Source organism: Janthinobacterium sp. KBS0711 (assembly GCF_000988085.1).
GTDB lineage: Bacteria > Pseudomonadota > Gammaproteobacteria > Burkholderiales > Burkholderiaceae_D > Janthinobacterium > Janthinobacterium lividum_E.
Genome location: NZ_LBCO01000033.1, coordinates 506,624 through 563,649 on the forward strand (window position 1 = coordinate 506,624; position 57,026 = coordinate 563,649).

At 65.7% G+C, this 57,026-nt stretch carries 50 protein-coding genes; 28 read left to right on the forward strand and 22 right to left on the reverse strand.

Features of this window, described 5'->3' with window-relative positions; genetic code table 11:
* Positions 1 to 125 precede the first annotated feature (125 nt).
* Positions 126 to 1,268: a serine hydrolase domain-containing protein gene (locus VM94_RS20865; protein ID WP_200899245.1), complete on the reverse strand. Its 1,143-nt coding sequence runs from the start codon at positions 1,266 to 1,268 to the stop codon at positions 126 to 128.
* A 318-nt stretch (positions 1,269 to 1,586) separates the two neighbouring features.
* Here VM94_RS20865 and VM94_RS27415 point away from each other — a divergent pair, with 318 nt between their 5' ends.
* The 9 genes from VM94_RS27415 (at position 1,587) to VM94_RS20910 (ending at position 13,450) form a co-directional block, all read left to right on the forward strand.
* The gene (locus VM94_RS27415) at positions 1,587 to 4,604 is read left to right on the forward strand and encodes a beta strand repeat-containing protein (protein ID WP_052755856.1); all 3,018 of its coding nucleotides are present in this window, start codon (positions 1,587 to 1,589) and stop codon (positions 4,602 to 4,604) included.
* Positions 4,605 to 4,695: 91 nt separating this feature from the next.
* Positions 4,696 to 6,882 carry a type I secretion system permease/ATPase gene (locus tag VM94_RS20875; RefSeq protein WP_046685165.1) on the forward strand — a complete coding sequence of 729 codons (2,187 nt, stop codon included), beginning with the start codon at positions 4,696 to 4,698 and terminating at the stop codon, positions 6,880 to 6,882.
* A complete protein-coding gene (locus VM94_RS20880; protein ID WP_046685166.1) occupies positions 6,879 to 8,222 on the forward strand; it encodes an HlyD family type I secretion periplasmic adaptor subunit in 1,344 nt (447 codons plus the stop codon). Before VM94_RS20875 ends, VM94_RS20880 begins: the two co-directional genes overlap by 4 nt.
* Complete coding sequence (locus tag VM94_RS20885; protein WP_138829195.1) at positions 8,212 to 9,588, forward strand: TolC family protein; 1,377 nt, start codon at positions 8,212 to 8,214, stop codon at positions 9,586 to 9,588. The genes VM94_RS20880 and VM94_RS20885 overlap by 11 nt, the downstream gene beginning before the upstream one ends.
* 92 nt (positions 9,589 to 9,680) lie before the next feature.
* The gene (locus tag VM94_RS20890) at positions 9,681 to 10,178 is read left to right on the forward strand and encodes a VOC family protein (RefSeq protein WP_046685168.1); all 498 of its coding nucleotides are present in this window, start codon (positions 9,681 to 9,683) and stop codon (positions 10,176 to 10,178) included.
* 90 nt (positions 10,179 to 10,268) lie between these two features.
* A complete protein-coding gene (purT, locus tag VM94_RS20895; protein WP_082127825.1) occupies positions 10,269 to 11,498 on the forward strand; it encodes a formate-dependent phosphoribosylglycinamide formyltransferase in 1,230 nt (409 codons plus the stop codon).
* A 42-nt stretch (positions 11,499 to 11,540) separates the two neighbouring features.
* Positions 11,541 to 12,254, forward strand: a complete 714-nt coding sequence (locus tag VM94_RS20900; protein WP_046685169.1) for a DUF6058 family natural product biosynthesis protein — start codon at positions 11,541 to 11,543, stop codon at positions 12,252 to 12,254.
* Complete coding sequence (locus VM94_RS20905; protein WP_052755857.1) at positions 12,251 to 12,697, forward strand: DUF6678 family protein; 447 nt, start codon at positions 12,251 to 12,253, stop codon at positions 12,695 to 12,697. The genes VM94_RS20900 and VM94_RS20905 overlap by 4 nt, the downstream gene beginning before the upstream one ends.
* Positions 12,698 to 12,712: 15 nt before the next feature.
* A complete protein-coding gene (locus VM94_RS20910) occupies positions 12,713 to 13,450 on the forward strand; it encodes a hypothetical protein (protein ID WP_052755858.1) in 738 nt (245 codons plus the stop codon).
* Here the strand turns inward: VM94_RS20910 and VM94_RS20915 are convergent.
* Genes VM94_RS20915 through VM94_RS20940 form a run of 6 tightly spaced genes read right to left on the reverse strand, consistent with a single transcriptional unit; the run spans position 13,437 to position 18,093 of the window.
* The gene (locus tag VM94_RS20915; protein ID WP_046685170.1) at positions 13,437 to 14,138 is read right to left on the reverse strand and encodes an ABC transporter permease; all 702 of its coding nucleotides are present in this window, start codon (positions 14,136 to 14,138) and stop codon (positions 13,437 to 13,439) included. The two genes, VM94_RS20910 and VM94_RS20915, sit on opposite strands and share 14 nt — an antisense overlap.
* Positions 14,135 to 15,433 carry a glycosyltransferase gene (locus VM94_RS20920; RefSeq protein WP_235432970.1) on the reverse strand — a complete coding sequence of 433 codons (1,299 nt, stop codon included), beginning with the start codon at positions 15,431 to 15,433 and terminating at the stop codon, positions 14,135 to 14,137. The genes VM94_RS20915 and VM94_RS20920 overlap by 4 nt, the downstream gene beginning before the upstream one ends.
* Positions 15,433 to 16,320, reverse strand: coding sequence for a hydrolase 1, exosortase A system-associated (locus VM94_RS20925; RefSeq protein ID WP_082127827.1), 888 nt, complete (start codon positions 16,318 to 16,320; stop codon positions 15,433 to 15,435). The genes VM94_RS20920 and VM94_RS20925 overlap by 1 nt, the downstream gene beginning before the upstream one ends.
* A complete protein-coding gene (locus VM94_RS20930; RefSeq protein WP_046685172.1) occupies positions 16,317 to 17,174 on the reverse strand; it encodes a hydrolase 2, exosortase A system-associated in 858 nt (285 codons plus the stop codon). The genes VM94_RS20925 and VM94_RS20930 overlap by 4 nt, the downstream gene beginning before the upstream one ends.
* Positions 17,171 to 17,416, reverse strand: coding sequence for an acyl carrier protein (locus VM94_RS20935; protein WP_046685173.1), 246 nt, complete (start codon positions 17,414 to 17,416; stop codon positions 17,171 to 17,173). Before VM94_RS20935 ends, VM94_RS20930 begins: the two co-directional genes overlap by 4 nt.
* Positions 17,395 to 18,093 (reverse strand): hypothetical protein, encoded by a 699-nt coding sequence (locus tag VM94_RS20940; RefSeq protein WP_235432971.1) that lies wholly within the window; start codon positions 18,091 to 18,093, stop codon positions 17,395 to 17,397. The genes VM94_RS20935 and VM94_RS20940 overlap by 22 nt, the downstream gene beginning before the upstream one ends.
* A gap of 265 nt (positions 18,094 to 18,358) precedes the next feature.
* On the opposite strand from VM94_RS20940, the gene VM94_RS20945 reads away from it, so the two are divergent.
* From VM94_RS20945 to VM94_RS20955, 3 genes are read left to right on the forward strand one after another with little or no spacing between them, the layout of a single operon-like run.
* A complete protein-coding gene (locus VM94_RS20945; protein ID WP_046685175.1) occupies positions 18,359 to 19,957 on the forward strand; it encodes an acyl-CoA ligase (AMP-forming), exosortase A system-associated in 1,599 nt (532 codons plus the stop codon).
* Positions 19,954 to 21,213, forward strand: coding sequence for a pyridoxal-dependent decarboxylase, exosortase A system-associated (locus VM94_RS20950; protein WP_046685176.1), 1,260 nt, complete (start codon positions 19,954 to 19,956; stop codon positions 21,211 to 21,213). The genes VM94_RS20945 and VM94_RS20950 overlap by 4 nt, the downstream gene beginning before the upstream one ends.
* Entirely contained in the window at positions 21,210 to 23,153 is a 1,944-nt protein-coding gene (locus tag VM94_RS20955) for an asparagine synthetase B family protein (RefSeq protein WP_046685177.1), read from the forward strand. The genes VM94_RS20950 and VM94_RS20955 overlap by 4 nt, the downstream gene beginning before the upstream one ends.
* Here VM94_RS20955 and VM94_RS20960 read toward each other — a convergent pair.
* Both VM94_RS20960 and VM94_RS20965 read right to left on the reverse strand, forming a co-directional pair.
* Entirely contained in the window at positions 23,062 to 23,997 is a 936-nt protein-coding gene (locus tag VM94_RS20960) for a polysaccharide deacetylase family protein (RefSeq protein WP_046685178.1), read from the reverse strand. The genes VM94_RS20955 and VM94_RS20960 overlap by 92 nt on opposite strands.
* Positions 23,994 to 25,280 (reverse strand): putative O-glycosylation ligase, exosortase A system-associated, encoded by a 1,287-nt coding sequence (locus VM94_RS20965; protein WP_046685179.1) that lies wholly within the window; start codon positions 25,278 to 25,280, stop codon positions 23,994 to 23,996. Before VM94_RS20965 ends, VM94_RS20960 begins: the two co-directional genes overlap by 4 nt.
* Before the next feature lie 152 nt (positions 25,281 to 25,432).
* Between VM94_RS20965 and VM94_RS20970 the strand changes: the two genes are divergently transcribed.
* The 7 genes from VM94_RS20970 to VM94_RS21000 all read left to right on the forward strand — a co-directional run bounded on the left by VM94_RS20970 (position 25,433) and on the right by VM94_RS21000 (position 35,170).
* Positions 25,433 to 27,517, forward strand: coding sequence for a glycosyltransferase (locus VM94_RS20970; RefSeq protein ID WP_235432972.1), 2,085 nt, complete (start codon positions 25,433 to 25,435; stop codon positions 27,515 to 27,517).
* Between the two features lie 15 nt (positions 27,518 to 27,532).
* Positions 27,533 to 29,014, forward strand: coding sequence for a lipopolysaccharide biosynthesis protein (locus VM94_RS20975; RefSeq protein WP_046685181.1), 1,482 nt, complete (start codon positions 27,533 to 27,535; stop codon positions 29,012 to 29,014).
* A gap of 2 nt (positions 29,015 to 29,016) precedes the next feature.
* Positions 29,017 to 30,090 (forward strand): glycosyltransferase family 4 protein, encoded by a 1,074-nt coding sequence (locus tag VM94_RS20980; protein ID WP_046685581.1) that lies wholly within the window; start codon positions 29,017 to 29,019, stop codon positions 30,088 to 30,090.
* The gene (locus VM94_RS20985; RefSeq protein ID WP_046685182.1) at positions 30,080 to 31,645 is read left to right on the forward strand and encodes an MBOAT family O-acyltransferase; all 1,566 of its coding nucleotides are present in this window, start codon (positions 30,080 to 30,082) and stop codon (positions 31,643 to 31,645) included. The genes VM94_RS20980 and VM94_RS20985 overlap by 11 nt, the downstream gene beginning before the upstream one ends.
* Positions 31,646 to 31,647: 2 nt before the next feature.
* Entirely contained in the window at positions 31,648 to 32,838 is a 1,191-nt protein-coding gene (locus VM94_RS20990; RefSeq protein WP_046685183.1) for a hypothetical protein, read from the forward strand.
* 46 nt (positions 32,839 to 32,884) lie between these two features.
* Positions 32,885 to 34,078, forward strand: coding sequence for a hypothetical protein (locus VM94_RS20995; RefSeq protein ID WP_046685582.1), 1,194 nt, complete (start codon positions 32,885 to 32,887; stop codon positions 34,076 to 34,078).
* Positions 34,079 to 34,165: 87 nt separating this feature from the next.
* Positions 34,166 to 35,170: a 2-hydroxyacid dehydrogenase gene (locus tag VM94_RS21000; RefSeq protein ID WP_046685184.1), complete on the forward strand. Its 1,005-nt coding sequence runs from the start codon at positions 34,166 to 34,168 to the stop codon at positions 35,168 to 35,170.
* Here VM94_RS21000 and VM94_RS21005 read toward each other — a convergent pair.
* Positions 35,159 to 35,521, reverse strand: coding sequence for a TfoX/Sxy family protein (locus VM94_RS21005; RefSeq protein WP_046685185.1), 363 nt, complete (start codon positions 35,519 to 35,521; stop codon positions 35,159 to 35,161). The two genes, VM94_RS21000 and VM94_RS21005, sit on opposite strands and share 12 nt — an antisense overlap.
* 96 nt (positions 35,522 to 35,617) lie before the next feature.
* Between VM94_RS21005 and VM94_RS21010 the strand changes: the two genes are divergently transcribed.
* From VM94_RS21010 to VM94_RS21040, 8 genes are all read left to right on the forward strand, one after another.
* On the forward strand, positions 35,618 to 35,851 hold the full coding sequence (locus VM94_RS21010; RefSeq protein ID WP_046685186.1) for a hypothetical protein: 234 nt from the start codon (positions 35,618 to 35,620) through the stop codon (positions 35,849 to 35,851).
* Positions 35,848 to 36,315 (forward strand): MepB family protein, encoded by a 468-nt coding sequence (locus VM94_RS21015; protein ID WP_046685187.1) that lies wholly within the window; start codon positions 35,848 to 35,850, stop codon positions 36,313 to 36,315. The genes VM94_RS21010 and VM94_RS21015 overlap by 4 nt, the downstream gene beginning before the upstream one ends.
* A 387-nt stretch (positions 36,316 to 36,702) precedes the next feature.
* Positions 36,703 to 37,089, forward strand: coding sequence for a hypothetical protein (locus VM94_RS21020; RefSeq protein WP_235432973.1), 387 nt, complete (start codon positions 36,703 to 36,705; stop codon positions 37,087 to 37,089).
* A gap of 164 nt (positions 37,090 to 37,253) precedes the next feature.
* Positions 37,254 to 37,856 carry a hypothetical protein gene (locus tag VM94_RS21025; protein ID WP_138829197.1) on the forward strand — a complete coding sequence of 201 codons (603 nt, stop codon included), beginning with the start codon at positions 37,254 to 37,256 and terminating at the stop codon, positions 37,854 to 37,856.
* 62 nt (positions 37,857 to 37,918) lie between these two features.
* Positions 37,919 to 38,254 carry a hypothetical protein gene (locus VM94_RS21030; RefSeq protein WP_138829198.1) on the forward strand — a complete coding sequence of 112 codons (336 nt, stop codon included), beginning with the start codon at positions 37,919 to 37,921 and terminating at the stop codon, positions 38,252 to 38,254.
* Positions 38,255 to 38,389: 135 nt separating this feature from the next.
* The gene (locus VM94_RS28595; RefSeq protein ID WP_157808731.1) at positions 38,390 to 38,551 is read left to right on the forward strand and encodes a hypothetical protein; all 162 of its coding nucleotides are present in this window, start codon (positions 38,390 to 38,392) and stop codon (positions 38,549 to 38,551) included.
* Positions 38,552 to 38,604: 53 nt separating this feature from the next.
* Complete coding sequence (locus VM94_RS21035) at positions 38,605 to 39,114, forward strand: hypothetical protein (RefSeq protein ID WP_138829199.1); 510 nt, start codon at positions 38,605 to 38,607, stop codon at positions 39,112 to 39,114.
* Between the two features lie 170 nt (positions 39,115 to 39,284).
* A complete protein-coding gene (locus VM94_RS21040) occupies positions 39,285 to 39,629 on the forward strand; it encodes a hypothetical protein (protein WP_052755859.1) in 345 nt (114 codons plus the stop codon).
* A 9-nt stretch (positions 39,630 to 39,638) separates the two neighbouring features.
* On the opposite strand, the gene VM94_RS27885 is transcribed toward VM94_RS21040, so the two are convergent.
* The 12 genes from VM94_RS27885 to VM94_RS21100 are packed head-to-tail and all read right to left on the reverse strand — an operon-like array spanning position 39,639 to position 56,325.
* Positions 39,639 to 42,077 carry a glycosyltransferase gene (locus VM94_RS27885; RefSeq protein WP_082127829.1) on the reverse strand — a complete coding sequence of 813 codons (2,439 nt, stop codon included), beginning with the start codon at positions 42,075 to 42,077 and terminating at the stop codon, positions 39,639 to 39,641.
* The gene (locus VM94_RS21050) at positions 42,074 to 43,282 is read right to left on the reverse strand and encodes a TIGR04063 family PEP-CTERM/XrtA system glycosyltransferase (protein ID WP_046685191.1); all 1,209 of its coding nucleotides are present in this window, start codon (positions 43,280 to 43,282) and stop codon (positions 42,074 to 42,076) included. Before VM94_RS21050 ends, VM94_RS27885 begins: the two co-directional genes overlap by 4 nt.
* A 4-nt stretch (positions 43,283 to 43,286) precedes the next feature.
* Entirely contained in the window at positions 43,287 to 45,239 is a 1,953-nt protein-coding gene (locus tag VM94_RS21055; RefSeq protein WP_046685192.1) for an XrtA/PEP-CTERM system amidotransferase, read from the reverse strand.
* A 10-nt stretch (positions 45,240 to 45,249) separates the two neighbouring features.
* Positions 45,250 to 46,452: a TIGR03088 family PEP-CTERM/XrtA system glycosyltransferase gene (locus VM94_RS21060; protein ID WP_082127830.1), complete on the reverse strand. Its 1,203-nt coding sequence runs from the start codon at positions 46,450 to 46,452 to the stop codon at positions 45,250 to 45,252.
* Positions 46,442 to 48,022 (reverse strand): exosortase A, encoded by a 1,581-nt coding sequence (xrtA, locus tag VM94_RS21065; RefSeq protein WP_046685193.1) that lies wholly within the window; start codon positions 48,020 to 48,022, stop codon positions 46,442 to 46,444. The genes VM94_RS21060 and xrtA overlap by 11 nt, the downstream gene beginning before the upstream one ends.
* A complete protein-coding gene (locus VM94_RS21070; protein WP_046685194.1) occupies positions 48,019 to 49,308 on the reverse strand; it encodes a TIGR03087 family PEP-CTERM/XrtA system glycosyltransferase in 1,290 nt (429 codons plus the stop codon). The genes xrtA and VM94_RS21070 overlap by 4 nt, the downstream gene beginning before the upstream one ends.
* A gap of 15 nt (positions 49,309 to 49,323) precedes the next feature.
* The gene (locus tag VM94_RS21075) at positions 49,324 to 50,415 is read right to left on the reverse strand and encodes a FemAB family XrtA/PEP-CTERM system-associated protein (RefSeq protein ID WP_046685586.1); all 1,092 of its coding nucleotides are present in this window, start codon (positions 50,413 to 50,415) and stop codon (positions 49,324 to 49,326) included.
* On the reverse strand, positions 50,415 to 51,266 hold the full coding sequence (locus tag VM94_RS21080; RefSeq protein WP_046685195.1) for an XrtA system polysaccharide deacetylase: 852 nt from the start codon (positions 51,264 to 51,266) through the stop codon (positions 50,415 to 50,417). The genes VM94_RS21075 and VM94_RS21080 overlap by 1 nt, the downstream gene beginning before the upstream one ends.
* Positions 51,263 to 52,423: a non-hydrolyzing UDP-N-acetylglucosamine 2-epimerase gene (gene wecB, locus VM94_RS21085; protein WP_046685196.1), complete on the reverse strand. Its 1,161-nt coding sequence runs from the start codon at positions 52,421 to 52,423 to the stop codon at positions 51,263 to 51,265. The genes VM94_RS21080 and wecB overlap by 4 nt, the downstream gene beginning before the upstream one ends.
* 9 nt (positions 52,424 to 52,432) lie before the next feature.
* A complete protein-coding gene (locus tag VM94_RS21090) occupies positions 52,433 to 53,962 on the reverse strand; it encodes a TIGR03016 family PEP-CTERM system-associated outer membrane protein (protein ID WP_046685197.1) in 1,530 nt (509 codons plus the stop codon).
* The gene (locus VM94_RS21095) at positions 53,946 to 54,779 is read right to left on the reverse strand and encodes an XrtA-associated tyrosine autokinase (protein WP_046685198.1); all 834 of its coding nucleotides are present in this window, start codon (positions 54,777 to 54,779) and stop codon (positions 53,946 to 53,948) included. Before VM94_RS21095 ends, VM94_RS21090 begins: the two co-directional genes overlap by 17 nt.
* Before the next feature lie 16 nt (positions 54,780 to 54,795).
* On the reverse strand, positions 54,796 to 56,325 hold the full coding sequence (locus VM94_RS21100) for an XrtA system polysaccharide chain length determinant (protein ID WP_046685199.1): 1,530 nt from the start codon (positions 56,323 to 56,325) through the stop codon (positions 54,796 to 54,798).
* A gap of 254 nt (positions 56,326 to 56,579) precedes the next feature.
* Here VM94_RS21100 and VM94_RS21105 point away from each other — a divergent pair.
* A partial coding sequence (locus VM94_RS21105) for a polysaccharide biosynthesis/export family protein (RefSeq protein ID WP_046685666.1) occupies positions 56,580 to 57,026 on the forward strand: 447 nt, incomplete at its 3' end.

Consider the following 57,026-nt stretch of genomic DNA (forward strand, 5'->3'; position numbering starts at 1 on the left):
GGCGCTGGACGACGCGCTCGCGCAATTTTCTTCCCGCATGGCCGCCTTGCGCGCCTTGCAGGGCGCGGCGCCCGGAAAATAAGCGCCATCTCCCAAACGCTGGCGCCATTTGTATTGTTGACGGCCTATTTCGCGCTTTCCATCGATTCCACTGTATCGAAAATATGCGCCAGCGCGCTTTCCATGGCGCCGGCGGTCGCGTCGCCGCTCTGGTTGGTGATGATGAAGACCCCCAGCTGATATTTGGGAACGATCCAGGCGTAGCTTTGCGCACGCGGCACGCCGCCATGGTGTACATAATGTGTGCCCAACTGGCGATTGCTGCCGATGTTCCAGAAGTAGGCAATGCTGAAGTCGTCCTGAAAGCGCACCAGCGGCTTGTGCGATTCGACAACCGCGGGATGGGCGCTCAATTGCAGGCGCAGGTACTTCGCCATATCCGGCATGGTCGACTTCAGGTTGCCGGCTGCCCCCCAGGGCAGTTGCGGCATCGGTGTTGTCACGACGGGATTGTCGCTGTGGTAGCCGGGCGCCAGCCGGCTGGCATCCCCGGCTGCGAGTCTCAGCCGGGTATCGTGCATGCCGGCTTCGCGCGCGAGGAATTGCGTGAGCAGGACTTCATACGGCATGGCGTAGATTGTTTCTAGCGTGTGCGCAATGAGTTCGGTACCGGCGCTGGAATAGGCGTAGTCCTTGCCTAGCGGCCCCTTGATGCTGACTGTGTGCAAGTCCTGCCAGAATTGCTGTTGTCCGTAGTTGGCGTAGGCCGCATTGAGCTTTGCCGGCGTGGCGTGTGCCGCGAAATCCTGCAATATGGTGTTCACCTGCAATGGCAGCATGCCCGGCATGGTGCTGGTGTGCGTGATCAAATGGCGCAAGCGCACTGGCTGCCCCTGCGACTGCAGGTTCGGGTAGGCGTCCGCCAGATAGGTTTGTATGGGATCGTCGAGCGCCGCCTTTCCATCAAGCACAGCGTTCGCCAGTAGCAGGCCAGCAAAAGTTTTGCTGACTGAGCCGATTTCATACAGCGTTGTATCGTTCGGCGGATTGGCTTTGCCGGTCTCCAGCTCTCCCTGATGCAGGATGAATTCCTTGCCGCGATAAACGACGGCAATCGAGGTCGCGTGCAGCAATGGTGACTGCAGCAGCGTGGCCGCGGTCTGGCGCATTGCCGCAGGAATGTCATGCGCAGGTGCCGTGGCTGCGGGCTTGCAAGCTGCCAGCAGCAGTGTCATGACAGTGATGCTTGCGGCGAGTTTGGTCATCATGCGCACCATCCAAGGGGGGAGGGGCATTCTCGCACAATGGTTCAACGGTGACAGAAAAAACTTGGCAAAGCTCCTCTTCTTTCTTCCATGCAGTGTGACATTTGCATGACAAATAACAGTGCCTGTCCTGATTGCGCGTCATTAAGGCGTGCATGCGAGGCGACGCTCAAGCGCGCGCCGTCCATGCGCCAAAAGTGCCGGACCGTTGAAGATGCACCTTGGACTGCAGGCGGAGGCGGCCGGGACTTTTGCCTTGCATGCCGGCTTGCGCCGGCATATTCGATCTTGGTTTTAAGTTTAAGGACAGGAAACTGCAACATGACTGAAAACAATGCATCTGGCTCCAGCGTCTCCGTCATCGACGCTTACCTGAACAGTTCCGCCGCCGCCCAGCGCTTCACGGGCACGCCGAACGCCGATGTGCTCACCGGCACCACGGGCGCCGACGTGCTCGAAGGCCTGGCCGGCGACGACACGTATTACGTCAACCACAGCGGCGACGTGATCGTCGAGCTGGCCAACGGCGGCACCGATACCGTCTACACCAGCGTCAATTACACGGTGGCCGACAACGTCGAGAACGTGCGCCTGACCGCAGGCGGCCTGACGGTAACGGGCAGCGCCAATACCAATAACGTCTTTTTCGTTGATGCGGCCGGTGGCAACAGGATCGATGGCGGCGGCACGGGCAACACGGTCAACTATATTGCGTCCAGCACGGGAGTGACGGCGACCTTGTCCGGCGCGAATGGCCCGGCGACGGCGCCGCCCGGCAGCGACGTGCTGCTCAATATCGCCAACATCGCCGGCAGCAAGTTCGATGATGTCCTGACCGGTAACGAGTTCAAAAACGCGCTCGTGGGCGGTTTTGGCAACGATATCCTGCGCGGCGGCAAGGGCGACGATACCCTGGCCGGCATGCAGGGCGACGACACCTATATTTTTGCCCGTGGCGACGGCGCCGACATCATCGTTGACGGGGAAGAGGCGGCCAGCCATAACGTCGTCTCCTTCCTGGCCGGCGTCAGCGCCGACCAGCTGTGGTTCCGCCAGGTGGGCACGGCGCTGGAAGTGAGCACCATCGGCACCGGCGACAAGATCACCATCAACGTCTGGTATTCCGGCACGGCGCCGCGCATCCAGGAGTTCCGCACGGCCGATGGCCGCGTGTTGCTGGGCAGCGACGTGCAAAACCTCGTGCAGGCAATGGCAGGCCTGGCGCTGCCGCCAGCCGGCCAGCTGACCTTGCCAGCGGCAACGGCCGCCGCCCTGGCGCCGGCGCTGGCGCAGAACTGGCGCACGGAAGGGCCGTCCCTGCCCGGCAACGGCGTCTACACCGGCACGGCGAATCCGGACATCATCCAGGGCACGGCGGGCGCCGACGTGATGGCGGGCCTGGCTGGCGACGACACTTATTACGTCAACCACGGCGGCGACGTGGTGGTGGAACAGGCAGGCGGCGGACGCGATACCGTCTATGCCACGGTCGATTACACCTTGGCCGCCAACGTCGAAGAGATGCATGTGAGCGCTGCCGGCCTGACGGTGACAGGCAACGGCAATGACAACGTGTTCCACGTCGATGTCGCCGGCGGCAACGTGCTGCGCGGCAGCGGCACGAACAGCACGGCCACCTATGCGGGTTCCAAGGCAGGCGCGACGGCCAGCATCGTCTCCATCAACGAATCCCATGCGGCCCGCCCGGGCAGCGACGTGCTGGAGAATATTTCCAGCGTCACGGGCAGCGGCTACGACGACGTGTTGTCCGGCAACGAACTGGCCAATACCCTGGCTGGTGGCCTCGGCAACGACACCTTGCAAGGCGGCAAGGGCGACGATGTGCTGACGGGCGGCCTGGGCGACGATACTTATGTCTTTGCGCGCGGCGACGGCGCCGACGTCATCGCCGAATCGTCTGCCGATGCCAATTACGACACCATCGCCTTCCTGGCCGGCGTCAACATCGACCAGCTGTGGTTCCGCAAGGTGGGTGCCGACCTGGAGGTGAGCACCATCGGCACGACGGACAAGATCACCATCCGCGCCTGGAACTCGGCCGTGCCGAACATCGAGGAATTCCGCACGGCCGCCGGCCACGTCATGCGCGGCGCCGACGTGCAGCTGCTGGTGCAGGCGATGGCGAACCTGGCGCCGCCGCCGCTGGGCCAGCTGACCCTGCCTGCCGGCACGGCCGCCGCCCTGGCGCCCGCGCTGGCCCAGGCCTGGCACTTCAACGGCCCCACGCAACCGACAGGTCTAACCTTTGTCGGCACGGCGGGCGCCGATGTCATCAAGGGCACGGCCGGCGCCGACCTGCTGCAAGGCCTCGGTGGCGACGACACGTATTACGTCAACCACAGCGGCGACTTCATCGACGAGCGGGGCAATGGCGGCAACGACACCGTGTTTACCACGGTCAACTACACGGTGGCCGACAATGTCGAGAATGTGCGCCTCGGCGGCCCTGGCTTGACGGTGACGGGCAGCGCCTTCACCAACAACATCTTTTTCGTCAATACGCCCGGGGGCAACGTGCTCGACGGTGGCGGTGCTGGCAACACCCTTAACTACGTCAATGCAAGCGCTGGCGCGACAGTTGCCTTCGCGCCAGCCGGCACGGCCCTGGCGGCGCGTCCTGGCGTGGATGTGGTGGCCAATTTCAACGCGGTTGTCGGCAGCAAATTCGATGACGTGCTGATCGGCAATGAACTGAAGAACACCCTGCTGGGCGTCCTGGGCAACGATATCTTGCAAGGCGGCAAGGGCGACGACATCCTGGCCGGTGTGCTGGGCAACGACACCTATATCTTCGCCCGCGGCGACGGTGCCGACTTGATCAACGAGGCGAACGAGGCGGGCAGCCGCGACGTGGTGTCCTTCCTGGCCGGCGTCAGCGCCGAGCAGCTGTGGTTCCGCCAGGTGGGAACCAACCTCGAAGTGAGCACCATCGGCACCACCGACAAGATCACCGTCAATGGCTGGTATGCGGCAGCGGGGGCGAGCATCGAGGAATTCCGCATGGCCGATGGCCGGGTCTTGCTGGGCAGTCAGGTGCAAAACCTCGTGCAGGCCATGGCGGGCCTGACGCCGCCTGCGGCTGGCCAGCTGACCTTGCCTGCAGGCACGGCCGCCATCCTGGCGCCGGTGCTGGCGCAGAACTGGCGTGCCGCGCAGCAATTCAGTGCCGTCAGCCAGGACGGACTCGGCGGCTGGCAGGCGGATTCCGCGCAGCTGGTGCAAGCGATGGCCGGCTTTGCCGTGCCGGCGGCCGCATCGGCGCCATGGTCAGGCCAAGGCAATCCGTCGACGCAACTCCAGCTGGCGGCAGTCCATTAATCAGTTGACGTAGCCAGATCCACCCTCACGCAGCCGGGCCGGGGCGACCAGCGCCGGCCTGGCTGCGCCATTGAATCTCTGATATTGCCCGATGACAGTCCTCTCCCACCGCAACGATACGCCGTCCATGGAAAAAACTGTGCCCGACACGGGCTTGCTGTCGCTGTTGCTGATGGCCAGCCTGCACGGCATCGCCGCCGACGGTGCCCAGCTCAAGCACGCTTTCGGCCAGGCCGTGTTCACGCGGCAAACCGTGCTGCTGGCCGCCCGGCAACTTGGCTTGACGGCCAAGCTGGTGCGCCAGGCGCCCGAACGGCTGGCGCAAGCACCGCTGCCCGCCATCGCCATCGATACGGATGGCCGATTTTTTATCCTCGGCAAGGTCGAGACGGACGCTGACGGCGTGAGCAAGGTGCTGGTCCAGCATCCGGGCCAGCCGCCGCAAATCCTCGGCCGGGCAGCCTTCCTTGCCGCCTGGACGGGCGAGCTGATTTTTTTCACGAGCAAGGCCAGCTATGCGGGCGAGACGGCCCGTTTCGACTTCAGCTGGTTCATCCCCGCCATAGTCAAATACCGCAGGCTGCTGGGCGAAGTGCTGCTGATTTCCTTCGTGCTGCAACTGATCGGCCTGGCCACGCCCCTGTTTTTCCAGGTGGTGATGGACAAGGTGCTGGTCAACCACGCCATGAAAACCCTGCACGTGGTGGCCGTCGGCCTGGTGTGCGCCATCGTCTTCGAGGCCGTGCTGGGCCTCATCCGCACCTATGTTTTCGCGCGCACCAGCAGCAAGATCGATGTGGAACTGGGCGCGCGCCTGTTCCGCCACTTGCTGGCCTTGCCGATCGCGTATTTCCAGGCGCGCCGCGTGGGCGATTCCGTGGCGCGCATCCATGAACTGGAAAACATCCGGTCTTTTCTTACCGGCAACGCCATGACCCTGGTGCTGGATTTGCTGTTTTCCTTCATCTTTATTGCCGCCATGCTGTGGTACAGCGCCGCGCTCAGCGTCGTCGTGCTGGCCTCGATTCCCGTCTACGCGGCCCTGTCGATGCTGCTCACGCCCGTGCTGCGGGGCCGCTTGAACGACAAATTCAACCGCAGCGCGGAAAACCAGTCCTTCCTGGTGGAAACCATCAGCGGCGTCGATACGCTCAAGGCCATGGCCGTCGAGCCGCGCTGGCAGCAGCAGTGGGAAAAGCAGCTGGCCGCCTATGTGTCGGCGGGCTTGTCGGCAAATAACATCGGCATGCTGGCCAGCGGCGGCGTGACCCTGGTCAGCAAGCTGGTGACGGCGGCCATCATGTGGTGGGGCGCCACCCTCGTCATCGACGGCAAGATGACGGTGGGCGAACTGGTCGCCTTCAATATGCTGGCCGGGCAGGTGGCGTCGCCCATCCTGCGCCTGGCGCAGCTGTGGAACGATTTCCAGCAGGTGGGCATCTCGATGAGCCGGCTCGGCGACATCCTCAACGCGCGCGTGGAAGCGGGCAGCCAGAAGGCGCGCCTGCCGCGCATCGCCGGCGCCATCGAGTTCCAGCAAGTGGGTTTCCGCTACCGGCCCGATGCGGCCGAAGTGCTGCGCAATGTGTCGATTGCCATCGCGCCTGGCGAAGTGATCGGCATCGTCGGGCGTTCAGGTTCCGGCAAGAGCACCCTGACGCGGCTGGCGCAGCGCCTGTATATCCCCGAGCGGGGCAAGGTGCTGATCGACGGGCAGGATATTGCCGTCATCGACACGGCCTCGCTGCGGCGCCAGATCGGCGTGGTGCTGCAGGAAAATATCCTGTTCAACCGCTCCGTGCGCGACAACATCGCCCTGAGCGATCCGGCGTTGCCATTTGAGACCGTCATCGCCGTGGCGAAACTGGCGGGCGCCCACGATTTCATTTGCGAACTGCCCGAAGGCTACGACACCATGGTGGGCGAGCACGGCACGGGCTTGTCCGGCGGCCAGCGCCAGCGCATCGCCATCGCCCGCGCCCTGATCGGCAATCCGCGCATCCTGATTTTCGACGAGGCCACGAGCGCGCTCGACTACGAGTCGGAAAAAATCATCCAGGATAATATGCGCGGCATTTGCGCGGGGCGCACCGTGCTGATCATCGCCCACCGCCTGTCGGCCGTGCGTGAAGCGCACCGTATCGTTGTCATGGAACGGGGGCAGGTGGCCGAACTGGGCACGCACGACGCGCTGCTGGCGCAGCCGGGCGGCATCTACGCCCACCTGTACAGCTTGCAGCAAGGCACGCACGGGAGCGCAACAGGGGACGCAACATGAGCGCCGGCCACCGCCTGGCCGCGTACGGCGAGCTGTTGCAACGCTACGGCCAGGTGCTGCGGCACAGCTGGCGCCAGCGTTCCGCCTTTAGCGGCCCCGTGCTCAGCGAAGACGAGGCGGCTTTTTTGCCGGCCGCGCTGGCGCTGCAGGAGCGGCCCGTGTCGCCCTCGTTGCGCCTGACGGCCAGGGTGCTGATGCTGCTGGTCGGCTGTGTCGTGCTGTGGGCGGTCTTCGGCCAGGTCGACATCATCGTCAATGCGGCTGGCAAGATCATTCCGTCCGGCAACACCAAGACCATCGCCTCCGTCGACGTGGCGGCCGTCAGCGCCCTGCATGTAAAGGAAGGGCAAGCCGTCAAGGCGGGCCAGCTGCTCGTGGAACTCGACAGCCGCGGCCCGGACGCCGAGCGCGACAAGGCGGCCGGCGACGCCGTGGCGGCCGCGCTGCAAATGGCCCGCTCGCGCGCGCTGATCGCCGCCATCGACAGCTTGACGCTGCCCAGGCTGGTTGCGCCCGATGGCGCCTCCGCCGCCCAGCGCGAGGAAGCGCAGGGCCACCTCGATGGCCAGTACGCGAATTTCCGCGCCAGGCTCGCGCATCTCGATGGAGAAATCGCCCGCTACGCCCAGGCGCTGCCGCTGGCCACGCGGCGCGCCGGCGATTACCGGGTACTGCTGGCCACGCGCGACGTGGCCGAACATGCGTGGCTGGAAAAGGAACAGGCGCGCATCGACCTGGCCGGCCAGCTGGCGTCGGCCCGCAGCGAGCGCGCTGCCCTGGTGGCGCAGACGCGCAAGGACGCCTACGACGCGCTGACGGAAGGGGCCAGAGTAGCGGCGGCCAGCGGCCAGGATGCGCGCCGCGCGGGCGCCCGTGGCAGCCTTCTGCGCTTGACGGCGCCCGTCGACGGCACGGTGCAGCAACTCAAGCTGCACACGGTGGGCGGCGTCGTGCCGGCCGCGCAGGCGCTGATGCAGATTGTGCCGCGCCAGGGCAGGCTGGAAATCGACGCCGTGCTGGAAAACCGCGACGTCGGCTTCGTGCAGGTCGGGCAGGCGGTGGCCATCAAGGTTGATGCCTTCGATTACACCAAGTATGGCACCGTGCCTGCCGTCGTCAGCAGCGTCTCGCGCGACGCCATCGAGGATGAAAAGAAGGGCCTTGTGTATGCCGTGAAAATCACGCTGCAGCAGCCGTCCATCGTCATCGATGGCAAGACGGTGCCCTTGACGGCCGGCTTGGCCGTGCGCGCGGAAATCCGCACGGGGACGAGGCGGGTGATCGAATACGTGCTCTCGCCGCTGGTGCAGCACCAGAAGGAGGCGCTGCATGAACGCTAGACGCCGCGCCATGGCCACCATCGCCATCGCCGCCAGCTTGCTGCTGGCCCGTGTTGCGGCGCAGGCGGGCGAGCTCGAGGCCGCGCCATGCCCGTCCGCGTACGAGGCGGGCGTGCCCTTGACCCTGCCGGCGGCCGTCGACCTGGCCCTGTGCCACAACGCGCAGGTGCACGGCGCCTGGGCCGGCATCCGGCTGCAGGCGGCCGGCGTGGGCGAAGCCAGGGCCGCCTTTCTGCCGACCCTGAATGCGGGCCTGAGCCGCGTGCACGACCGCACGGCCTATCCCGGCGCCAGCACGCCTTCCGGCAGCTTGAACAGCAATACGGGTTCGCTCAATCTGTCCTGGCGTTTGTTCGACTTCGGCGGGCGCGCGGCGGGCCAGCGTTCGGCGCAAGCCATGCTGGACGCGGCCCTGGCCAACCGCGACGCCGTGCTGCAAAAGACGCTGGCGGCCACCGTCAGCGCGTATTTCGAGGCGCAGACGGCGCGGGCCAACGTGCGGATGCGCGAGGAATACCGGGCGCTGGCCAATGAAACGGTATTGGCCACGCAGCGCCGCGCGCAGCGGGGTCTCGGCTCGCACAGCGACACCCTGCAGGCGACGAGCGCGCTGGCCAAGGCGGCCCTGGGCGCCAGTCGCGCCGAGGGCGAGTATCAGAAGGCGCGCGCCGTGCTCGTCTATACGCTGGGTTTGCCGGCCGAGGCGGGCGTGCTGCTGGACGACGATGCGGCCGAATCGGCGGCGGGCCTGCGTGATGGTTTGCAAGATGAGTTGCACACCTGGCTGGCGCTGGCCCAGGCGCGGCACCCGGCCATCGTGGCCGCGCAGGCGCAGCTGGCGGCCGCACGCGAACGGGTGGCCGTGAGCGAGTCGGAAGGCCGCCCCAGCATCGACCTGACGGCTAATATCTACCAGAACGGCCGTCCCAACCAGGGCTTGTCCGCCGCGTCCACGCGCGAAACCCTGGTGGGCATCGCATTGAACATTCCCCTGTTCGACGGTTTTGCGCGCCACTACAAGGTGCGCGGCGCGCTGGCGCAAGCCGGGCAAAGGGAAGCCGAGGCCGAAGAAGTGCGGCAGCAGACCCTGATGGAACTGGTGAAAACGCATGCGGAAGCGAGCACGGCGCTGGCCAACCTGGCCGCGTCGCAAGCATGGCTGGACGCGGCGCGCGATGCTCAGGTCAGCGTGCAACGCAAGTTCGGCCTGGGCGCGGTCGACATCCTGGAAATGTTGAACACGCAGTCGGCGCTGCTCGAGGCGCAGCAGGAGCGCATCCGTTGCCAGGCGGAATGGCGCTCGGCCCGGCTGCGGCTGCTGGCCAGCGCCGGCGTGCTGGGATGGGAGGCGATTGCGGGACGCTAGTAGGCTTAAAACAGGCGCAATCCGCGCGCCATGCCGGCGCGATTATGACTATATTAGCGTAGCTAATCCACACACCGGCCTAGGGAGACATCATGCACAGCATACAAAAGATTACCCCGTGTTTATGGTTCAACGGCCACGCCGAGGCGGCGGCCCTGTTTTATACGGGAATCTTCCCCAATTCGAAGATCGGCCAGATCCTGCGCTATGGCGAGGAGGGCAAGGAAATCCACGGCCAGGAGCCGGGCAGCGTGCTGACTGTCGCGTTTGAACTCGATGGCCAGACGTTCACGGGCTTGAATGGCGGACCCTTGTTCCAGTTTTCCGAGGCGATCTCGTTCCAGGTCAATTGCGAAACCCAGGACGAAGTCGACCACTACTGGAACCAGCTGTCCGAAGGCGGCCCCCTGGAAGCGCAGCAGTGCGGCTGGCTCAAGGACCAGTTCGGCGTGTCCTGGCAAATCGTGCCCACCATCATGGTCAAGCTGCTGGGCGACCCCGACCCCGTCAAGGCCCAGCGCGTGATGAAAGCCATGATGGGCATGAAAAAGATCGATATTGACGAGATCAAGCGGGCGTACGCGGGCTAGCCTGGCCCGTCAGGCAGCGGTGCGCCCTGTCCAAGATGGCCGGCATTTGTTATAGTCCCAGCCATCTTTCCATTGCCTACAGACCCTGCCATGACCACTAGCACCAGCAGCACCATCGCGCCCCGCACCTTCGGCACGCCCCTGTCCTCCACCGCCATCAAGGTCATGCTGCTGGGTTCCGGTGAACTGGGCAAGGAAGTTATCATGTCGCTGCAGCGCCTGGGCGTGGAAGTGATTGCCGTCGACCGCTATCCGAACGCGCCGGGCCACCCGGTGGCGCATCGCTCGCACGTGATCGACATGAGTGACGGCGTGGCCCTGGCCGCCCTGATCGACCTGGAAAAGCCCGATTTGATCGTGCCCGAAATCGAAGCCATCGCCACCGACACCCTGGCGGCGCTGGAAGCGGCCGGGCAAATCACGTGCATCCCGAACGCGCGCGCGGCCGTGCTGACGATGAATCGCGAAGGCATCCGCACCCTGGCGGCGGAAACCCTGGGCGTGGCCACGTCGCCGTACCGCTTCGCCAGCAGCCTGCAGGAGTTGCAGCTTGCCTGCCAGGAGATCGGTTTTCCGTGCGTGGTGAAACCCGTGATGTCGTCGTCGGGCAAGGGCCAGTCCAAGCTCGATGGCGCGCAAGACGTGGACGCGGCGTGGGCGTATGCGGCCAGCGGCAGCCGGGTCGATACGGGCCGGGTCATCGTCGAGGGTTTCATCGACTTCGATTACGAAATTACCTTGCTGACCGTGCGCGCCGTCGGCGCCTCGGGGCAGATCGAAACGCAGTTCTGCGAGCCGATCGGCCACTTGCAGGTGCATGGCGACTACGTGGAATCGTGGCAGCCGGCCCGCATGGCGCCGCTGGCGCTCGAGCGCTCGCGCGACATCGCGCGCAAGGTGACGGACAACCTGGGCGGCCTGGGCCTGTTCGGCGTGGAGCTGTTCGTCAAGGGCGACATGGTGTGGTTCTCGGAAGTGAGCCCCCGTCCGCACGACACGGGCATGGTCACCATGGCCAGCCAGGTGCAGAGCGAATTCGAGCTGCACGCGAAAGCCATCCTCGGCTTGCCCGTCAACGTGGCGCTGCGTTCGCCCGGCGCTTCGGCCGTCATCTACGGCCAGCTGGAAGCGAAAGGCATCGCCTTCGAAGGCGTGGCCGACGCCTTGAGCGTGCCGGGCGCCGACTTGCGTCTGTTCGGCAAACCCGAATCGTTCGCCCGTCGCCGCATGGGCGTGGCGCTGGCCACGGCCGACGATATCGACACGGCCCGTGCGCGCGCCGTGCTGGCTGCGTCCAAGGTCAAGCCGGTGGCGAAATAAGCCTGTCTGCGTAGATAACATCATCAACATGGAAGCCCGCGCATGACGGAACTCGATACTTATCTCGCGCAGCACTATCTGGACGAGACGCAGCTGGCGGCAGCCGCCGCCATGACCATGGCGGACATCGACGCCTTGATCCAGGCCCGCCTCGTTCCCGCGCCTGCGTACGTGGTAGATAACAGCGGCAATCTGTGCTCGTTCGTCTTTGGCGCCATGGCCGCGCCCGGGGCCCGTGCCGGCCGCTATTTTCCGCCGTCGCAGCTGGCCTGGATCGCCGTTGCGCGGCACGCTCTCGCCGAAGGGGCGCAAACGGCGCCAGCGCGCCTGCAGGCGCAATTTGCATCCCGTTACGCTGCCGCGCTGGCGGCCTTGAACCTGACGACCTGGCGCCTGCGCGACTGCTTCGACGACAGCGGTGCGCCGATCGCGGATGGCTTGCGCGCCCGCGCCGACAGCGCCTGGACGTATTTTTTGAATGGCACGTTTTCCCTGTGCGTGGCCAATCCCATGTCAGAGGCGCACATCGCCTGGAAAGAGGTGCTGCAGGAAAAGCTCGCGCAGCAAAGCGGGAATGGCAGCAAGACGCTGTTGTCGCAGGCGCAGGCGCAGCAGATGCATGCGCTGATCGATGCCTATGCGGCGGCCGCCATGCCTTTTTCGCCCATCGAATACGCCTTGAGCAGCCGCAAGCGGCTGGTCGAGGATCTGCGGGCGAATATCCGCGTGAGCGACGAAGAGGGGACGCCAGCATGACGGCATCAGTGACGTACAGCCTGCCGCAGGCCGACGCCGGCGGCGACGACATCAAGCGCAAGCTGCGTGGCCATATCGCGCGGCGCAACCTGGCCGGCGCCGCCAACGATTGCAAGTGGAACGAGCTGCTGGCCTTCATGCGCGGGCGCACCGACTGGGCGCCGTCGTACCGTTACGGCTCCGTCACCGGCTATGTCTCGCGCTGGGATACGGAATGGGATTACCATCCGCCGTTCCCGTTCATGGGCGTGGAATGGTTCGATATCAGCCTGTACTCGGAAGAACACGTGGCCATGCTGCTGCCAAAGAAAATCATCGACCACGGCGTGTGGATCGTGCCGGAGCTCGAGCGCATCGGCTTCGATTTCGAGGTGCGGGACCGGGTGGCGCGCATCTGGGGGTATTTACCCCGCAATTATCACGACTTCCCACCCGCCGACTAATTCAAAGACTCTCTCATGCCTGAAAACCTTATCCCGCAAGTGCCGCAACCGGACGACGCCGTCGTCGGCAAGGAAGCGGGCGCGCAGATGCTGGCCGCGGCTTGCGCCGCGCGCGACGCCTTTTATGCCACCCTGGGCGTTGTTGACGCCGACGTGCTGGCGCCGCTGGTCAATCCGGCCTTCATGGGTGGCCCGCGCTGGCCATCGTTGCGCCAGGCATGGAGGGTGATACGCCGGCCTGATTCGATTCTCATCGCCAGCGATGGCTTGAGCGATCCGTTCGAGGATGACGACGACGTGTTTGTGCCGCGCGGCCACCTGCTGGAAGTGTGCATCGAGGCGCCGCTGTCCGCCTTCGACGGTAATCCCGTGCAGGCATCGTGGTTGTTCGATCTGATTTATCAGGTCAGCCAGAACGTGGCCGACCATGGTTCCATCGATTTGCTGGTGCAGCGCCACGGCAGCGTGTCGATGGCGCTGGACCTGCAAGACGCGCCCAAGGGCCTCGAAGACGAGAATGAACAGGTGGGCGTGCTGCTGGCCCAGGGTGCAAGCACGATTCCCCCATCGTTCGACACGCCGTATGGCGAGGTGATGCTGCTTGTTCTTACCGTGCTGCAGCCGGCCGAACTGGCGTACATCAGCGAGGCGGAAGACAAGGCGCCAGCGCGGCGCGACCTGGCCGCCGCGCTGGCCGCGTCGCCGACGGGGCACCTGAGCGTGGCCCAGCGGCCGGCCGTCATTCCCCGCTAGGTTCGTCGACCGGCGGCATTGCCGGTTCTTCCGCTTTCGGCGCTTCCTTCGCCTCCACGACGGCGGGCGCCGGCGGCGGTTCTCTCCACTTGCCCGCCGCCTTCAGCTTGTTCTTCAGCCCCGGCAAGGGGAAACCCAGCGCATAGGCCTTTTGCGCGTGCGCGCTGGCCTTTTCGTATTCCTTCTTCTTTACATACATCAAGCCCAGGTTGTACTGGATGGTGGGCTGGTCGGGCGCCAGGCGGCTGGCAGCGTCCAGCTGTTCCAGCGCCATCGCATCCTGGCCCGTGGACAGCAGATAGCTGCCATACACCATGCGCGCCGTCACATCGTGCGGCGCGAAGCCTATGGCGCGCTCGAAAAAGCAGCTGACCGTATAGCGGGCGCCCACCGGTTGCGCGCTTTTCAGGCGCAGTCCCAGCTTGGCCATCGACGCCAGCGCCCGATGGTGGTTCGGGAAGTGTTCGAGCGTATAGCTGATGTCGCCGCCCAGGCTGCCCGTCATGCCTTGAGTGAGCGTTTCCACGGCGCGCGAAAAATGGAATTTCTCGACCACGGACAGGCCGGTGCGGTCTTCCGCGTTCGTGTAGTCGCCGCCCGGGGTGTGCTTGACGTAAGGCGGGCACTCGGCGGCGCCGGCGCTGGCGCAGCAGGCGGCGAGGGCGCAGGCAAACAAGCGATGTTTCATGTCGGGCTCCTGTGACTGACCTGGTCAAGCAAATCGGCCAGGGCGTTGCTGCGGGCTTGCCGCGATTGCAGGGCGATGGCCGTGGGACTGGCCAGCGGTGCGCGTCCCTGGCGCGCCAGTTCCAGAAAGCGCAGCAGGGCGCGCGCGCAGTCGCTGCTCGACGCCAGCTGGCCGATGGTGTCGATGCCGCAGTGGCGCAGCTTGGCCGCGCTGTCGCCCGCCAGGTCGGTCAGCGCGAGGATGGGCCGGCGGCAGCGCAGGTATTCATACAGTTTGGCGGGAATCTGCTCGTTGCAGTTGGCCGCCTGCAGCAGCAGCAAACCGTCGGCGGCCAGCATTTCCTGCAGCGCTGCGCCGTGCGGCTGCAGAGGAGCCAGGCTGACCAGATCAAGGATGCCGTATTTCGCCAGCAGGCCCGCCAGCCACGCATCGTGGCCCGTGGCGCGCAGCACCAGCTGGAAATTGCGGGCGTGCAGTACGCCGTCGTGGCGTAGCCGCGCCAGGGCTTCGAACAGGGGCTGCGGATCGCGCTCGGACGGGTAGATTACTCCGCTGTGCAGCAGCAGAAAACGGCTGCGGTGGCCGCGCGATCCGCCCGGCGGCGCGGCGCCCTCGTCATCGTCGTGGCCATTTTCGATCAGGCAGAAGCGCTCGCGCCCCACTTGCGCCAGGCGCCGCTGGTGCGCCGCGATGGCGCCCGGCGTGGTGCAGACGATGGCCGCGCTGCGCGCCGCGATGCGCTGCTCGATCCACGCATGCAGGCGGTGCAGGCGCGGTTCGGGCGGATACGGCGCCAGCGGGTCGCTGTCGTCGAGCATGGGGTCGCGCTGGTCGGCGATCCACGGCAGGCCGCTGAGTTTTTGCAAGGTCATCGCGATCAGGTGCGCCGTGGCGATCGGATACGTCGACCAGATGGCGTCGGGGCGGTATTGGCGGATCATGCGCAAGCCTGCCGGCACGGCGCTCAGCCACCAGGAACTCCAGCGGTCGGGCAGGGCCAGGCAGCGCGGATAGCGCCCGGCGATGGCCAAATGGCGTGCCGCGTCCAGCGCCAGGGTGCGCCGTACGGTTGCTTGCGCGATTCTCTGCGCCAGCTGGGTATCGCCCTGCTGCGGATACGCGCTAGCGCTGGGACTGAGCACGAGCGGCTGCCAGCCGCAGTCGGGCAAATGGCGCGCAAAGCCCAGGGTGCGCAGGATGCCGCTGCCGCCAGCCAGCGGCGGAAAATGGTAGGCCACCATCAGCACCCGTTTTGGTCGAGCCGCGTTCGGTCGGGCCGCGTTCGGCGAGGTCATTACCATGACTGCAGCCATCGTGCGCACAGCTGTTCGACTTCGCCGCGCCAGGCGGCGCTGGCAAACGTGTGGTTGGCGCCATCGACCTGCGCCTGCGTCCATTGCGGGCGCGCGGTGACGCCGCGCCAGGCCGCATCGCCATCGAGCAGGGCTTGCCACTCGCGTGCGCCGAGGTCGTCGCCGCTGAGGATCAGCAAGACTTTGCCCTGGAATTGCGTCAGCGCCCGCAGCAGGGCTGGGGCGGGCGCATCGTCCTCCTGCATTGTCGGTTCTTGCGTGGCGGCCGCCACCTGCCGCAGCGAGGCCAGGCTGGCGCCCAGCTGCAATCCGCCGCTGGCCAGCTTGCGCCAGAAACCGCCTTGCAGCAGGCGTGGCAAATAATAATGGCGCAAGGTGGCGCGCGCCAGGCCGGCGCTGCTGCGCACCCACGGGTTGAGCAGGATCAGGGCTTTGACGCGCGCGTCGTGCGGCGCATGGCTGGCGGCCGCCGTGGCGCCGTCGCACAAGCCCCACAGCGCCACTTCGCGCAGCGACGGCACGGCGTCGAAGAATTGCGCCAGCGCGCCGGCGATGTCCGGACCGGCCGCGCGGTAATCGCGCGCGCTGCCCTCGCTGTCGCCCATGCCGCGCAAGTCGAAACGCAGCACGGGCCAGCCTTGCGCGGCCAGGGCGCGGGCCAGCAGGACGAACTGGCGGTGGCTGCCGACCCGATACTGCGGCCCGCCCGTGACGATCAGGACGCCGCGCGGGCCTGGCGTGTCGGGCAGGCTGAGGATGCCGATCATGCGCGCCTGCGCTTCGCCGTCGTCAGATGCGCTGCGAAAGCGCAGGGCCAGCTCGCGTACGCTGTGCGTGGCCAGGTGCTGCTGGCCGCTGTCGCGTTTCATGGCGGCGTCCTTTCCTCGTCGAGCCAGTCGCGGCACAGCGCGCGCGTGGCGTCCAGCAGTTGCGGACACGCCAGCAGTTCGCCGCTATGCCAGAACGGGCCACCGCCGAAGCTGGCCACGTGCACGGCGGCGCCCTGGTCGCGCCATTGCCGCGCCAGCGGCGGCAAGGGTGCGGCTGCCTGTTCCGGCCCCTGGTAATCGAGCCAATACACAGGGACGGCAGGCTGCAGCGCGGAGGCATTGACCCCGTCGATGGCGTGCGCGAGCGCGGGCGCCAGCAGGTAGCCGGCCACTTCCACAGGGTCACTTTCCGCCAGTGCGGCGCGCGCCTGGCCGGGCGCTTCCTGGCCGCCGCCGGCCAGCATGCCAGTTGCCAGGCGCAGGCGCAGGAAGCGGTCGATGACGCGCCGTCCATCGAGCTCGGGTTGCCACAGCAGCAAACGCGCCAGAGGCAGCGGCGCGCGGCTGGCGAAATCGAGGGCCAGCAGGGCGCCCAGGCGCAAGCCCCACACGGTCAAGGGGCCGTCGACCCGTTGCGCCAGCCAGGCGCACGCCAGGTGCAGGTCGTTGTGCCAGATGTCCCAGCGCGCCTCGCCAAAGTCGCCGCTGCTGTCGCCGCAGCCGAACAGGTCGATCTGCAGCACGCTGTAACCCGAGGCGGCAAAGGCGCGCGCCTGCGCGGCGGCCACGTGGCGGCTTTTATTCAGTTCCTCCGCGAACGGATGCACGTAGAGGATGCCGCCGCGCGCGGCCTGGCCCGGCGGCGGCAGGTGCAGCAGGCAGTAGCGCTGGCCGCCGCTGGCGGGCAGGAAGAAGGGCAGCAGCGGCAGCGCGTCGATGGCGGCGCGGTTCATGCTCGCAGCTTTGCAAACACAAAATCGTGCAGGGTGCCCACGGTGGCGAAGTGGCGCGCGTGAATGTCGTCGTCGGCGACAATGATGCCGAAATGGTCTTCCAGCGCGGAGATCACGCCGATCACGGCCATCGAGTCGAGTTCCGGCACGCTGCCCAGCAGCGGCGTGTGGCTTTCCAGCACGCGCCCGTTCAAGCCCAGGGTGGTGTCGAGGATGTGCTTTACTGCTTCAAGATGCGGCATGTCAGCTCCAGGGAAGGGTAGTGCGGCAGGCGGCTGGTATCGAAGGCCAGGCAGGGGATGTCGTCAGGGCGGCGCGACAGGTGCAGATACGGCGGCAGACTGGCGGCCATCCATTGCCAGCGCCCGCAACTGATAAAGGTGGCCGTGCCCAGCGCGTGCGTGCCAAGGCGCGCGTGGGCGCCCAGCGAGGCGCGGTTGAAACGCGAGATGCGGCTGCACGACCAGCGCACGCCCTGCGCGTGCAGCACGGCGTTGGCTTCCTCCCACAGGCGCGCGAAGACCAGGCCGCCGCGCTGCTCGGGATGCACCCACACGTCCAGGTCCCACGACGACTGGTTTGAAGCCAGCGCATAGCGGGCGCGCACCTCGTCTTCCTGGCAGCCGTGGCGCAGCAGCCAGATCCAGCCGGCCATGCCGGACTTGTCCCGCGCCACCAGGCATTGCGCGCCTTGCCGGTAGCGCTCGCGCAGCGCGCCGGGCCGGCGTTCGGGACCGGACGGCAAGTCCGCTTCCGCCAGGCAGGGCGCGACGGTGATCGACTGGCCGCGCCCGCGGCACAGCGAGCCGGGCGCCACGGCCTGCGCCACGAATTGATAACGGTACAGCGCGCAGCGCCCGCCCGGCACCCTTGCCAGCAGCCGCGCCACGGCCAGCCAGGCGCTGTCGCGCCAGCCCAATTGATTTAGGCTGGCGGCAAGCCTTTGCAACCAGGGGAGACGGGCGAAGCTGGCCATGGTGGTCAAGGATGGGGCGGCTATACAGCCAACGCTGTCATTAGAGCGCAGCGGCCAGTGACCGATGTTGCGCGGCCTCAAGCATTGCGCCTGACAGACTGCCGCCCGCCGCGAGAAGCCCTTACTTGATAAAAATCAACACTGTCGCGCCCGTTTATCCCAATCATAGGGGAATGCATGGCAATCATGGCAACCTTGGGGCGACACGATGGCGACACTGATACACGATCTGATCTTCGAAACGGCGCAGCGCGCCCCCCACGCGCCGGCCCTGTCGTGGCAGGGCGAGGAGCTCAGCTATGCCGCGCTGACGCAGTCCGTGCGCGAGGCGGCCGCTACCCTGCTGAGCCTGGGCTTGCAAGGTGGCGCGCGCGTGGCCGTGTATCTGGAAAAACGCCCTGAAAACGTCAGCGCCATGTTCGGCGCGGCGGCCGCCGGCGGCGTGTTTGTGCCCGTCAATCCGCTGCTCAAGCCGGACCAGGTGGCCTACATTCTGGCCGATTGCAACGTGGCGATCCTCGTCACGTCGCGCGAACGCCTGGCGCAGCTGGGCCCGGCGCTGGCCGGCTGCCCGGACTTGCGCACGGTGCTGCTGACGGGCGAAGGAGAGACGGAGTCCAGCCTGGGCAAAGTCCGTATATTGCCGTGGAACGCCATGTCCGCCTTTGATGCGCCCGTGCCCCAGCCGCATGCGGCGATCGACATGGACATGGCCGCCATTTTATATACCTCTGGCAGCACGGGACGGCCGAAAGGCGTGGTGCTGTCGCACCGCAACATGCTGGCGGGCGCGCTCAGCGTGTCGGGCTATTTGCGCAACACGCCGCAGGACCGGATTTTATGCGTCTTGCCGCTCAGTTTTGATTACGGCCTGAGCCAGCTGACGACGGCGTTTGCCAGCGGCGCCTGCGCCGTGCTGATGAACTATCTCTTGCTGCGCGATATCGTCGAAGCCGTCGAGCAGGAAGCCATCACGGGCCTGGCCGCCGTGCCGCCGCTGTGGGTACAGCTGTCGCAGCTGAGTTGGCCCCTGTCCACGCCCTTGCGCTACATCACCAATTCGGGCGGCGTGATGCAGCGCTCCACGCTCGACAAGCTGCGCCAGTCGCTGCCGCGCACGCAGGTCTACCTGATGTATGGCTTGACGGAAGCGTTCCGCTCCACCTATCTGGCGCCGGAACAGCTGGAGCGGCGCCCCGATTCCATCGGGCAAGCGATCCCGAACGCGGAAGTGCTGGTGCTGCGTCCCGACGGCAGCGTGTGCGACGCCGATGAACCGGGCGAGCTCGTGCATCGTGGCGCGCTGGTGGCGCTCGGTTACTGGAACGATGCGGCGCGCACGGCCGAGCGTTTCAAGCCGCTGCCGCCGCAGGCAAGCGGCCTGGTGCTGCCGGAGCTGGCCGTCTGGTCGGGCGATACCGTGCGCCGCGATGCGGAAGGCTATCTGTATTTCGTGGGACGCAGCGATGACATGATCAAGACGTCGGGCTACCGGGTCAGCCCGGCCGAGATCGAGGAAGTCGCGTATGCGAGTGGGCTGGTGGGCGACGCCGCCGCGCTGGGCCTGCCCCATGCCGTGCTGGGCCAGGCCATCGCCTTGCTTGTCACGCCCGCGCCCGGTGTGGAATTGCAGCGCGACAGCGTGCTGGCCGCCTGCCGCGCCCGTCTGCCCAGCTATATGGTGCCGCTGTGGGTGGAGATCCGCGACGGCGTGCTGCCGCGCAATCCGAACGGCAAGATCGACCGTCCCTTGCTGGCCAGGGAACTGGCACGCGCGTATGCGGTCCAAACAGGAGATGCGGCATGAAGGACTTGATCCGCTCGAACAGTACGGATTTACCCACGCACTCGGCCTTGGGCCAGCAGTTTGCCGTGGATGGCGACATGCTGCAGATCGGTGGCGTGCCCTTGCGCCGTCTGGCCCAGAGGGTGGGCAGCACGCCGTTCTATGCGTATGACCGCGCGCACATCGCGCGCCGCGTGGCGGAGTTGCGCGCCGCCTTGCCGGCCGGCGTGCATGTGCATTACGCCATGAAAGCCAATCCCATGGCGGCCGTCGTGCAGTGGCTGGCGGGCTTGGTTGATGGCGTCGACGTGGCGTCGGGCGGCGAACTGGCCACGGCGCTCGATACGCCGATGGCGCCGGAGCGCATCAGTTTTGCGGGGCCGGGCAAGAGCGATGGGGAACTGGCGCGGGCCGTGGCTGCTGGCGTGCTGATCAACGTGGAGTCCGGCGCCCAGCTGGAAAGGGTGGCGCTGGCCAGCGAACGGCTGGGCGTGACGGCCAGGGTGGCCGTGCGCGTGAATCCCGATTTTGCCTTGCGCCGCACGGGCATGCGCATGGGCGGCGGCGCGCAGCCGTTCGGCGTCGATGCGGCCCACGTGCCGGCGCTGCTGGGCCGCATCGGTCAGCTGGGCCTGGATTTCCACGGTTTTCACCTGTATGCGGGCTCGCAAAGTCTGTCGGCGGTGGCCCTGGCCGAAGCGCAGGCGCTCAGCGTGCAACTGGCCTTGCAACTGGCCGACAGCGCGCCATCGCCCCTGCGTACCCTGAATATCGGCGGCGGCTTCGGCGTGCCGTATTTTCCTGGCGACCAGGCGCTGGACCTGGCGCCTGTCGCCGCAGGCTTGCAGCGGCAACTCGACATCCTGGCCCAGGCGGCGCCCGGCGTGCGCCTGAACCTGGAGCTGGGCCGCTATCTGGTGGCCGAGGCGGGTGTGTATGTATGCAAGGTGATCGAGCGCAAGGTGTCGCATGGGCAGGTATTTCTCGTCACGGATGGCGGCTTGCACCACCATTTGGCGGCCTCGGGCAATTTCGGCCAGCTGATCCGCAAGAATTACCCGGTCGCCATCGGCAACCGGCTGCAGGGCGGGCCGCGTGAAGTGGCGTCCGTCGTGGGACCGTTGTGTACGCCGCTGGACTTGCTGGCCGACCAGATGGAAATGGCGCGCGCCGAGGAGGGCGACCTGGTGGTCGTGTTCCAGTCGGGCGCGTATGGCTTGACGGCCAGCCCGACGGCCTTTCTCGGCCATCCGCTGCCGGCCGAGGTGCTCGTATGAGCGGCCTGTGCGGTTGGCTGGCGGCGGCTGGCGGGGCCGGTGCCGCCGGCACGGCATCCGAGGACGCCACGCAGACTGCATTGGCAAGCATGGCCGCGCCCTTGTCGCGTTTCGATAGCGCACCGCTGGCCGCCAGCGTGAGCGACGTGGGCGGCGTGGCCGTGGCCGCCATCGACGGCAGCCGCCATGTATATCAGCAAGATGGCTTGCAGGTCGCCATCTGGGGGCGGCCCGTGCTTGAAGGTTCGGCCGACGAGGTGGCAAGCCGCCTCGCTTCCCTGTGGCAGAGCCGGGGCGCGGCGGCCTGCGCCAGCCTGTCCGGGCCATTTGCTGTGGCCATCCTCGATTCTTTTTCCGGCTCGGCCCTGCTGGCCGTGGACCGTGCCGGCATGCATCCGCTCAGCTATGCGAGCAATGCACAGGGCTTGTTCTTTGCATCCTCGCATGACGCCTTGCTGGCCCACCCATCCGTACGGGGCGCGCTCGACCCGCAAGCGCTGTATCACTACCTGTTCTTCCACATGGTGCCTGGCCCCGCCACGGCCTATCTTGGCCAGCAGCGCTTGCTGCCCGGCGAATACCTGCATGTGCGCGGCGGCAAGCAATGCAAGGGCAGCTACTGGCAACTGGCCTTCCACGAGCCGGCAGCAGGGCGCACGCGGGCCAGCTTTGCCAGCAACAAACAGGAATTTCTGCGCCTGCTGCGCCAGTCCGTGGAAAGCAGCCTCGGCGCGGATGGAGCGGACACGGGCGCGTTTCTCAGCGGCGGCACCGACAGTTCCACCGTGGCCGCCATCATGGGCCAGGTGACGGGCCGGCCGGCGCGCACGTATTCCATCGGTTTTGACGCGCCCGGCTATGATGAAATGGCGTATGCGCGCCTGGCCGCCAGCCACGCGGGCAGCATCCATCATGAGCGCTACGTGACGCCAGCCGACGTGCTGGCCGCGATTCCCTCCATGGCGGCCATTTTCGACCAGCCTTTCGGCAACGCCTCGGCCATTCCCGCGTTTTACTGCGCGCAGATGGCGCGCGAGGATGGCGTGACGCGCCTCTTGGGCGGCGATGGCGGCGATGAATTGTTTGGCGGCAATGAGCGCTATGCGCACCAGGCCTTGCTGTCGCAGTACGAGCGCTTGCCGGCCATATTGCGCCAGGCCATCATCGAGCCGCTGCTGTTCCGCGAGCGCTCGGGCAAGCCTTGGCGGCTGGGCGACAAGGCGCGCCGCTACATTGAACAGGCGAGCCTGCCGCTGCCGGCACGGCTCGACAGCTATAACCTGCTGCTGCGCCACGGCCACCGCACGGTGCTGGAAGCGGGGTTCATCGACACCATCGACCCCGGCATGGCGCCCGGCTGCGTGAATGGCGCGTATTGGGCGCGGCAAGGCCAGGGCTTGAGCCAGATCAATGAACTGCTGGCCCTGGACATGCGTTTTACTTTGGCCGACAACGACCTGTTCAAGGTGCGCAAGGCGTGCGAGCTGGCCGGCGTGGAAGCGGCGTTTCCCTTCCTGCACGATGCGATGGTGGCGTTTGCCGCGCGACTGGCGCCGCGGGACAAGCTCGACGGCATGCGGCTGCGGCCCTTCTTCAAGCGGGCGCTGGCGGAAATCCTGCCGCCGGCCATCGTGCGCAAGAAAAAGCACGGTTTCGGCTTGCCTTTCGGCCTGTGGCTGCACAGTCATCCTCCCCTGCGCGAGTTTGCGTTCGATAACCTGACGCAGTTGCGCGGACGCGGCATCGTGCGGCCCGCCTTCATCGACGACCTGCAAGGGCGCTTGCTGGCGGAACACCCGGCCTATCACGGCACCATGGTGTGGCTGCTGCTGATGCTGGAACAGTGGCTCAGCCAGCATCCGGGCGCGCTGGGTGCGCTTGCCGGCGGTTTTGCCACATGCGCCATAGAAACGCCAACCGTCCTCGATCCCACGGCGTAAAGCGGGGCAGCTGCAGCAGGTCGAGCTCCGCACCGGGGCGGGCCGCGCCCCAGTCCGTGGCGACGGCCGCCTTGAAACCGAGGCTCTTGACCATTGCCACGTGCGGCGCGCCATAGTCGCGTCCGGCTTTGCCGTTCGGATACGCAAACAGGGTGACGGGTGCCTGGATCAAACTTTCCAGCTGGCGCTTGCCGTCGGCGATGTTTTGCCGCGCGGCATGGTCCGGCAAGGTGGACAAAATCGGATGGCTGTCCGTGTGCGCGCCCACCTCCATGCCGGCCGCATGCAACTGGTGCAGTTGCGCTGTGCTCAGCATGGTGGGTGGGCCCGCTGTGGCGCCCGCCTGGCGATGAATCCGCATGGCCAGCTGCTGGCGCCGCGCGAACGGCAGGTATTTCAGGAGGCCCAGCAAGGTGGCGATGGTCGCCTGCCGCTGCGCCAGTGTGGCGACGGGCAATGTTCCCAGACCGTGCTCCTGCAAGTCCAGCACGGGACCGGCCGCCTGGCGCACGGCCTCGATCACCGTGTCGTTCCACATCTGTCCGCCGTCCAGATAGCCCGTGGCGATGAAAAACGTGGCGTGCAAGCCATGGCGCCGCAGCAGCGGCAGGGCCACTTGCGCATTGTCCGCATAGCCGTCGTCGAAGGTGATGCAGGCGGCGCGCGGCGGCAGGCTGCCATCCTGCAGGCGCTGCACGGCCTCGCTGAGCGATAACGGCGTATAGAAACGTTTCAACAGACGCAACTGGCGCTGGAACAGCACAGCGTCCACTTCGCCGGGAAACAGCGGGTCGGGCCGCGCCAGCACGCGGTGGTAGATCAGGATAGACAAGGCGGCCATCATGGCCGCTCCGCGATGGCGGCCCGGGGCCTGGCCGGATGCGGTGTCGGGGCCGTGGCTTGTTGTTCGACGATGATGCGCGTGGCGATCAGGGCCGCCATCAGGTAATAGGGCATGTCGAAATACAGCAGGCTGAGGAAGGCGCCGCCCACGGCAAAGCCGATCAGGCTGGCCTGGCTCATGGTGGCCAGGCCGTGCGCCCAGCGCAGTTCCGGCTTGCCCCGCGTGCGGCGGATGATGGCGGCGGCCGTGCGCCAGGTGGCGATGCCCAGCGCCAGGTAAATCAGCAAGCCGACAAAGCCGTGTTCGCCCAGCGCCTGGAAATAAATGCTGTGCGCCGCATGCACGTCCATGGGATTGGGCGCATAGCGGGCGAAGATGGCGGCGTCGGAAACGTCGAAGCCGCCGCCGGGAAAACGGTCGCGCGCCAGATTCCAGGCCATGCGCCACGCGTTCAGGCGGCCCATGGCGGAGACATCGTCCTGGTAGGTGTTGATGGTGTCCATGCGTTCGGCCCAGCGCTCGGGCATGAAAGCCAGCAGCAGCGGCGCGACGGCGCCGAGCAGCGCGCCCAGCACCATCTTGCGGTCGCTTTTCAGCCACATGAACAGGCCCATGGCGGCAATGGCCAGCAGCCCGCCGCGCGAATACGAGCCCAGGGCAGCGAGCGCCGACAGCAGCATCGCCGCGGACAAGCCATGGCGCACCCAGCGCTTGTCCGTGTTTTGCTGCAAGTAATACATGAGGGGTATGATGATGATCAGGGCCAGGGCGAGGGAATTGTTATCCCCGATAAACGTTTCTTCCGGCCCCCAGACCCGCTCCGTGCCGCCGCTGCGGATGGTGAAGATGCCGCCTTTCACGCCGTAATAGCCGATCGACCCCACCAATACCCACACGAGGCGCACGATGTCGCGCCGCGTGCGTATCACCATCATGATGACAAAGCTCATCAGCATGATCTTCATGACCTTGTTCCACTGCACCCACGACGATTCCGGCAGCAGGGCGAACGGGGCCGTGACATTCATCCACGCGACGAACAACAGCAGCAGCACGCTGACGGGCGTGAGCGGCAGGCTTTTCGGCTCGCGCGTCATGACGAGGCTGACCAGGGTGGCGATGGCGATGATGAAGGCGAACGGCATGTGGGTGGCAAAGCCCCAGCCTTGCGTGTGCGGGTTCATCACGCTGACCCAGACCCACATCAGGCCGCCGATGGCTGGCGCCTTCAGGATGAAGGGCAGGGAGCCCAGGATGATGATGGTAATCAGTATGTCGCGCATGAAGGGGGACGCTCCTGGTTGTGCCCGGGTTGGCAAGGTCTTGATGCCGGTCAACGGGTTGGCGGGCAGGCTCAGTACACTGGATCAACACTGCTCAGCGTTGTTGAAACTGTGAATCAGTTTTGTCATGGTAAGACCAAGGAGGCATGTCCTTGTTGACCGTTCTCATGGCGACCTACAATGGCGCCGGCACCTTGCCCCAGGTATTGCGCGCCTACATGGGGCTGCGTCCGCCCGTGGGCGGCTGGCGCCTGGTCATCGCCGACAATGGCAGCACGGATGCCACGGCCCAGGTGATCGCCGCCTTTCGCGGCCGCTTGCCCCTGACTTCCATCTACGTGGCGCAACGTGGCCGCAGCCCCGCCCTGAACGGGGCTGTCGAGCACGCCTTGCGCCAGGGCGGCGATGGCGGCGAGCTGTTCGTGTTTGGCGACGACGACGCCATGCCCGCATCGGACTGGCTGTGCCGCTTGCAGGACTGCGCGCGCGATCACCCCGGCTACGCCCTGTTCGGCGGCGCCATCGTGCCCGCCTGGCGCGAGCAACCGGCAGACTGGCTACTGCGCCTGACCCCGGTTGGCTTGACGTGGGGCATCACCAGCCCCGATTTGCGCGACGCGCCCATCTATCCGGGCCTGGTCTGGGGCGCCAACATGGCGATACGCCGGCGCATCTTCGAGGCGGGCGCCCGCTATGATGAAAGCATCGGTCCGCAAGGCGCCAACTACGCCATGGGCAGCGAAACCCGGCTCAACCTGGAGATGCATGCGGCCGGCAATCCTTCCTGGTTCTGTCCGCGAGCGAGGGTGGCGCACATCATCCGCGCGCCGCAAGTGCAGCGGGCCTGGATATTGCGCCGCGCCATGCTGTTCGGCCGGGGCCAATGCCGGTTGGCCAGCTTTGCACCGAGCGTGGAGTTGCTGGGTGTGCCCCGCTGGATGCTGGGCAGATACGTGCGCGATTCCCTCGGGGCCGTGCGGGCCTGGCTGCGGCGTGACCGTGCCGACCTGTTCCTGCGCCAGTGGGAACGGGCCTGGCTGCGCGGTTTCTTCCATGAAGCGTGGCGGGGACGGCGCAAACGCCAGCCGCGCATCGTCATCAGCAGTTATTCGGGCGAGCTGGGCGGCATGGAGCTGCGCATGGCGCAAGAGGCGAAAGTACTGGGCGCGAGCGGCTACGACAGCGTGTTGGCGCTGCGGCGCTTTCCTGGTTTTACACAATGGGTGCAAGGCTTGCGTGCGCAGCATCTGCAAGTGCGCGTGTATGAACCGCCCTTGTTTCTCGAACACTGGGCCTGGCGGCGCTGGAATTGGCTGCGCGCCAGGGTCACGGGCGCGTGGCGGCTGCGGCGGCTGCGGCCAGATCTGGTCCACGTGGCGTTTTGCTGGACCAGTTATGGCGCTTCCATCCTGTGGCTGGCGCGGCAATGCCGGCTGCCGGCCGTGATCAGCGTGCACAATGCGTTTCCCTTGGAAACCTTCAGCGACTGGCAGCGGCCCCGGCTGCAGGAAGCGTTTCGCACCGTCAAGGGCGTGTATGCCGTGTCGCCTTCGGCCATGCGGCATTTCCTTGACCTGTATCGCGACATGCTGAGCCCGGAAACGCGGCTGGCCGTCATTCCCAATGGCGTCGACACGGATACTTTTATCGTCTCGCCCGAACGCAGGGTGCTGGCGCGCAAGCAACTCGGGCTGCCACCGGACGCGCTCGTGCTCGGCTCCGTGGCCCGGCTCTCCGCGCAAAAGCGTCCGCAAGCGCTGCTGGCCCTGTTCGCCAGGCTGGCCAAGCAATTTCCCAACCTATATCTGGTGCTCGTTGGCACGGGGCCGCTGGAAGCCATGCTGCGGCTGCAGGCACAACAATCGGGCTTGCAGGAGCGGATCGTGTTTGCCGGCTTCCAGCAGCGCATCGAGCAGCTGATGCCCGCCTTCGACCTGCATCTGCTGCTGAGTAAAAACGAGGGCTTCGGCATCGCCACGATCGAGGCCATGGCCTGCGGCGTGCCGGCCGTGGGGACGGATGTGCCTGGCACGCACGATATCCTGCATGATAGCGACGGCGGCCTGCTGCTGCCGCTCGACGACGAGCATGCCGCCTGCGCAGCCGTGGCGCTGCTCCTGGCCGATGCACCCCGGCGCGCCCGCATGGGACGGCTGGCGCGCGAGGAAACCGTGCAGCGCTATTCGATGCCGCGCCTGGAACGCCAGCTACGCGCATTTTACGCCGGCCTCGTGTAGGCGCGGGTGGCCCGCATGAGTGCCACCCGCCACTCGTTTTTCTTTTCGTTCGCCGAAAAATATACGGTGCTCTTGCTGGGCATCGTCGCCACCATGGTGCTGTCACGTTTGCTGACGCCGGCCGAGGTGGGCGTGTATTCGCTGGGTGCCGTGCTGGTGGCGCTGGCGCAAGTGGTGCGCGACTTTGGCGTGGGGCAATACCTGATCCAGGAAAAGCAGCTTGATGCCGTGAAATTGCGGGCCGCGCTGGCCACCAGCCTGCTCGTCGCCTGGCTGCTGGCGGGGCTGGTGCTGCTGGCCAGCGCGCCGCTCGCGCATTTCTATGGCGAACCCCGGCTGACCCTCGTGCTGCGTTTGCTGTCCATCAATTTCCTGCTGATCCCGTTCAGCGCCTTGACGTTACCGATGCTGCGGCGGCAACTGCGCTTTCGCGCCATCTACGCCATCAACGCGGCCAATAGCGTGGTGAACCTGCTGGTGGCCGTGCTGCTGGCGCTGCAGGGCTACAGTTACATGAGCATGGTGTGGGCGGCGCTGGCCGGTTCCTGCGCCTCGCTGCTGGTGAGCCTGCTGGTGCGGCCGAAGGAACTGCCGTGGCTGCCCGGACGGCGCGGCATGGGCGATATCGCCCGCTTTGGCGCGTATGCGACGGGGGGCAGCCTTGTCGACGAGGCGGGCGTGGCGGCGCCGGACCTCATCATCGGCAAGCTGATCGGCATTGAAAGCCTGGCCCTGTTCGGCAAGGCGCAAAGCGTGCTCAATATCTTTAACCAGGCCATCACGAGCGCGATTTCTCCCGTCGTGTTTCCTCTGTTCGCGGCCCGCGCACGGGAAGGTGGAGGAGAAGGGGGGCAGGGCGGGGCGGAACTCGTGTATTTGCGCACGATCAGCTACATGACGGCGCTGGCCTGGCCGTTTTTTCTCTTTCTCGCCTGCATGGCTTTGCCCTTGATCAAGGTGTTGTATGGCACGCAATGGCTGGCCTGTGTGCCCTTGATACGCATCATGTGCCTGTCCTCAGCCGTGTATAGCATGTTCAGCATGGCCCGCTACCTGTTCGTGGCGACGGGCCAGCTGCACGCGCAGGTGCGGCTCGATGCCTGCGCCGGCGTCATCAAAGTGGCGCTGCTGCTGGCCGCGGCGCCGTTCGGCCTGGTGGCTGTGGCCTGGGCAGTGGTGCTCAGCAACGTGCTGCGCAGCTGGCTGAACTACAACTGCCTGCGGCGCTTGAGCGCACTGGACTGGCGCATCCTGGCGCGGGCATTGCGCAAGAGCCTGCTGCTCTGCGGTGTCAGCGCCGTCGCGCCCGTCGCTTCGCTGCTGTGGCTGCCAACACCCACCCCGGCGCTGCTGGCGCTGGCGGGCACGGCGCTGGTCACCTTGCTGTGCTGGCTGGCTGGTCTGTTCCTGTTGAAGCATGAACTTGCCGGCGAATTTCTGTTATTGCAACGCAAGCTGGCTGGCCGTTGGCTGGCAGTCAAATGCACGAAAGGATGACCATGCGTGTCGGTATCTTGTCCTACCCGATGCTGTTCCAGCGCGACGGCGGCTTGCAAATCCAGGTACGCGAAACCATTGCCGCGCTGAACCGGCTGCCCAAGTTACCGGCGCGGCCCCTGGAAGTGCAGCTGGTGGACGCCAACCATCAGCGGCTGGCCGATTTCGACGTGCTGCACGTGTTTTCAGCGAGCAATGGCACCTACCGCATCATGGAAATGGCCAGCGAGCAAGGCGTGCCCGTCGTGCTGTCGCCGCTGCTGTCGCCTGGCTGGGGCCGCGCCAGCGCCTGGCGCGCGCGGCTGGCAGACCGGCTGGCGGGGCGCCTGACGGAATGGATGGTGCAAACGAGCTATGCGCAAACCCGGCGCGCCTTGCAACTGGCCGACGTGGTGATCGCCCTGGGCGAGGCCGAGCGCGACGCCATCGTGCAAGGTTTCGGCATGGGGGCCGACACCATACGCGTCTTGCCAAATGGAATCAACCCGCATTTTTTCACGGCCAATGGCGACCTGTTCCTGCGCGAAACGGGCATCGCCGGGCCCTTCGTGCTGATGGTGGGCAGCATTTCGCCATATAAAAACCAGCTGGGTCTGGCGCAGGCGCTGGCGGGAGCGGGCCTGCCCCTGGTGCTGATCGGCGCCGCGCCGCGCGAACAGCAGGCGTATTTGCAACTGTTGCTGGACTTGCCGCACGTCAGCTGGCTGGGCGCGCTCGACCATGCCGACCCGTTGCTGGCCAGCGCCTACCATGCGGCGGCCGTGGCGGCCTTGCCCAGCCAGGGCGAGGTGTTTCCCTTGAGCGTGCTCGAAGCGCTGGCGGCCGGCACGCCCGTCGTCATGACGGCGCAAAGCGCGCTGGACTTGCCCGATTCCGTCTTTGCGCTGCGCAAGGTGCGCTGGGACGACGGCGCCGCGCAGCGCCAGGCCATCCTCGAACTGCTGGCGCTGCCGCCCGAGCGCTCCCGCGTGCAAGCCCTCGTGGAACGTTTTACGTGGGAACGGGTGGCGGCCCAGATTGCCGATTGTTATTACCAAGCGCAGTCGCTGCCTGCCAGGAGGCAACATGCTGTTTAATTCCTTCGCCTTCCTGTTTGGCTATCTGCCCATCGTGCTGGCCGGATACTTTCTGCTGGACCGCCTGGCGCTCGCCGGCACGTCCGCCAACTGGCGCCGCCTGGCCCCCGCAACTTGGCTGGCGCTCGCGTCTTTGTTCTTCTATGCCTGGTGGGACGTGCGCTACCTGCCGCTGCTGCTGGCGTCGATCTGCGTCAATTACGGCGCCGGGCGCTTGATCGGCGCGCGTGCGGGAGCGGCCCGCAAGCGTGCGCTGGTCGTGGCGCTGGTGCTGAACCTGGGACTGCTCGCCTACTACAAATATGCGAATTTCTTCATCGACAGCGTGAATGCCGTCGCCGTCAATGCTGGCGCTGAAAGCTTGCCGTGGCATGGCCTCGACATCATTCTGCCGATCGGCATCTCGTTTTTTACCTTTACGCAGATCGCCTTCCTCGTCGATTGCTACCGGGGCGAAGTGCGCGAATACCGTTTCATCCATTACGTGCTGTTCGTCAGCTATTTCCCCCACCTGATCGCCGGCCCCGTGCTGCATCACCGTGACATGATGCCGCAGTTCGCCGACCCGGCCAACGCCCATCCGCGCGCCGCCAATTTCGCCATCGGCCTGTCGATTTTCACGATAGGCCTGGCAAAAAAGGTGCTGATCGCCGACAACCTGTCGCCGCTGGCCATCCCCGTCTTCGTGGCCGGAGCCGAGCCGACCCTGATCGAAGCGTGGATCGGCGTGCTGGCCTACACCTTCCAGCTGTACTTCGACTTTTCCGGCTATTCCGACATGGCCATCGGCCTGTCGCGCCTGTTCGGCGTGAAATTGCCGCTGAACTTCAATTCGCCGTACAAGGCAGCCAATATCGCGGACTTCTGGCGCCGCTGGCACATGACCTTGTCGCGTTTCCTGCGCGACTATTTATATATCCCCCTGGGCGGCAGCCGGCGCGGCGAGGCCATGCGCTACCGCAACCTGATGCTGACCATGTTGCTGGGCGGTCTGTGGCATGGGGCAGGCTGGACCTTTGTCATCTGGGGCGGCTTGCACGGCTTGTACCTGGTGCTGCAGCAGGCATGGCAGCGGGTGTTTGGCGCAGCCCCGGGGTACTGCTGGCTGCGCTGGTGGCCCGCCGCCCTGACCTTTCTTGCCGTCATGCTGGCCTGGATCTTCTTCCGCGCGCCCGACGTGGCCACGGCCTGGGATATCACAGGCGCGCTGGTGGGGGTGAACGGCGTGAGTCTGCCGCGGGGCCTGGCCAGCCACACGGCCAGCCTGGCGCAGTGGGGCTTGCAGCCCGCGTTCGACGGCATCCGCTGGATCGAACTGGCGGGCCCGGGCTTGCCCGTGCTGCTGGTGGCGATGCTGCTGGCTTTCAAGGCGCCCAATACGCAAGAAATATTCTTTCTCTACGAGCCTGCCATTGAAAGAATCTTTCAGCCCGCAGGGCGCTGGGCTTTCAGCTGGCGGCCCACCTCCCGCTGGAGCGTGGGTTTGGCCGCGCTGTTTGTCGCCTGCATCTTCGGCATGAACCGGGTCACAGAATTTCTCTACTTCCAGTTCTGACCATGGATACCGCCGGCCGCCGCTATCTTGTCTGCTTCCTCGCCTGCGTGTTCCTCGTGCTGGGCGGTATCTCGTTACTGAACTACCAGGTCGATCCCTACCTGTTGCACCAGTGGGACAGCCCCTTGGTGCAGCGCCCGCGCCAGCTGAACGAAAAGCTCGGCGCCTGGGCCAAGACCTATGCCGTGGCGCGTTACCGGCCGGCCATCATCTACATCGGCAATTCGCGCACGGAATTGGGCCTGCCGACGGGCGTGCGCGCCTTGTTCGGCGGCAAGAGCGTATTCAACAGCGCCGTGTCCGGCGCCTCGATCGGCGACGCCATCCGCCTGGCCGAGCATGCGGCTAGGGTCAGCCGCGTCGAGACCATGGTGTGGGGCATCGACGCGCCCACGTTTTCCCTGGACATGGGGGCGGCGCGGGTGGAAGACAGCCTGACGGGCGCCCGGCACGGCTTTTTCGCCCAGCGCGCCCTCGTCAACCTGAAGCGCGGCCTGACCCTGGACATGACGGAGGACAGCGTGCGCATTCTGACCGGCAATGCCGGTGACGTCTGCCGTTCCAGCCTGGCCCGGTATGGGCAGCGCGACGAGACGTGCACCATCAAGGGGATACGACATTGGCTGGGAACGGCGGAAGCCATTCCCGTGCGGCTGCAGGAATTTGGCGACGGCCAGGGGCCGACGCCGCCATCGACATCGGCGTTCGATGCCAGCATAGCCAAGCTGTGCAGTAGCGGCGTGCGCCTGCGCATGTACATCAACCCCACGCACGCGCTGACCTTGTACGCGCTGCACTGGCGCGGCAAGTGGGATGCCATGCAGGCCTGGCAGCGCGGCCTGGTGCGGATCACCGAGCGCCACCGTCAGCAGGGCTGCGACGTGCGCCTGTATGATTTTTCCGGTTTTAACAGCATCACGACGGAGCCGACCCCGCTCGTCAGCGGCAAGCCCGACATGCATTATTACTGGGAAGTGTCGCATTACCGGGACAATGTGGGCCGCCTGATTCTTGCACGCCTGTTTGGCGGCGATACGCCGCCGCCAGCCGATTTCGGCGTGGAACTGACGCAGGCCAACGTCGACGCCCACCATGCGGCCACGCGCGCCGCACGCGACCGCTACCGCGTGGAACATGCGCGCGAAACGGCCTATACGCAGCGGGTGCTGGACGGGCCGCTGATCCGGCGTTGATGCAAAGCCCCACCCATACGCCATTTTTCTACTTCCAATGCCGACCATGGATACCAACGCCCGCCGCTACCTCGCCATCTTCCTTGCCTGCGCGCTGGCCGCGCTGGCCCTCGTTTCCGCCGTCAATTACCACGTCGACCCCTATTTGTTGCACCAGTGGGACAGCCCGCTGTTGCAGCGATTGCGGCCGACGACCGAAAAACTCAGCGTGTGGAGCAAGACGTATGCCGTGGCGCGCTACCGGCCCGCCATCGTGTATATCGGCAATTCGCGCACGGAAATGGGTTTGCCGGCGAGCAGCATGCGTACCTTGTTCGACGGCAAGAGCGTGTTCAACAGCGCCGTCTCGGGCGCCTCCATCGGCGAGGCCATCCGCCTGGCCGAGCACGCTGCCAGGGTCAGCCAGGTCGACACCATGGTGTGGGGCATCGACGCGCCGTCGTTTTCCCTGGAACTGGGCTCGGCCGGTGTGGAGCCGGGGCTGACGGACGGCGGCCCCGCGTTTTTCGCGCGGCGCGCCTTGCTCAACATCAAGCGCGGCCTGACTGTGGACATGACCCAGGACAGCTGGCGCATCCTCAACGGTACCTATGACGGCGTCTGTCTGTCCAGCCTGGCCCTGTACGGCCAGCGAGACGAGTCCTGCCTTACCAGCCGCAACCGGACTTGGACCGGCACGGCGCGCGCGTTCACGCCGCGCCTGCAGGAATTCGGCGATGGCCTGGGGCCCACCGAACCCGCGCTGCAAGCCTTCGATGCCAGCGTCGGCAAGCTGTGCCGGGGCGGTACGCGCTTGCGCCTGTACATCAATCCCACGCACGCGCTCACGCTCGACGCCCTGTACTGGCGCGGCAAGTGGGAAGCCATGGAAGCCTGGCAGCGCGACCTGGCGCAGATGGCCGGACGCTACCGGCGCCTGGGCTGCGATGTGCGCCTGTATGATTTTTCCGGCTTCAACAGCATCACCAGCGAGCCGATCCCGCAGGTGACGGGCGCAGGCGCGATGCGTTATTACTGGGAAGCGTCGCACTACCGCGACAATGTGGGCCGCTTCATCCTCGCGCGCCTGTTCGGCGGCCCCGAGCGGGTGCCGGCGGACTTCGGCGCCGAGCTGACGGAAAGCGGCATCGCGGCCCACCAGGCGGCCATGCGCGCCGCGCGCGAGCGCTATCACGCGCAGCACGCCGAGGAAACGGCGTATTTGCGCCACGTACTGACCTTGCCGCGCGAACCCAAATAGGCGGCCAGGCAAGTCAGGCGTACGCCGTGGGGCAGGGGGCTTGCGCTATGATGGCGTTTTGCCATCCAGCAAGTTCCAGGACGCCCCATGAAAATCGCCTTCTTTGCCAGCCAGCCCTACGACCGCCGCTTCTTCGATGAAGCCTTGCCGTCCCAGCCCGATTCCGCCGGCATTGAACTGGTCTACCACAGCGCCTTGCTGAGCCAGGAAACCGTGGTCCTGGCGCAAGGCGCGGACGCCGTGTGCGTCTTCGTCAACGACGTGCTCGACGCGCCCGTGCTGGAAGCCCTGCACGGTTACGGCGTGCGCGCCATCCTGCTGCGTTGCGCCGGCTACAACAACCTCGACCTGGAAACGGCCAAACGCCTGGGCCTGTTCGTTGCCCGCGTACCCGCATATTCGCCGGAAGCCGTGGCCGAATATACCTTGGCCCTCGTGCAGACGTTGAACCGCCATACGCACCGTGCCTATGCCCGCGTGCGCGAAGGCAATTTCTCGCTCGATGGTTTGCTGGGCGCCACTTTGTTCGGCAAGACGGTGGGCATCGTCGGCACGGGCAAGATCGGCCTGGCCACGGCGCGCATTTTCAAGGGTTTCGGCTGCACGGTGCTGGGCCACGACCCGTATCCGGCGCCCGCGTTTGCGCAACTGGGCACGATGGTGGAACTGCCGCGGCTGCTGGCCGAGTCCGATATCGTTTCCCTGCATTGCCCCCTGATGGAAAGTACGCGCCACATGATCAGCGAAGAAACGTTACCGCTGATGAAGAAGGGCGCCATGCTGGTGAACACGTCGCGCGGCGGCCTGATCGACACGGGCGCCGTCATCGAAGCGCTCAAATCGCGCCAGCTGGGCTCCCTGGCCATCGACGTGTATGAACAGGAAAGCAATCTGTTCTTCCAGGACCGCTCGTCCGACATCATCGACGACGACATCTTCCAGCGCCTGATGACGTTCCCGAACGTGCTGGTCACGGGCCATCAGGGCTTCTTCACCAGCGAAGCGCTGCGCGAAATCGCCGCCATCACGTATCACAACCTGCAATGCTTCCGCCAAGGCAAGCAATGCGAGAATAGCGTACTAGCTGGCTGACGCCTGTTTTTTTGGCTTGGGCGGCGGCTTGGGTTTCGGCAGCGGCAAGGCGTCCGCCGTGCGCCGCGCCAGCTGGCTCAGCCAGTCGCGCTCATCCCACAGCCCGCCATCGATGAGGAAGTACGGCTTGGCTTGCGGATAGGGCGGTGCTTCCTGCAACGTGCCTTGCGCGCTGATCCAGGCGCGGCCCGCGTCCGTCGGCTTGATGAACAGCTGGTCGTCGGCGACGACGGCGAACATCTTGCCGTCGCAATACAAGCCGTACTCGCCAAACATCTTTTTCGCGCTGATGCTGCCCGCGCCCGCCATCTGGTCGAGCAAAAAATCCACCGTGCCTTGCTGTGATGCCATGTCGTCCTCCGTGTGAAGGAATAGTGTAGCGCACTGGCCAGGATCGGCCGGCGCGGCTACACTATGGCCATTGATTTTCTTGCACGATTTCACCCCATGACACCCCAGCATATCATTCACCGCAGCATCACCATCACCACCCTGACGGCCGGCCAGTCCATCGACACCCATTGCGCACCAGGCCACACGGCCATCATCGAGCAGTCCGACGGTTGGTGGCTGTATTTTGTCGACGAGGATGGCACCGTCGACGGCTACGACAGCCCGTTCGCCAGCCATGCCGAAGCGCTGTGGGCGGCCAAAGCCGCAGCCGAATTCAGCGCGCAATGAAGGCCAGTCCCTGGGCCTTCCTGGGCTTGCCGCAAGCGCCCGTGCCGGAAGCGGAAAGCGCGGAATACGGCGCCTGCCGCGCCACCCTGGACGGCAAGCGCCTGGTCTTGCGCGTGGCCAAAACCACGCCGACGAAAACCGGCCAGTTCGTCACCGTCTGGAAGCGCCCCCATCCGGATGCCGAGATCGCCCCGCTGGACGACACGGACCCCGTTGACGTCGTCATCATCGCCGTGGCCGACGACGACGGCGCGCAGCACGGTTTTTTCATCTTTCCGCGCAAGGTGCTGCTGGAACGGGGCGTGATGTCGCGCGCCGGAGCCGGAGGCAAGCGCGCGCTGCGCGTGTATCCGCCGTGGTGCGCGCCTGAGTCTGTCCAGGCACAGCGCACGCAGCGGTGGCAGGCTGCCTGTTTTGTGGCGGCGGGGGATCAGCAAAGGCTGGAACAGATGTTCAGAGAGTAATTACTCTTTTTTTCCTGGCATTTGTCTGTGCATTAATGCGTGTCAAAATGCTGTACAAACCCCCTTGCTTGCCCTGAAAGCAACAACCTCGTACACTCAGCTATTCTGACCGTCCGCGATCGGCTGCGAGCGGACGATCAAGCGTAACCGTGTGCTGGATCGGCAGCTATGCAGCTGCCCGAACGGTCCTGAATATTTTGTCTGAACTTACAGTCCCACCATGACGCTTTCCGAATTTCTCGCCGCCGTTCGCCGGCCATACATCGACACCCTTGCACGGGTCGCCACTCAGGTTGTATCGCATGTGGAGCCGGCATACAGGCAAAGTGTGGCTCGCTGGCCGTCGACGGCTTGCTCGGCCTTCCTTGCAGAGCCGACGTCATCCCGATGGAGGGGATCAATGCGGGCCAAGCGATTCAGGTCGACTCCGAGACCGAGTTGACCTTTGCGGCAGTCACTTTTGCGTCGGGTGCCGGTGAAGTGGTTCTTTCACCATTCGTTTGGGATTGGACGCCACTCGAAGTGCTTGGTCTGAGCCAAGAGGCCGTTTCAAACGTCTTTCAGGCGTGGTTCCTGAAGTGGTTCGATACCGACGACGAAAACGTAGCTACCGAAGAAGGCCTTTTCGGCGTCGTACATTTCATGTCTGAGCTGGAACCGACAAAAGAGGGTTGGAGAGTGACGCTTGATCTTGGCTCGTCGCCGGTGAGCGCAGTGGAAGATTTCTTGTTCCGCATATTGGATGCCGGCGCATCGCAAGTGCGTATCGGCTGACCCGCCGTCAACCGAACGTCTTGGCGAACCGCAAGCCCGTTTCTTTTGTCGAGTGTTTTTCCCGTAAATGTCGATGATCGGGGAGAGCGCCTCGAGCAGCGAACGCCAGCTTTGCGACGACAGAACGGATTCACTGTTCATTGGCTTTGGCGGGAAATCTGACAATGATGGCAACCGGCCATTTCCGGACGCTCATGCCGCGCGGCGTACCTATCAATATCGAGAAATGCAATAGAATGGTTCATTCAAAAATTGTGAGCTGTTATGACGGTTCGCCCAACCTTGAGGGCCGTACGATTCGGGCGTTCCATTCAGAGTACAGTTTCGCAGCACTTCGGCTCGACAACAATGAGGTTATAAGTTTCGCTGTTGAAGAAGTCACGGTAGGTAAATGGTTTGAGGTATTCCCAATTTGCCTCTATACGTTAGCTCGGAACCACTCCTTCTCATGGAGCGAGTTTGAAACACCCTTTACCGTAATGTCCAGCGAATTGTTATGGCGTGAGGAGTGGCTGGAGTCTGCGTTGGACACTTCGACTTTCATGGGTTCTGGACCGCACTCTGTCCAGTTTGCGGACGTGCTCGGAGCCGCCCCGAAATCGCATGCCAATGTGGTAAAGGTGCTGGCCGGAGTTAGGTTAATTGAGCAAAATGGGCGCGTTCTAGCCGTATGCAGCTCGAACAACACACCGTTCAAAATCGACCTGGAAACGGAAAAGATAAAAATTGAACAAGTGATGCAGTCCCATACATCCGAGAAATTTTGACAGCTTTAGGCTGCGGATTCAATCGGCAGAACTAAGCGTCAGCCATTATAAGATAAAGCAGAATGCGATTAGCAGCACATTACTATGTAGAGTTCGAGACCTTAGGGAAAAAGCCAACTCAATTGGAGTTCAGGTCCCTTAGCGAGGATGATGTTCTGACGTTCTCGATTGTCAATCTGAAGCCTGAATCGGGCCTTTTTGTCGCGTGCCTCGGCGACGGCATCGACTATGGCAATTTTATAATTAACGTAGATGCACAAGGCCGAGCCGCAGTACAAGCACACGAGCATCGAGGGTTTTTTGTGGGTGGATTGACCGTCGAGACTGCAATAAATGCACTGAAGTACTGGTTGCCGCTGCACGTGAGAACACCTGAAATCCAGTGGCTGGGCCAATGATTCATCACTAAATTTAGGCGGCATTCGGGCAGAAGCGGACTTTTTGTTGGCAATTATTTAAATAAGAAAACATGCACCCACCGTGGAATTTTACCTTTTAGTTTAGGAATGAAAAAATTTCCAAGGAGAAAAGCTGTGGATCATAAGAAAAACAGCAGATTTACACTAAAAGATGTCTTGATAAAAACCAATGCTCAGCGTCTTTCTGAGGCGCCAAAAAGCGAGAAAATTATTCATTATGTTTTTGTTTTTGGCATTGTGATTGTGATAGTCGCCTCTCTTATTTTTATGGATTGATTTTTACTCATATACTCTATGGCAATTAATGCCGCAGCATTGCAGTTTAAAGAGTGGCACAAGAAAATAATGTTTTATATTTTGGAAACACGATGTATTTCTTAAAGGCAATGCTGCTTGTCGTAACGCCGTTGCTAACGGTACAGCCGACATTTGCGTTTGAGTCCTTGGGCAAAGTTGTGGATGTCGCAATCCTTGCTCTCGCTGATCAGACTGCAAAACAGCTCGCGCAAAATGAACTCGATGGCGTTTACGCATCTATGTCGCCTAAACTCAAATTGGTCTACTCCCGCGATGAGTTGGTAAAGCCAGCATGGGGTATGCAAAGAATCTTCGGACGCATTGAATCGTTTGATTTTGAAGCCATCAACTACGGAAAGCGAGGCATCGGAAACGAATGGATCAGGATCGCAACCTACTGGTATCACGCCAAGACTGGCAAATGCCCTAACCGAACCTATCTCAAGGTCGAAGTCAAGAATGAGCAAGGGCGATATTACGGCGCCGGATATTCAATGGAACGGGTCCTATTAGATGGGAAGCTTCCCTTTCTGAAACAGTAGATCGGGCGATCAGCAGACTAGCTACTGGCCGCTTTGCGGCGAAAACGGACGTACAAGCCTAGTATCTAACGTCGAGATCGCGCTTGCATAGCCGACCTGCCTCTTTCTAACTCTGTCCAGCCTCGTTCCGGCCGGCTTGCCGCGCCCGATGAAGTCATCGACAATACGGTATGCAAATCAAGATATCGCCTAAAAAAATACTACTGTGCCTGCTCATCCTCAGTCCGGCCTGGTATGTCGCCGCATGCTGCGTGTTCTCCAACAGCCGCAAAGCAGCGTTCGATCAAGTCCAGACGGGCGACATGCGGCAAACGGTGCTTGGCCGCTTCGGTGCGCCGACCCATGTGGAGCGGGCCGGCGAGTCGTTCGAACGCTATGGCTCGGCGCCATGCGCGGCTCCGTGCGCCGAGCGGTTGTGGTTCGATAATCGCATGAACCCGGAGCTGGAAGTGTGGTCGGTGGAGCTGGACCGGCATGGCCGCGTGGTAGGGAAAAATTATCTCGTGTCGATGTAGGCCTGCTTGCTAGGCGACTTTGCTGAGCACATAGCGGTATTTTCCCGACGCCTCCGCCGCAATCTCGTCGACTTCCTCGATGGCGATGTCCACTTGCGCGCCCAGCCTGGCCTGGAAACCAGCCACGATGGTGGCGCGCGTGGTGTCGTCCAGGCGTGGCAGGCAGACCAGCAGCACGCGCGTGCGCAGCAGGCTTTCCTGGATGATTTTAAAACTGCGCACTTGCGGCAGTTCGCGCACGATGTAGACGAGGGCCAGGCCGTGCATGACGGTGCCATCGACCGCCGTGAGGAAATCCGTGCTGCGGCCTTCGATTTTTTGCAGCAGGGGCAGTCCGCGCCCGCAGGTGCATGGTTCGGTGCCCAGCGCGCCCACGTCGCCCGTGGCGTAGCGGATGAACGGGTAGTCCTGCGTGGCCAGATGCGTGACGACGATTTCGCCCGTCACACCTGCGGGCAGCGGCCGGCCCTGGCCATCGACGATTTCCACGATGATGTCTTCGGCCGTGATGTGCATGCCGCCGTCCGGGCATTCGTGGGCGATGAAGCCCGCGTCGCGCCCGCCGTAGCCGTTGGCCACGGGGCAGGCGAAGGCGGTGGCGATCTGCGCGCGCTGCTCGTCATACAGGCGTTCGGCCGTGACGAATGCCACCTTCACGCCCAGGCCGTCGAGCGGCAAGTCGCGCGCGCTGGCATGGCTGGCGATGCGGCACAGGGCCGACGGATAGCCGAACAGCATGCGCGGGCGCCAGCGGCGCAATTGCTGCACGTAGCCGTCCAGGCGCGCGGGCGACATGGCAAACGCGGGCAGCAAAGCGGTGCGCAGCAGCGCATCGCGCAGGCGGCGCACGCGGTCTTGCGCATGCAGCTCGATGGGCGAACCCCACAGCACGGCTTCGCGGTCGCCGATGTCGACGCCCCACCAGCGCGTGGCGCGCCACTTGGCGGCGATGTCGTGGCTGACACGCCGGCGCCCGAGGAAAAACTGCAGCGGCTCGCCGCTGGAGCCGCCCGTGGCGAACGGGCGCAGGCCCACAGCGCGGGTGGACTTGAAGCTGTCGCGCGCGGCGGCGATGTCGCGCTTCCTCAGCAGTGGCAGGTGCGACAAGTCGGCCAGTTGCCGCACCTGTTCCGGATCGAAACCGCTGCGGGCGAACAGGGCGCGGTAATACGGCACGTGGTCGCCCGCATGGCGCAACAGTGCGCGCAGGCGCGCCAGCTGCCACTGTTGCAGTTGCTGAGCGCTCCACCATTGCGAGCGTTCCATCCGGCGCAGCAGGCGCGTGCTGTGGTGGCCCTTGCACCATTCATGCAGGGGAAACAGCCAGCGGGCGACGAGGCGCGTGTAGGCGCCGGGGCGCGGCGCGGCGCGGATGCGGCGGTAGTGCGCGGCCAGCCTGGGCGCGATGTCGGGCCAGCCGAAGGTGGCGGCGTGCGCCAGGCCCGCCCGCACTTGCGCCTGCGCGCGCGGCGGGTCGCGCAGCAGCGCCAGGATGGCGTGCGCCATGGCGCTTGGATCGCCGGGCGGCACGAGGAGCGCCGTCACGCCGTCCTGCAGCAGGGCGGGAATGCCGCCCACGTTGGTGCTGACGACCGGCACGCCGCAGGCCAGCGCTTCGAGCACGGAATTGGGCATGTTGTCGGCCAGGCTGGGATTGAGCACGATGTCGCTGGCCTGGTACAGGGCCGGCATGGCGGCATTGTCGACGGGGCCGGTGAAGCGCACGGCATCGTTCACGCCGAGGGACCTGGCCAGGCGCGCCAGCGCCGCGCGCTGCGGCCCGTCGCCGGCCAGCACCAGGCGCGCTGCGGGAAAAGCCTCGCGCACGATGGCGAAGGCGCGCACGGCGCTGGCGTTGTCGTACAGGCTTTCCAGGTGGCGCGCCACGAGAATGCACGGGCCGTCTGCGGATGGTGGCGCGGCGGGTGTGGCTAATGTAAAGCGCTGCAGGTCCACCACGTTCGGCACGATGTGGGCCGTATGGCCGTACTGCTCGAAGACGCCGGCCAGGTAGGCCGAGGGTACGACGATGGCGCTGGCGCGCCGCAGGCTGAACGCCACCAGGCGCGGCGCACGGGCCAGGAAAGCTGCCGCTTCACCGCCCCGGTAATTGAGCAGGGCCGGTTTGCCTTTCAGGCTGGCGATCCACAGCGCGGGCGCAGCTTGCAGGTGCCAGGACCAGCCGGAATTGGCCATGATGTGGAACAGGTCGACCGTATTGGCCGTGCGCCACAAGCGCCACAGCAGCAAGGGCAGGCGCAGCGCGGCGCGCAGGTAGCGGATGCGCGCCAGCCACGGCGGCAGCGCGGGACCGTTGACGGCCAGCAGCTGCACTTGCGCGCCGTCCTCGCGCAGCTTGCGCGCCAGTTGCGCCGTTTGATTCGCCATGCCGCCGGCCGGCGGCGGCAGCGGGCCGACCAGCGCGATGCGCAGGCCCGTGAAGATCATGCCATCGCTCCGGCGGCCACGCGCGCATACACGGGTGCATAGCGGCCCACGCTGGCGCCCCAGCTGCGCTCCGTCTCGACAAAGGCGCGCGCCTGCTGCCGCAGCGCCGGCCAGCTGGCAGGTGCCAGCAGCAGCGCCAGTATGGCCTGCGCCAGCGCCTCGGCGTCGCCGGCGCGAAACAGCATGCCCGTCTTGCCATGCTCGACCAGTTCGCGGTGGCCGCCCACGTCGGAGGCCACCACGAGGCGGCCTTGCGCCATCGCCTCGAGCGGTTTCAAGGGTGTCACCAGCTCCGTCAGGCGCATCGGCAGGCGCGGATACACGCAGATGTCGATCAGCTGATAATAGGCGGCCACCTGCGCATGCGGCACTCTGCCCGCGAACACCACGGCGTGGGCTATGTCCAGTTGTGCCGCCAGCGCGCGCAGCGCCGCGTCCTGCGGACCGCCGCCGGCCAGCAGCAGCCGCAATGCCGGCTGCGCCGCCAGCAGGCGCGGCATGGCGCGCAGCAGCAGGGCCAGTCCCTCGTAGGTGTAGAACGAGCCGATGAAGCCGATGACAGGATGACCATCCAAACCCAGCGTGTGGGCCAGTGCTGGATTATCAGAGACATTGAAATCGCCCGCATCGACGGCATTCGGAATCACGGTGATTTTATGCGCGGGCACGCCGCGCGCGCACAGTTCGCGCCGCAAGCCGTCGCAGATGGTGGTGACGGCGTCGGCGCGGCGCAGCGCGTAGGTTTCCAGCGCGCGCGTGAGCCGGTAGCGCAGGCCGCCGGGCCGGCTGCTGCCATGGTCGGCGGCCGCGTCTTCCCAGAAGGCGCGCACTTCATACACGACGGGGATGCCCAGCGCGCGGCCCGCGTTGAGGGCGGCGATGGCGTTCAGGGCCGGCGAATGCGCATGCAGGATGTCGGGCTTGAGCCGTTGCGCCAGCCGGCGCAGGCGCATGGCCAGGCCGATGATGACGGCCACTTGCCGCAGCACGGGCAGGCGCGCCCACCAGCGCGCATCGGGCGCCGTGCGGTAGAAATGCCAGCCGTCGACCAGCTGCTGCGCGTCGTCGGACGGCCCCTGCTTGGCACTGGTGAGCTGCGCCGTGTGCCAGCCCAGCGCGCGCTGCTGCCGCAGGATGGCCAGGGTGCGGAAGGTGTAGCCGCTGTGCAGGGGCAGCGAGTGGTCGAGGATGTGCAGGATGCGCATGGCTTCACTCCATGGCCATGGCCGGTGCGGGCGCCGGCGCCTTGCGGCCCTCGACGGGCAGCACCTGGCGCAGGAACGCTTCGAACATCAGCAGCGACCACAGAGGCGCGCTGTAGTCGCGCCGGCCGCTCGCGTGCTGATCGAGCAGCAGGCGCACGTAGTCCATGTCGAACAGGCCGCACTGCGCCAGGGTGGGGCCCAGCAGCCGCTGTTGCAGGCGCTGGCGCAGCGGGCCGCGCAGCCAGTCGGCCAGCGGCACGGAAAAACCCATCTTCTGGCGGTACAGCAGGGTATCGGGCAGCAGTGGGCGCAGGGCTTTTTTCAGCAGGTATTTGCCTTCTCCGCGCCGCAGCTTGAACTGCGGCGGCAGGCCCGACATCCACGCCACCAGCTCATGGTCGAGCAGGGGCGAGCGCACTTCCAGCGCATGCGCCATGCTGGCCCGGTCGACTTTCGTGAGGATGTCGCCGGCCAGATAGGTTTTCAGGTCCAGGTACTGCACCTGCGACAGCGGATCTTGCGCGGGACTGGCCAGCGCGTGGCGGCGCAGCACTTCGACAGCGCGGTAGCCTTGCAGGCTGCGCCGCAGTTCGGGGCTGAACAGGCGTGCGCGCATGGCGTCGCCCAGCAGGCTGACACCGTGAAAATACGCGTCCGTCGTGTCGCGCGCCAGACCCTCGAAGGTGGTCTTGGCGCGCAGGAAGCGGGGCGCCCAGTCGGCCTTCGGATACAGCCGGCCCAGGGTGCCGAACAGCGACTGGCGCAAGCCGGCCGGCAGCAGCGGGTCCATCGCCTTGCGCACTTTTTCTTCGCGCGTGTGCAGGCGGTAGCGACGGTAGCCGGCCAGGCTTTCATCGCCGCCGTCGCCGGACAGGGCCACCGTGACCCGCTGGCGCGCCAGCTGGCAGACCCGGTAGGTGGGCATGGCGGAACTGTCGGCGAACGGTTCGTCGTACAAATTGGCCAGCAGGTCGATCAGCTCGAAATCGTCCTGCTCCACCTGGCGCGCGTGGTGCGCCGTGCCGTAGCGGCGCGCCACGAGGTCGGCGTAGCGCGCTTCGTTGTATGCCGGGTCGCCGAACGAGATGGAACAGGTGTTGACGGGCGTGGTACTGACGCCCGCCATCAGCGCCACGACGGCGCTCGAATCGACACCGCCCGACAGGAATGCCCCCAGCGGCACTTCGGCCACCATGCGGATGCGCACGGCTTCGCGCAGGCGCGCCAGCAGTTCGTCGGCCGCCTGCGCCTCGCTGGCGGGGGGATTCGGCGTGAAGGGAATATCCCAATAGGATTGCGGCGCGGGCAGCGGCTGGCCCGCGCGGATCGAGAGCGTATGCCCGGGCGGCAGCTTGCGCGCGTGCTGGAAGATGCTGCGCGGCTCGGGCACGTAGCCGTAGGCGAAATACTCTTCCACGGCCAGCGGGTCGAGCGTGCGCGGCATGGCCGGATGCGCGAGCAGGGCTTTCAGTTCGGAGCCGAACAGCAAGGTGCCGTCCTGCGCCTCGCCGTAGTACAGCGGTTTGACGCCCAGGCGGTCGCGCGCCAGGAACAGCAGATGGCGGCGGCGGTCCCACAGGGCGAAGGAGAACATGCCGCGCAGGCGCTGCACGCATTGCTCTCCCCATTGTTCCCACGCGTGGACGATGACTTCCGTGTCGCTGCTGGTGCGGAACTGATGGCCGAACTGGCGCAGTTCCGCCATCAGGTTGCGGTAATTGTAGATTTCGCCGTTGAAGACGATGGCGATGCTGCGGTCGGCGTTGAACAGCGGCTGCTGGCCGCTGGCCAGGTCGATCACGGACAGGCGCCGGTGCGCCAGGCCGAGGCCCGGCTCGCGGTGCAATCCGCCTTCGTCCGGCCCCCGGTGATGCAGGCTGTGGTTCATGCGCGCCAGCAGCAGCACGTCGATGTCGCGCTGGCCCTGCAAATCAAAGATGCCGCTGATGCCGCACATGGAAGGCCTTTCAGGGGTAGGTGGACAGGGGAGAGGGCTGGCGCGAGCCCGTCAGGCGGTCGTACACGGCCAGGTAGGCGCCGGCCATGGCGGGCAGGCTGTGCTCGGCCAGCACCTGGCGCCGCCCGCGCGCGCCGTGACGGGGACCCAGTTCGGGCATGCTGTAGTAGTCGAGCATGGCGTCGGCCAGCATTTCGGACGAGCCGGGCGGCACCAGGGTGCCGCTCCAGCCCGACTGCACCAGTTCCGCGTTGCCGCCCACCTGCGTGGCGACGATGGGCAGCCCCGTCGCCATCGCTTCGAGGATGGTGTTCGAGCTGCCTTCTGCCAGGGACGGCAGCACGAACAGGTCCATGGCGCGCAGCAGTTGCGCCACGTCGTCGCGCGCGCCGGGCAGCCAGGCAAGATGGGCAACGCCGGCCTGTTGCAGCAGTTCCAGGCAGGCCTGGCGGCACGGCCCGTCGCCGACGATGATCAGGCGCAGGCGCGCGCGGGCGCCCGGCTGCGCCAGCAACAGCAAAAACGCGCGCACCAGCGAGGCATGGTCCTTGACGGGGGCCATGCGGCCCACGCTGCCGATGACGAAGGCGCCGTTGCACAGGAAACCGGGCGGGCCCACGGCTGCCGGCGGCCCCAGGCGCGGGTGGAATTGCACGCTGTCGACGCCATTGCCGATGTGCGACACCTGCGCGGGCGCCGCACCGATGGCGTCGACCAGCCATTGCCCCAGGTCGGCGCTGACGGCGATGAAGTGCTGCACCAGCGGCAGCATCAGTTTGCGCAGCAGCCGGTATTTGCGGCGCGTGCCGTGCAAGTCGCTCATGTCGCGCCCGTGTTCGCCATGCACGCGCAGGCGCACGCCGGCCAGGCAGGCCAGCAGCTGCGCCTCGAGGCAGCCCAGGTTGCGCGTGTGCACGAGGGCCGGCCGCAGCTGTTTCAGTACGCGGTACAGGTGCAGGTAGTGGCGCCAATCCTTGCCTTCGCGCTTGTCCAGGCTGATCACATCGACACCCGGGGTGGTCAGGCGCTGGCGAAACGCGGTGGCGTTCTTCATGCAGACGATGGCGTGCCGGTAGCGTTCCGGCGGCAGATGGTTGATCAGGTTGACGAGGCCGTTTTCCAGCCCGCCCACGTCGAGCTGGTGGATCACGTGCACGATCAGGGGGGCGGCGCCGGCCGCTTGCGTGTCGCCGGTATCGAAGTCAAGGGCCATGCGGCAGCTCCTGCAAGCGTTGTTCGATGACGGGCAGCGCCGCTTGCAGGAACGCTTGCAGGCGCGCGCGGGGTGGCGGCGCCAGCTCGTCGTAGGCGGCAAAGACGATGATGTCGGCGCCATCCTGGCGCCTGCCCAGCAGCTTGGCTTGCGCCAGCAGCAATTTCACCAGCACGGGCCTGGCCGTGACGATGCCGCCCTGGCGGTAGACGCGCCACACGAGCAGGCGTTCGCCGCCATGCGCCAGCACGCTTTCGCGCACGGCCAGCTCGCCGCCGGCCAGGTTGACGTGCCGCACGCGCTGCGCCAGCGGCGTCCAGCGGGGGCCGTACGGCAAGGCCTGGTGCGTCAGCAGTTCGGCATCGCGCGCCTGGCGCGCATACCAGTGCAGTTGCAGCCCGACCGGCGCGCCATCGCCGTCCTGGCGCGCATAGGTGGCGGCAAACCGCGCGGGCGCGCCCGCATACGGCGCTTGCCACATTGCTACCGCATCGTGCAGGCGATGCCAGGCGGGCGGATCGGGCAAGGCCAGCGCCATGGCAGGCAGCGTGGGGCCGTCGTCGCGCTGGCTGGCCAGCGCCAGTGCCGGCCACACGGCAGCCAGCAGCAGGCAGGTGACGCCGGCGCGCACGACGGCGCGCGGGCTGGCCGCGCCGGCGCTCAAGCGCACGGCTTGAGTCGGCGGCACGGCGCGCGGTGGCGGCAATTCGCGCCAGCGCGCAGCCAGCCAGAACAGCAGCAGCACCACCAGGCCGAAGAACAGCCAGCCATAGATCAGGTGGTCGACACCGACGGCCAGGCGCATGTCGCTCAGGTGGCCCAGCATCACGATCAGGTAGGCGCGCACGCCGTTGGCCAGGATGGGCACGAGCAGGGCGGCGGCCATGACGGCCACGCGCCGCCGCGTGCTGTGGCAGTTCACATGCGCGAACAGGGCGCCCAGGGCCAGCGCGGCGATCAGGTAGCGCAAGCCGCTGCACGCTTCCACCACCGACCAGTTGCCGGATGGCAGAGAAAAATTGCTGCCATCGCGAAACACGGGCACACCCGTCCATTGCAGCGCCGTGACTGTGAAGGCGGCCGTGAAGTCGATCAGCGGTTCCAGGAAGACTTCGCCAAATGGCACGGCCAGAAACAGGTAGGCCAGTGGAAAGGCCAGCAGGCGCACGGCCGGCCAGCCGAGGATGGCCAGCACGCAGGCGGGCAGCATGGCCGTGGCCGCATATTGTTCCACCACGGGCACGTTGGCGGCGTCGGCCAGCAGCCAGGCCAGGCCCAGCGCACCGAGCAGCAGCAATCCCTGCCACGATGGCCGGGGCGCCAGCGCGGCCAGGCGGGCACGCTGGCGCCAGGCCAGCCAGCAACTGATGGGCACGATCAGGAAACCGTGCGCGAACGTCTGCGAGCGGGCCCACAGTTCCACCATCGACCAGAACGTGGCGTGGTACAGCAGCACGATGGCGGCCAGGGACAGCAGCAGGGCAGCCAGCGCGGCCTGGCGCCGCGGATGACCGTGCGGCAGGACGGCCGCATCCGGCAAACGGGCCGCCTGATCGAGCTGCACGCTCATGTGGATGGCTCCCGCACGGGCTGCAAAGGTGCGGCGATACCGCTGGCAGCCGCCTCGGTCTCTGCCGACAGGCCCAGCATGGCACCCAGGCCGCGCAGGTTGCGTTCCCAGTCGTAATCCTGCAAGACCAGCTGGCGCGCCGCCGCGCCGATGGCCGCGCCGCTCCCTTCGGCCGCGCCGTTCCGGGCATTGCGCAGCACGCGCGCCGCATGGTGGATGAATTCGGCGTCGTCGCGCGCCAGCAGCAATTCCAGGCCCGGCTGGGCGGCGATGCCTTCGAGCGCCTGCGGCGTGGCCAGCACGATCTTGCCCATCGCCATCGCTTCCAGCACCTTGTTTTGCACGCCGCGGGCGATGCGCAGGGGCGCCACGGCCAGCGCCGCGCCGGCCAGGTAGGGCCGGATGTCGGGCACCTTGCCCGTCACCACCACGCCAGCCACCCTGGCCAGCGCCGTCACGGCGGGCACGGGCGCGCTGCCGACGATATAGAACCGCAACTGGGGAAACTGGCGCCGCAAGGCGGGCCAGACGTGGCGCACGAACCATTGCACGGCGTCGACGTTCGGCCAGTAATCCATGGCGCCCGTAAACACCAGCGCCTGCACGCCGGCTGGATAGATTGCGGGCTGGGCCGGCATGGGCGTGAAGTACGCCGTGTCGACGCCGTTATTGAAATGGCCCGTCTTGCGCCGCGCCATGGGGGCGCACTGGCGGAACAGGGCCGCTTCGGCCGGCGAGACGAAGCTGGCGGCCGTGAACTGCTGGGCGATATGGCGCTCGTACTGCAGCAGCAGATGCGCTTCGCGCCGGTACAGCTGCGACATGGGCCACGGCTTGCTGTCGCCATACTGGCGCCACTTGTCGGAATCGACGTCGACGAAATCGATCACGCGGTGCAGGGGGCGGCCCGCGCTGCCGTCGATGTATTGCGCCATGGGGCCGGAAAAGGCCAGCGCGTGGCGCACCTTGCCGCCGGACAGCAAGCCGTTGACCCATTGCAGCAGGCGCGCATCGCGGTAGTACTGCACGCTCATGGCTTGCCGCGACAGCAGCGCCTGCATGGCGCGCCAGCGGGCCGAGCCGCGCCGCAAGTCGATGAAGCGCGTGCTGGCGCACAGGGCGGCCACGCTTTTCGCGTGCTGCCAATCGTCGTCATCGTCGATGAAACAGCCCAGGTGCACGCGGAAATGCCGGCTCAGGTATTGCAACATGTGCCACGAGCGTATCTTGTCACCCTTGTTGGGCGGATACGGCAGGCGGTGGGCGAGGAAGAGCAGTTCGCGCATGGTGGGTCCCCTTGCTTAGCCCAGTTGCCGCACGATGTGCGGCCCCAGCAGGTTGGCCAGCGACAGCGGCAGGCGGCGCCAGGCGCGGATGAACAGCGCATATTTCGGATTCAAGGGATTGACCTCCGGCAAGGCCTTGGCGCGCACGAGCTTGTAGGCATACGGCAGCGGCTGCGGCGTAAAGCCCCAGTTCTTCTTGAAGTCGTAGGCACCGGTCCCCAGCTTGCTGCGGCCGAAATCGAACAGGCGGTAGCCGCGCGCGCAGGCGCGGCGCATCGCTTCCCAGTACATGAAGTCGTTGGCGCCCGTGCTGCGGGCCAGCACGCTGCCGCCGCCGTAGTACGGTAATACTTCATCGCGGAAATAGAACAGCAGCACGCTCGCTTGCGCCTGCTGGCCGTGATACACGGTGAGGATCTCGCAAGCCTTGCCGAAGACCGTGCGCAGCAGGGCAAAATGGCGGCGTGCGAAGACGGGCGTGCCCAGCCGGTGCACGCTGGCCGCGTAGATCGGGTAGAAACGGTCGATGTCGTAGTCGACAGCGCTGTGCAGGCCGCCCGCCATGGCCTTGCGCACGACGGCGCGTTGCTTGCGGGGAATCGCCAGCAGATTCTGTTCCACATCCGGATGCAGGGGGCGGCGGAAGGTCGCGTACAGGGGTTTCTGCAGCCAGGATGCGTCCGGACTTAGTTGCACGTTTTCCGGCACCTCGCGCCAGCGGTATTCCAGGTGACCCACGCCGAGGCGCCGGGCCAGCGCCAGCGCGGCGCTGTCGAGGGCCTGGCGGACGGAAGAACTGCCGCCGGCAATGCCGCCGTACACGCAAAACGGCAGCGAGACGAGGGCGGAACCGAACAGGCGGCTGCGCAGGTGCGCCAGCGGCAGCACGCCGGCGATGCGCCCGTCCTGTTCCGCGTACAGGAAATGGCTGTCGTGTTTGAAACCTTGCTCCATGATGGTTTGCCAGCCGGCCCGGTGAAAGAAGGTCGCTTCCGGACACGTGTCGACAAAGGCGTCCCAGCGCGCATGCTCGTGCCCCTGCAGGGAACGCACGGCGATGGCGGCGCTGGACGGTGCCGGGTCGGGAGCAAGGCTGGCCTCGTGCATCATGTGCTTTCCAGAAAAATACGGTCCATGCGGTCCCAGGCGAAATCGCGCGTCAGGCGCCCCAGCCGTGCTTCCATGCGTCCCAGGTTCAGGTAGTGGCGAAAACGCGTCCTGGCGTCGAGGCCCGTCGGGCGCGGCTGGCCGGGATCGAGTTCCCAAGGATGAAAATAGAATATGCCAGCTTGCCCGTCGCGCGAATTGATGCGTCGCAAAAGCCAGCGCGACAGTGCATACGGCATTAACCTGAAATAACCGCCACCGCCGGCCGGCAGGTTGCGCCCGCGCAGGCGCACGGTGCTGACGGGCAATTCCAGCATGCCGTGCGGCCCCCGTGGCCGCCAGCCGAAGCGGGGAGCATCCGGCATGCCGTAGTGATCGTGGCGGATCGGGTAGATGCTGGAACTGTAGCGGTAGCCCGCTTCCTGCAGCACGTCGAAGGCCCACAGGTTGGCCGCGCCGATGGAAAAGCTGGGCGCCCGGTAGCCGTGCACGGCCAGCCCGGTCAGTTGCTCGAGGATGGTCTTGCTGCGGCGCACGTCGTCGGCGAACTGCGCGGCAGACTGGTCGCAGGCGCGCAGGTGCGCATAGCCGTGGCTGGCCACTTCGTGCCCGGCGTCGGCCACGCGGCGCAGCATGGCCGGATAGCGCTCGGCGATCCAGCCCAGTGTGAAAAAGGTGGCGTGGATGCGTCTGCTGTCGAGCAGCAGCAGGATGCGCTCGATATTCGCCTCGACCCGGCATTCCAGGCGGGGCCAGTCGGCGCGCGCGATGTGCGGCGCGAAGGCGGAGACCTGAAAGTAATCTTCCACGTCGATGGTGAGCGCGTTGCGCAAAATCACCGGCGGCGTCATGGCGTGCCCCGGCGCGCCGTCAGCCAGGGCGCGATGACGGCGGCGATGCGCGTGGCCGCGTGGCCATCCCACAGCGGTGGAATGCGGCCCCGCTTGCCGCCCGTCTCCAGGATGGCGCGCGCCAGCGCCAGGATGGCGGCCGGTTGCGTGCCGGCCAGGGTATTCGTGCCATCGCTGACCGTGACGGGCCGTTCCGTATTGTCGCGCAGAGTCAGGCAAGGCACGCCCAGGGCCGTGCTTTCTTCCTGGATGCCGCCCGAATCCGTCAGTACCAGGCGCGCCTCCTGCATCAGGCCCAGCATTTCCAAATAGCCCAATGGCGGCAGGCGGACGATGGCATGCCGCGCCAGCAGCGGTTCCAGGCCCGCCAGGCGCAGGCCGGCCAGGGTGCGCGGGTGGATGGGAAACAGCAGCGGCAGTTGCTGCGACAGCTGGCCCAACGCCCCCAGCAGCGCTTCCAGCTGCGCCGGCGCATCCACGTTCGACGGCCGGTGCAGGGTCAACAGGCCATACGCGGGTGGGCAGGCGTGGCCGTGGGCGCGCAGGGTGGCGGCCGGCGGTACGGCGCGCGGCAGTTGCCGCCGCAGGCTGTCGATCATGACGTTGCCCGTGAAGTGGATGCGTTCGGGGGCGATGCCTTCGCGCAGCAGGTTGGCGCGCGCGCCTTCTTCACTCGTCAGCAGCAGCTCGGACAATTGATCCGTCAGCACGCGGTTGATTTCCTCGGGCATGCGCCGGTCGCCGCTGCGCAATCCCGCCTCGACGTGGATCACGGGAATGTCCCGCTTGGCCGCCACCAGCGCGCAAGCCAGGGTGGAATTGACGTCGCCCACCACCAGCACGCCATCGGGCGCCAGCGGCGGATGCGCGTCGAGCACGGCGTCGAAGCGGCGCATGATCTCGGCCGTCTGCTGCGCATGGTTGCCGGAGCCGACGTCGAGGCAGATGTCGGGCGGGCGCATGTCCAGGTCCGCAAACAGCTGGCCATTCATGGCCGTGTCGTAATGCTGTCCCGTATGCAGCAGGGTGACGCGCACGGCGGGCGCCTGGCGGTCCAGGGCGGCCAGGATGGGCGCCATCTTCATCAGGTTGGGGCGCGCGGCCACCACGCACAGCAGGTGCGCCGGCGCGGCGGACGCAAGAGAAGGGTCGGACATGCGGGCTCCTTAGAATTGCATGGTGAGCGTGGCGCTGACGCCGTTTTCGCGGTAATCGCCGCCACGGTTGCTGGCGTGCCGCGTATGCCGCACGTCGATGCTGGCCGTCATGTTCGGCTGCAGGATGCGCGTGTAGCCGGCCGTCACGGTGACGTTGTTGTCGCGCCGGGGCACGCTCAGCGAGCGCACGCTGGCGTAGCCGGCATTGACATTCACGCTGGTGCGCGAACTGGCTTGCCAGCTCCAGCCCACATTGCCGCCGATCTGGCGCGTGCGGTCTTCGCTGCCGAATTCCACGCCGGGCAGCAAGCCGCTGTCGATGCCGCTGGCCGTTTGCGCCGTGCGGTCGACGGCCGTGATGCCGGCGATCATCGTGCTTTTCGCCGTGGCGCGCGCCATCGTCAGCTTCAGCTGCTTTTGCAGGAAATAGCGGTGGCTGAAGTAATTGATGGCGCCCCGTTCCGGCCCAAGGCTGTTGGCGTAGCGCAGGAAGGCATCGATGCGCAGGCGCCGGTCGCGTGCATTGGGAAAGATGCCGCGCCATAATTGATCGAGCAACTGGCCCGCGTCGCGGTTGCCCAGGCGTGAAAACTGCGTGGGCATGGTGGTGATGTTTTCGCTGTAGTTCAGTTGCCAGTTGGTATGACGCTGCAGGAACGTGGCGTCCAGGCTGTAGGTGGTGCCAAAAAAGCGCTTGCCCGTGCTGAAGGCCACGCTGGTGCGCGGCGACGGCGTCCACACGCCGCCCAGCGACCAGAAGCGGCCCTCGGGCGCCTTGCCGCTGGTGGATATATACCCTTCCTTTTCCATGCCGCCGCTGGCCGTGGCCGACCATTTGCTGTTGAACGGATAGCGCAAGCCCACGCTGCTGCGCTGCATGCGCACGGGCGCCAGCTTGCTGTCCTGCGTGCGGCGCACGTCGTGGCTGGCATTCCAGGTCCAGCCGTTGCCGCGCGGTTCACCGCTGAGCAGCAATTCCATTTCATCGCTGTGCACGGACAACAATTGGCCGCCGCTGTCGACCGTGTTGCGCGTGTAGCGCAGTTCGGCCGTGGCCAGGCCGCGGAAACGGTGGCGCAAATAGGGGCTGATGCCCGTGGTGCGCACGGTGCTGGCGTTGTCCGTATCGGGCAGGTCGTCGATCAATTGGGGGCCGAACGGCGAGATGTTGCGCCGGCTCACGCTGGCGTCCGCATCGATGAAGAACCAGTCCTTCACCAGCTCGGCGTCGGCCGAGGCCTGCAGTTCGTGGTTATCGGTATCGGCCCGTTGTCCGGACAGGTATTTGTGCCAGCTGTAATCGAGGTGCACGCGCAGGCGGGGGCCGGTGCCGATGAGGGCGATGGCGGGCGCGATTTCCGTGATGAAGTCCGACTGCGCCTTGCCGGGCGGCGCGCGCAAGGCATTGTCCGTATAGCTTTCGCGCAGGCGCAGCGACGGTTTTGCCAGCCAGTCGAGGGCACTGGCCGGCATGGGCAGCAGCAGGGACAGCAGCAGCGGCAGTGGCAGCGCCCTGCGGCGGCTACTCGTAATGGCCATAGCCGTAGTAGTCGTTGCCGGGGAACGATTTGGTCTTGTTGTAGATCAAATGAATGTGTTCGCACGACTCGATCTGCCGCAGCGCTTCCTTGACGGCGTGCTGGGTCGTCGTTTCCGCCTCGACTACCATCACCACTTGGCCCATCTGGCCCACCAGTGCGTGCGCTTCGCTGGTGATCAACAGGGGCGGCGAGTCGAAGACGACGATGCGGTCGCCATAGCGGCTGGCGATCTCGGCCAGCAACCGGCTCATGGCGCGGCTGGCCAGCAATTCCGTCGCGTGCTTGTTGCTGCGCCCGGCGGGCAGGATGCTCAGATTGGCCACATTGGTTTTCAGGATCACGTCGGCCATGGCCAGTTGCGGGTCGAGCAGCACGTCCATCAGCCCCGGCTCGGACGGCAGGCCCAGCACTTTCAACACGGAAGGGCGCGCCACGTCGGCATCGACCAGCAGTACCGTGATATCCAGTTCCATGGCGATGCTCATGGCCAGGTTGATGGCGCAGTAGGTCTTGCCTTCGCCCGGCATGGCGCTGGTGACGACGATCAGGTTGCCGTGGCGGATGGAGTCGCTGCCGCTGGCGCGCGCCTGGCGCAGCAGCGGGCGCTTGATGATGCGGAAATCCTCGGCCACGGCGCTGCGCCCGCCATCGTGCGTGAGCATGCCTTGCTCGGCCAGCCGGGCCAGGTTCAGGGCGCGGTAGCGGGGCGACCGGCTTGCGTCCGCGCCATCCGTACCGTTCACTATATATGGCACGCTGGCCTCGGCCACGCCGAGGATCGTGGGTTCGTGCTTGCCGCTGTCCTTGCTGCTCATCGTCGCTCCCTTGGATCTAGAATTTCAGCAGCGCGGCCGTCATGACCCCGCCGTACAGGACGAACAGGCTGCCCAGGCAGGCGCCAAAGCCGTAGCGGGCGCGGCGGCGGCGTACCTGCTGCAGCGGCGTCCAGTTCATCGATACCGTGCCCAGCACGTTCAAGCCCGTGGCGTCGCGCAGTTCGGACGGGCTGAGGAAGGTGGGGCGCACCTGGCTGATCAGCAAGGCCGTGGCGACGCCGGCTATCAAGGCCGCGCCCAGCGCCGCGCTGAACAGCAGCGGGCGGTTCGGGCCGACGGGCGCATATTGCACCGTGGGCGGGTCGATGATCTTGAAAGCCATCATCTCGGTGGTGGAACTGAGTTCGCCCGACAGCTTGGCCGCTTCGCGCCGGCCGATCAGCTTTTCATAGTTTTCCTTGTTGATGATGTAGTCGCGGTTGAGCTGCGCCAGCTGCGATTCCACCTCGGGCACGGCATTGCTTTGCGCCAGCAGGCGCTCGTTGCGCGCGGTGTATTCCTGCACGCGGGCGCGAATGGCGGCCACCTTGGCATCCGCGTCCGTCAGCGCCACCTTCAGCTGCTGCAGCATGGGGCTGTAGTTCTTGCCCGGGTCGCCGGACGCCGTTTTCAGCTTGCTTTCCTCGATCTTGCGTTCTTCCAGCTGGGCCACCAGGCGCTTCGAGGCGATGATGTCGGGATGCAATTCCGTAAATTGCATGCGCAGGTTGTCGAGGTTCTTGTTGATCGAGGCGATGCGCTCGTCGAGTTCGGGATTCGTGATGGACGAGGCGTTCGGCTCCATGTCGAGCACGGGCTCGTCGCCCTCGATCTGGCTCTGGATGGCCTTGCGCGATTGTTCCGCCTCAACCAGTTCCAGCTTGGCATTGTTCAGGCTATCGGACGACATCAGCAGCTGGCTGCCATAGTCGATGCCCTGGCGTGGCAGCAGCAGGTTGTTGCGGATCTTGAACTCCTTCACCAGGTTTTCCGCCGCGCTCAGCTTGTCTTCGTAATTCTTGATCTGCTCGTCGATGAATTGCACCGCCTTCTGCGAATCGCCTTTTTTACCCTGGAAACTGCCTTCGACAAAGATGGTCAGCAGGCTTTGCACGACGTCGCGCACGAGTTTCGGGTCGCGCCCGCTGTAGCTGATGGTGTAGATGTCATACGCGTTGGTGCCGGTGATCTTGATGCGGCTCATCAAGTCGTCCAGCTGGGCCTCGTGTTCGCGCACGGTCTTCGAGTCCAGGTCGAGGTCGACCATGCGCATGACACGTTCCACGTTCGGGCGGCTGAGCAGGGTGCGGCTCATGATGGCCACCTGCTGTTCCGTGTTCGGCACGCTGGTCATGCCGGCCATCAACGGCTTGAGGATGGTTTGCGTATCGACAAACACGCGCGCCGACGTCTGGTAGTCGTCGGGCAGGGTGATGACCTTGATGAAGCCGCCGACGGCCACCAGCCACGCCACCAGCACCGCATGCCAGCGGTACTTCCAGATGCCTTTCAAGCCGGAAAGCAGTTGCTGTATCAATTCTTCCATGTCGCTTCCTTCAGGTAACGGTGCTGCACGGCAGATGGGTTGGCGGCGCGGACAACGACGGCGTCTTGCAAGAAATACTTGCTTGTTGAGTAAGCAAAGTATAGGGCGGCTGTGGAGCAAGATTTCCCAAGATGATTGCTTCTTGATACGCCTCAAGGTTCACTTGCCGGGTTTTAATAATCATAGGTAGTTCGCGGCCCAGGCTGGTTCTGCGGGGCCGGCCATGGACGCGCATCGACTCGAAGAGGCTCCGCATGAATCCATTTCGCCGTGCATTTGTCTGCAACACGCTGGTCCTGGCGGGCGCCGCCAGCCTGCTGGGCGCCTGTCGCACGCGCCATCCGCTGGCGCCTTCCGACGACAGCGCTCCCATGCACGATTACCTGATCGGTCCGGGCGACTCCGTCAACATCATCGTCTGGCGCAACCCGGAAGTGTCGCTGACGGTGGCCGTGCGGCCGGACGGCAAGATCACCACGCCGCTGGTCGAGGATCTGCCCGCCAGCGGCAAGACGTCGACCCAGCTGGCGCGCGACATCGAGCAAGCCTTGAGCAAGTTCATCCAGCTGCCCGTGGTGACGGTCATCGTCACGAATTTCTCGGGGCCGTATGGCGAGCAGATCCGCGTCATCGGCGAGGCGGCCAAGCCGCAGGCGCTGCCGTACCGGCTGGGGATGTCGCTGATGGATGTGCTCATCGCC

Coding starts and splice junctions, on each gene's coding strand:
- VM94_RS20950 (WP_046685176.1), top strand. CDS start 19,954: ATGAAGGACTTGATCCGCTCGAACAGTACGGATTTACCCACGCACTCG.
- VM94_RS20865 (WP_200899245.1), bottom strand. CDS start 1,268: ATGATGACCAAACTCGCCGCAAGCATCACTGTCATGACACTGCTGCTG.
- VM94_RS20960 (WP_046685178.1), bottom strand. CDS start 23,997: ATGATGGCCGCCTTGTCTATCCTGATCTACCACCGCGTGCTGGCGCGG.
- VM94_RS20875 (WP_046685165.1), top strand. CDS start 4,696: ATGACAGTCCTCTCCCACCGCAACGATACGCCGTCCATGGAAAAAACT.
- VM94_RS20915 (WP_046685170.1), bottom strand. CDS start 14,138: ATGAAACATCGCTTGTTTGCCTGCGCCCTCGCCGCCTGCTGCGCCAGC.
- wecB (WP_046685196.1), bottom strand. CDS start 52,423: ATGTCCGACCCTTCTCTTGCGTCCGCCGCGCCGGCGCACCTGCTGTGC.
- VM94_RS20955 (WP_046685177.1), top strand. CDS start 21,210: ATGAGCGGCCTGTGCGGTTGGCTGGCGGCGGCTGGCGGGGCCGGTGCC.
- VM94_RS21020 (WP_235432973.1), top strand. CDS start 36,703: ATGGAGGGGATCAATGCGGGCCAAGCGATTCAGGTCGACTCCGAGACC.
- VM94_RS20905 (WP_052755857.1), top strand. CDS start 12,251: ATGACGGCATCAGTGACGTACAGCCTGCCGCAGGCCGACGCCGGCGGC.
- VM94_RS27885 (WP_082127829.1), bottom strand. CDS start 42,077: ATGATCTTCACGGGCCTGCGCATCGCGCTGGTCGGCCCGCTGCCGCCG.
- VM94_RS20935 (WP_046685173.1), bottom strand. CDS start 17,416: ATGCCGCATCTTGAAGCAGTAAAGCACATCCTCGACACCACCCTGGGC.
- VM94_RS21050 (WP_046685191.1), bottom strand. CDS start 43,282: ATGCGCATCCTGCACATCCTCGACCACTCGCTGCCCCTGCACAGCGGC.
- VM94_RS20990 (WP_046685183.1), top strand. CDS start 31,648: ATGGATACCGCCGGCCGCCGCTATCTTGTCTGCTTCCTCGCCTGCGTG.
- VM94_RS20930 (WP_046685172.1), bottom strand. CDS start 17,174: ATGAACCGCGCCGCCATCGACGCGCTGCCGCTGCTGCCCTTCTTCCTG.
- VM94_RS21060 (WP_082127830.1), bottom strand. CDS start 46,452: ATGGCCCTTGACTTCGATACCGGCGACACGCAAGCGGCCGGCGCCGCC.
- VM94_RS27415 (WP_052755856.1), top strand. CDS start 1,587: ATGACTGAAAACAATGCATCTGGCTCCAGCGTCTCCGTCATCGACGCT.
- purT (WP_082127825.1), top strand. CDS start 10,269: ATGACCACTAGCACCAGCAGCACCATCGCGCCCCGCACCTTCGGCACG.
- VM94_RS20975 (WP_046685181.1), top strand. CDS start 27,533: ATGAGTGCCACCCGCCACTCGTTTTTCTTTTCGTTCGCCGAAAAATAT.
- VM94_RS20885 (WP_138829195.1), top strand. CDS start 8,212: ATGAACGCTAGACGCCGCGCCATGGCCACCATCGCCATCGCCGCCAGC.
- VM94_RS21075 (WP_046685586.1), bottom strand. CDS start 50,415: ATGCACGAGGCCAGCCTTGCTCCCGACCCGGCACCGTCCAGCGCCGCC.
- VM94_RS21080 (WP_046685195.1), bottom strand. CDS start 51,266: ATGACGCCGCCGGTGATTTTGCGCAACGCGCTCACCATCGACGTGGAA.
- VM94_RS20925 (WP_082127827.1), bottom strand. CDS start 16,320: ATGAAACGCGACAGCGGCCAGCAGCACCTGGCCACGCACAGCGTACGC.
- VM94_RS21040 (WP_052755859.1), top strand. CDS start 39,285: ATGCAAATCAAGATATCGCCTAAAAAAATACTACTGTGCCTGCTCATC.
- VM94_RS21090 (WP_046685197.1), bottom strand. CDS start 53,962: ATGGCCATTACGAGTAGCCGCCGCAGGGCGCTGCCACTGCCGCTGCTG.
- VM94_RS20920 (WP_235432970.1), bottom strand. CDS start 15,433: ATGACCTCGCCGAACGCGGCCCGACCGAACGCGGCTCGACCAAAACGG.
- VM94_RS21055 (WP_046685192.1), bottom strand. CDS start 45,239: ATGTGCGGCATCAGCGGCATCTTTGATTTGCAGGGCCAGCGCGACATC.
- VM94_RS20980 (WP_046685581.1), top strand. CDS start 29,017: ATGCGTGTCGGTATCTTGTCCTACCCGATGCTGTTCCAGCGCGACGGC.
- VM94_RS20985 (WP_046685182.1), top strand. CDS start 30,080: ATGCTGTTTAATTCCTTCGCCTTCCTGTTTGGCTATCTGCCCATCGTG.
- VM94_RS21005 (WP_046685185.1), bottom strand. CDS start 35,521: ATGGCATCACAGCAAGGCACGGTGGATTTTTTGCTCGACCAGATGGCG.
- VM94_RS21030 (WP_138829198.1), top strand. CDS start 37,919: ATGCGATTAGCAGCACATTACTATGTAGAGTTCGAGACCTTAGGGAAA.
- VM94_RS20910 (WP_052755858.1), top strand. CDS start 12,713: ATGCCTGAAAACCTTATCCCGCAAGTGCCGCAACCGGACGACGCCGTC.
- VM94_RS21025 (WP_138829197.1), top strand. CDS start 37,254: ATGATGGCAACCGGCCATTTCCGGACGCTCATGCCGCGCGGCGTACCT.
- VM94_RS20995 (WP_046685582.1), top strand. CDS start 32,885: ATGGATACCAACGCCCGCCGCTACCTCGCCATCTTCCTTGCCTGCGCG.
- VM94_RS21015 (WP_046685187.1), top strand. CDS start 35,848: ATGAAGGCCAGTCCCTGGGCCTTCCTGGGCTTGCCGCAAGCGCCCGTG.
- xrtA (WP_046685193.1), bottom strand. CDS start 48,022: ATGAGCGTGCAGCTCGATCAGGCGGCCCGTTTGCCGGATGCGGCCGTC.
- VM94_RS21100 (WP_046685199.1), bottom strand. CDS start 56,325: ATGGAAGAATTGATACAGCAACTGCTTTCCGGCTTGAAAGGCATCTGG.
- VM94_RS20900 (WP_046685169.1), top strand. CDS start 11,541: ATGACGGAACTCGATACTTATCTCGCGCAGCACTATCTGGACGAGACG.
- VM94_RS21000 (WP_046685184.1), top strand. CDS start 34,166: ATGAAAATCGCCTTCTTTGCCAGCCAGCCCTACGACCGCCGCTTCTTC.
- VM94_RS21070 (WP_046685194.1), bottom strand. CDS start 49,308: ATGCGCGAACTGCTCTTCCTCGCCCACCGCCTGCCGTATCCGCCCAAC.
- VM94_RS20880 (WP_046685166.1), top strand. CDS start 6,879: ATGAGCGCCGGCCACCGCCTGGCCGCGTACGGCGAGCTGTTGCAACGC.
- VM94_RS20965 (WP_046685179.1), bottom strand. CDS start 25,280: ATGCGCGACATACTGATTACCATCATCATCCTGGGCTCCCTGCCCTTC.
- VM94_RS20890 (WP_046685168.1), top strand. CDS start 9,681: ATGCACAGCATACAAAAGATTACCCCGTGTTTATGGTTCAACGGCCAC.
- VM94_RS21095 (WP_046685198.1), bottom strand. CDS start 54,779: ATGAGCAGCAAGGACAGCGGCAAGCACGAACCCACGATCCTCGGCGTG.
- VM94_RS21010 (WP_046685186.1), top strand. CDS start 35,618: ATGACACCCCAGCATATCATTCACCGCAGCATCACCATCACCACCCTG.
- VM94_RS20945 (WP_046685175.1), top strand. CDS start 18,359: ATGGCGACACTGATACACGATCTGATCTTCGAAACGGCGCAGCGCGCC.